The 57,671-nt window shown below is 56.7% G+C and carries 39 protein-coding genes, 1 tRNA gene and 1 CRISPR repeat array (1 of these 41 running past the window's edge); of the genes, 12 read left to right on the plus strand and 28 right to left on the minus strand.

The window, feature by feature from the left end; genetic code table 11:
* Positions 1-728: 728 nt before the first annotated feature.
* A CRISPR array of direct repeats spans positions 729-14,074; the repeat unit is 32 nt; unit sequence GTTTCAATTCGCGCTCCCGCGTGGGGAGCGAC.
* Between the two features lie 177 nt (positions 14,075-14,251).
* The 10 genes from cas2 to yihA all read right to left on the minus strand — a co-directional run bounded on the left by cas2 (position 14,252) and on the right by yihA (position 24,213).
* Entirely contained in the window at positions 14,252-14,545 is a 294-nt protein-coding gene (gene cas2 / locus ACO54Z_RS11315; RefSeq protein WP_485997105.1) for a CRISPR-associated endonuclease Cas2, read from the minus strand.
* Positions 14,545-15,555: a type I-C CRISPR-associated endonuclease Cas1c gene (gene cas1c, locus ACO54Z_RS11320; protein WP_298080800.1), complete on the minus strand. Its 1,011-nt coding sequence runs from the start codon at positions 15,553-15,555 to the stop codon at positions 14,545-14,547. The genes cas2 and cas1c overlap by 1 nt, the downstream gene beginning before the upstream one ends.
* Positions 15,555-16,226, minus strand: a complete 672-nt coding sequence (locus ACO54Z_RS11325; RefSeq protein ID WP_485997106.1) for a Fic family protein — start codon at positions 16,224-16,226, stop codon at positions 15,555-15,557. The genes cas1c and ACO54Z_RS11325 overlap by 1 nt, the downstream gene beginning before the upstream one ends.
* On the minus strand, positions 16,223-16,843 hold the full coding sequence (cas4, locus tag ACO54Z_RS11330; RefSeq protein WP_485997107.1) for a CRISPR-associated protein Cas4: 621 nt from the start codon (positions 16,841-16,843) through the stop codon (positions 16,223-16,225). The genes ACO54Z_RS11325 and cas4 overlap by 4 nt, the downstream gene beginning before the upstream one ends.
* Positions 16,844-16,847: 4 nt before the next feature.
* Positions 16,848-17,711, minus strand: coding sequence for a type I-C CRISPR-associated protein Cas7/Csd2 (gene cas7c, locus ACO54Z_RS11335; RefSeq protein ID WP_485997108.1), 864 nt, complete (start codon positions 17,709-17,711; stop codon positions 16,848-16,850).
* 10 nt (positions 17,712-17,721) lie between these two features.
* Positions 17,722-19,503, minus strand: coding sequence for a type I-C CRISPR-associated protein Cas8c/Csd1 (cas8c, locus tag ACO54Z_RS11340; protein ID WP_485997109.1), 1,782 nt, complete (start codon positions 19,501-19,503; stop codon positions 17,722-17,724).
* The gene (cas5c, locus tag ACO54Z_RS11345) at positions 19,500-20,195 is read right to left on the minus strand and encodes a type I-C CRISPR-associated protein Cas5c (RefSeq protein WP_485997110.1); all 696 of its coding nucleotides are present in this window, start codon (positions 20,193-20,195) and stop codon (positions 19,500-19,502) included. Before cas5c ends, cas8c begins: the two co-directional genes overlap by 4 nt.
* Positions 20,196-20,292: 97 nt before the next feature.
* On the minus strand, positions 20,293-22,551 hold the full coding sequence (locus ACO54Z_RS11350) for a CRISPR-associated endonuclease Cas3'' (RefSeq protein ID WP_485997111.1): 2,259 nt from the start codon (positions 22,549-22,551) through the stop codon (positions 20,293-20,295).
* Between the two features lie 299 nt (positions 22,552-22,850).
* Positions 22,851-23,615, minus strand: a complete 765-nt coding sequence (locus tag ACO54Z_RS11355) for a TSUP family transporter (RefSeq protein ID WP_485997112.1) — start codon at positions 23,613-23,615, stop codon at positions 22,851-22,853.
* Positions 23,605-24,213 carry a ribosome biogenesis GTP-binding protein YihA/YsxC gene (gene yihA, locus ACO54Z_RS11360; protein ID WP_485997113.1) on the minus strand — a complete coding sequence of 203 codons (609 nt, stop codon included), beginning with the start codon at positions 24,211-24,213 and terminating at the stop codon, positions 23,605-23,607. Before yihA ends, ACO54Z_RS11355 begins: the two co-directional genes overlap by 11 nt.
* Positions 24,214-24,294: 81 nt before the next feature.
* On the opposite strand from yihA, the gene ACO54Z_RS11365 reads away from it, so the two are divergent.
* The 3 genes from ACO54Z_RS11365 to ACO54Z_RS11375 are packed head-to-tail and all read left to right on the plus strand — an operon-like array spanning position 24,295 to position 26,146.
* The gene (locus ACO54Z_RS11365; RefSeq protein WP_485997114.1) at positions 24,295-24,957 is read left to right on the plus strand and encodes a c-type cytochrome; all 663 of its coding nucleotides are present in this window, start codon (positions 24,295-24,297) and stop codon (positions 24,955-24,957) included.
* A complete protein-coding gene (locus ACO54Z_RS11370) occupies positions 24,954-25,427 on the plus strand; it encodes a YcgN family cysteine cluster protein (protein WP_366916283.1) in 474 nt (157 codons plus the stop codon). The genes ACO54Z_RS11365 and ACO54Z_RS11370 overlap by 4 nt, the downstream gene beginning before the upstream one ends.
* The gene (locus ACO54Z_RS11375) at positions 25,424-26,146 is read left to right on the plus strand and encodes a cell division protein ZipA C-terminal FtsZ-binding domain-containing protein (RefSeq protein WP_485997115.1); all 723 of its coding nucleotides are present in this window, start codon (positions 25,424-25,426) and stop codon (positions 26,144-26,146) included. The genes ACO54Z_RS11370 and ACO54Z_RS11375 overlap by 4 nt, the downstream gene beginning before the upstream one ends.
* 196 nt (positions 26,147-26,342) lie before the next feature.
* Here the strand turns inward: ACO54Z_RS11375 and ACO54Z_RS11380 are convergent, their stop codons facing one another.
* The 8 genes from ACO54Z_RS11380 to ACO54Z_RS11415 all read right to left on the minus strand — a co-directional run bounded on the left by ACO54Z_RS11380 (position 26,343) and on the right by ACO54Z_RS11415 (position 33,344).
* Positions 26,343-27,095 carry an amino acid ABC transporter ATP-binding protein gene (locus tag ACO54Z_RS11380; protein ID WP_485997116.1) on the minus strand — a complete coding sequence of 251 codons (753 nt, stop codon included), beginning with the start codon at positions 27,093-27,095 and terminating at the stop codon, positions 26,343-26,345.
* A 2-nt stretch (positions 27,096-27,097) separates the two neighbouring features.
* Positions 27,098-27,781, minus strand: a complete 684-nt coding sequence (locus ACO54Z_RS11385) for an amino acid ABC transporter permease (RefSeq protein ID WP_485997162.1) — start codon at positions 27,779-27,781, stop codon at positions 27,098-27,100.
* A gap of 100 nt (positions 27,782-27,881) precedes the next feature.
* The gene (locus ACO54Z_RS11390) at positions 27,882-28,664 is read right to left on the minus strand and encodes a transporter substrate-binding domain-containing protein (RefSeq protein ID WP_485997117.1); all 783 of its coding nucleotides are present in this window, start codon (positions 28,662-28,664) and stop codon (positions 27,882-27,884) included.
* 516 nt (positions 28,665-29,180) lie between these two features.
* Positions 29,181-29,954, minus strand: a complete 774-nt coding sequence (locus ACO54Z_RS11395; RefSeq protein ID WP_485997118.1) for an amino acid ABC transporter substrate-binding protein — start codon at positions 29,952-29,954, stop codon at positions 29,181-29,183.
* 109 nt (positions 29,955-30,063) lie between these two features.
* Positions 30,064-30,957, minus strand: coding sequence for a hypothetical protein (locus ACO54Z_RS11400; RefSeq protein ID WP_485997119.1), 894 nt, complete (start codon positions 30,955-30,957; stop codon positions 30,064-30,066).
* Between the two features lie 23 nt (positions 30,958-30,980).
* On the minus strand, positions 30,981-31,304 hold the full coding sequence (locus tag ACO54Z_RS11405) for a hypothetical protein (RefSeq protein WP_485997120.1): 324 nt from the start codon (positions 31,302-31,304) through the stop codon (positions 30,981-30,983).
* A complete protein-coding gene (locus tag ACO54Z_RS11410; RefSeq protein ID WP_485997121.1) occupies positions 31,240-31,812 on the minus strand; it encodes an alpha/beta hydrolase in 573 nt (190 codons plus the stop codon). Before ACO54Z_RS11410 ends, ACO54Z_RS11405 begins: the two co-directional genes overlap by 65 nt.
* Before the next feature lie 101 nt (positions 31,813-31,913).
* Positions 31,914-33,344 carry an SLC13 family permease gene (locus tag ACO54Z_RS11415; RefSeq protein ID WP_485997122.1) on the minus strand — a complete coding sequence of 477 codons (1,431 nt, stop codon included), beginning with the start codon at positions 33,342-33,344 and terminating at the stop codon, positions 31,914-31,916.
* Positions 33,345-33,557: 213 nt separating this feature from the next.
* Here ACO54Z_RS11415 and rpsO point away from each other — a divergent pair, with 213 nt between their 5' ends.
* From rpsO to ACO54Z_RS11430, 3 genes are all read left to right on the plus strand, one after another.
* On the plus strand, positions 33,558-33,824 hold the full coding sequence (gene rpsO, locus ACO54Z_RS11420) for a 30S ribosomal protein S15 (RefSeq protein WP_004138834.1): 267 nt from the start codon (positions 33,558-33,560) through the stop codon (positions 33,822-33,824).
* A 24-nt stretch (positions 33,825-33,848) separates the two neighbouring features.
* Positions 33,849-35,930 carry a polyribonucleotide nucleotidyltransferase gene (gene pnp, locus ACO54Z_RS11425; protein WP_485997123.1) on the plus strand — a complete coding sequence of 694 codons (2,082 nt, stop codon included), beginning with the start codon at positions 33,849-33,851 and terminating at the stop codon, positions 35,928-35,930.
* 28 nt (positions 35,931-35,958) lie between these two features.
* A tRNA-Ser gene (locus ACO54Z_RS11430) sits at positions 35,959-36,049 on the plus strand.
* Positions 36,050-36,462: 413 nt separating this feature from the next.
* Here the strand turns inward: ACO54Z_RS11430 and fghA are convergent.
* Both fghA and ACO54Z_RS11440 read right to left on the minus strand, forming a co-directional pair.
* Complete coding sequence (gene fghA, locus ACO54Z_RS11435) at positions 36,463-37,323, minus strand: S-formylglutathione hydrolase (protein ID WP_485997124.1); 861 nt, start codon at positions 37,321-37,323, stop codon at positions 36,463-36,465.
* The gene (locus ACO54Z_RS11440) at positions 37,320-38,450 is read right to left on the minus strand and encodes an S-(hydroxymethyl)glutathione dehydrogenase/class III alcohol dehydrogenase (RefSeq protein ID WP_485997125.1); all 1,131 of its coding nucleotides are present in this window, start codon (positions 38,448-38,450) and stop codon (positions 37,320-37,322) included. Before ACO54Z_RS11440 ends, fghA begins: the two co-directional genes overlap by 4 nt.
* A gap of 88 nt (positions 38,451-38,538) precedes the next feature.
* Here ACO54Z_RS11440 and bioB point away from each other — a divergent pair, with 88 nt between their 5' ends.
* Together bioB and ACO54Z_RS11450 are read left to right on the plus strand one after the other, a co-directional pair.
* Positions 38,539-39,561 carry a biotin synthase BioB gene (gene bioB / locus ACO54Z_RS11445; protein WP_485997126.1) on the plus strand — a complete coding sequence of 341 codons (1,023 nt, stop codon included), beginning with the start codon at positions 38,539-38,541 and terminating at the stop codon, positions 39,559-39,561.
* A gap of 509 nt (positions 39,562-40,070) precedes the next feature.
* Positions 40,071-41,201, plus strand: coding sequence for a Fic family protein (locus tag ACO54Z_RS11450; RefSeq protein ID WP_485997127.1), 1,131 nt, complete (start codon positions 40,071-40,073; stop codon positions 41,199-41,201).
* Positions 41,202-41,323: 122 nt separating this feature from the next.
* Here the strand turns inward: ACO54Z_RS11450 and ACO54Z_RS11455 are convergent, their stop codons facing one another.
* Positions 41,324-41,938, minus strand: a complete 615-nt coding sequence (locus ACO54Z_RS11455) for an L-threonylcarbamoyladenylate synthase (protein ID WP_485997128.1) — start codon at positions 41,936-41,938, stop codon at positions 41,324-41,326.
* A 65-nt stretch (positions 41,939-42,003) separates the two neighbouring features.
* On the opposite strand from ACO54Z_RS11455, the gene pheA reads away from it, so the two are divergent.
* The 4 genes from pheA to ACO54Z_RS11475 all read left to right on the plus strand — a co-directional run bounded on the left by pheA (position 42,004) and on the right by ACO54Z_RS11475 (position 46,122).
* Positions 42,004-43,104, plus strand: coding sequence for a prephenate dehydratase (gene pheA / locus ACO54Z_RS11460; protein ID WP_298078678.1), 1,101 nt, complete (start codon positions 42,004-42,006; stop codon positions 43,102-43,104).
* 111 nt (positions 43,105-43,215) lie between these two features.
* Positions 43,216-44,151: a DnaJ C-terminal domain-containing protein gene (locus ACO54Z_RS11465; protein WP_485997129.1), complete on the plus strand. Its 936-nt coding sequence runs from the start codon at positions 43,216-43,218 to the stop codon at positions 44,149-44,151.
* A 4-nt stretch (positions 44,152-44,155) separates the two neighbouring features.
* Entirely contained in the window at positions 44,156-44,416 is a 261-nt protein-coding gene (locus tag ACO54Z_RS11470) for a chaperone modulator CbpM (protein WP_485997130.1), read from the plus strand.
* Positions 44,417-44,466: 50 nt separating this feature from the next.
* Positions 44,467-46,122 carry a formate--tetrahydrofolate ligase gene (locus tag ACO54Z_RS11475; protein ID WP_485997131.1) on the plus strand — a complete coding sequence of 552 codons (1,656 nt, stop codon included), beginning with the start codon at positions 44,467-44,469 and terminating at the stop codon, positions 46,120-46,122.
* 656 nt (positions 46,123-46,778) lie between these two features.
* Here the strand turns inward: ACO54Z_RS11475 and ACO54Z_RS11480 are convergent.
* From ACO54Z_RS11480 to ACO54Z_RS11510, 7 genes are all read right to left on the minus strand, one after another.
* On the minus strand, positions 46,779-48,296 hold the full coding sequence (locus ACO54Z_RS11480) for a putative Ig domain-containing protein (protein WP_485997132.1): 1,518 nt from the start codon (positions 48,294-48,296) through the stop codon (positions 46,779-46,781).
* Positions 48,265-51,912, minus strand: coding sequence for a calcium-binding protein (locus tag ACO54Z_RS11485; protein WP_485997133.1), 3,648 nt, complete (start codon positions 51,910-51,912; stop codon positions 48,265-48,267). Before ACO54Z_RS11485 ends, ACO54Z_RS11480 begins: the two co-directional genes overlap by 32 nt.
* A 169-nt stretch (positions 51,913-52,081) precedes the next feature.
* Positions 52,082-52,600: a hypothetical protein gene (locus ACO54Z_RS11490; protein ID WP_485997134.1), complete on the minus strand. Its 519-nt coding sequence runs from the start codon at positions 52,598-52,600 to the stop codon at positions 52,082-52,084.
* A gap of 164 nt (positions 52,601-52,764) precedes the next feature.
* The gene (locus ACO54Z_RS11495) at positions 52,765-53,247 is read right to left on the minus strand and encodes a hypothetical protein (protein WP_298078685.1); all 483 of its coding nucleotides are present in this window, start codon (positions 53,245-53,247) and stop codon (positions 52,765-52,767) included.
* Positions 53,248-53,367: 120 nt separating this feature from the next.
* Entirely contained in the window at positions 53,368-54,240 is an 873-nt protein-coding gene (locus ACO54Z_RS11500; protein ID WP_485997135.1) for a hypothetical protein, read from the minus strand.
* Positions 54,241-55,382: 1,142 nt separating this feature from the next.
* Entirely contained in the window at positions 55,383-56,468 is a 1,086-nt protein-coding gene (locus tag ACO54Z_RS11505) for an anhydro-N-acetylmuramic acid kinase (protein WP_485997136.1), read from the minus strand.
* Positions 56,465-57,671: the 3' portion of a tetratricopeptide repeat protein gene (locus ACO54Z_RS11510; RefSeq protein WP_485997137.1), read on the minus strand. The gene runs 287 nt beyond the window's last position; the window shows 1,207 of its 1,494 coding nt (coding positions 288-1,494); its start codon lies beyond the right edge, outside the window — the gene reads right to left on this strand; the stop codon is at positions 56,465-56,467. Before ACO54Z_RS11510 ends, ACO54Z_RS11505 begins: the two co-directional genes overlap by 4 nt.

Consider the following 57,671-nt stretch of genomic DNA (forward strand, 5'->3'; position numbering starts at 1 on the left):
CATATCCGGAGACTTTTAACAGCCTGCTGGCACAAAATACCATCATTTTGCCTGGGGTCGTTCTCTTTTCGATACTTACTTTCTATGCTATAGAAAAACCGTTTTTTGAGAGAAGGGTAAAATATATTGTGAATGAAAAAGAACCACCTGCGTCAATGCGCGAATGACACCAGAGTGCCTGTTTGCCATTCAGCTCCTCCCTGCGAAGCGGGAAAGACCGGGGAGGGAGTATAAAAACTGCGCAACGACTTTATTAGACTTCCTTCCAAACCATAACTTGCACGGCAACCCGACAAAATTCCAAACCTGCCGAGCTGTTGTCTGCTGCCCCCACCCTAACCCTCCCCCACAGGGGGAGGGAACTCATTGGCTGCAAAAATAGCAACAGTTTCATAACTATCCATATGTGATATGGCAGCTGTTATTTGAATCTGCCGCAGAACGGCTCCCTCCCCCGTGGGGGAGGGCCGGGGTGGGGGCAGAGATTCAAATTCCAAAAAACGTATGCCTTTGCATGGTTTGGAAAGAGGTCTATTTGGGCATTAACGTTCATTACCGGAAAAATGGACGACAAAGATAAAGCGGATACGCGGTTATACAAAATTTTGGACAGCCTGCTCATCTGCGTCCTTTTCCCGCTCATGCTGTGGTCGATAGCGGCGGTCTTCAACCATTAGCGGCAGAGTGGGGAGCAATCTGGATCTAAACACCTCGCCGCCGATATGCAGGTTTCAATTCGCGCTCCCGCGTGGGGAGCGACCGCCCCGGATGAGTACACCGACGAAGAAGACTAAAGGTTTCAATTCGCGCTCCCGCGAGGGGAGCGACGCAGGGCGGCGAGTGGGTGCGCAGCGCCTGGGTGGTTTCAATTCGCGCTCCCGCGAGGGGAGCGACTCCGCCGGGACTGCCGATATTGTGCGCGCCCACGGTTTCAATTCGCGCTCCCGCGAGGGGAGCGACAGTCAGAGCCGGAGGCATTCGAGATCCATATTCGGGTTTCAATTCGCGCTCCCGCGTGGGGAGCGACCTGCAATCCGTCGCGCCTCAAAAATCCCTCTCAAGTTTCAATTCGCGCTCCCGCGTGGGGAGCGACTATGTCCTTCTTTGGTTTGCTTGCCCATGAGAGAGTTTCAATTCGCGCTCCCGCGTGGGGAGCGACAATTGGCGGTGCCGCGCGTAGGTTTCGCGCGAGGTGTTTCAATTCGCGCTCCCGCGTGGGGAGCGACGCGCACGTTGAAAAGAGAGGTAAACGTGCAAAAAGTTTCAATTCGCGCTCCCGCGTGGGGAGCGACGTCGCGCCTTCCATTCCAAAAGCGCGGTACAGATGTTTCAATTCGCGCTCCCGCGTGGGGAGCGACGCAGCAAGTAAGCGTGCCATGAGCCATCTGAATGGTTTCAATTCGCGCTCCCGCGTGGGGAGCGACGTTTTTGGTGGGGCGCAGTATGCCGGGCGCAAAAGTTTCAATTCGCGCTCCCGCGTGGGGAGCGACGTAATCGCCCTCATATTCCATCATCGGGTTTACTGTTTCAATTCGCGCTCCCGCGTGGGGAGCGACTTGTGCTGCTACTGGCTTCGATGGTTATCGTTGTTGTTTCAATTCGCGCTCCCGCGTGGGGAGCGACGAGGAGCCGACGGAGGCGACGACGCCACGCGCGAGTTTCAATTCGCGCTCCCGCGTGGGGAGCGACGCGGCTTTGACGTCTATCTCATTACCCAAGGGCCGTTTCAATTCGCGCTCCCGCGTGGGGAGCGACCTGCCACACGCGCCCGCCGCCCGCTACCTGCGGAGTTTCAATTCGCGCTCCCGCGTGGGGAGCGACCCATGCCTTGAGCGAGACCGGCACGCACAAAATTGTTTCAATTCGCGCTCCCGCGTGGGGAGCGACCCAGCGGTCATTGCCGCCATCCGCGCCGGGCTGGTTTCAATTCGCGCTCCCGCGTGGGGAGCGACCTGATTTTTGGCATCCGCGGCGTCTTTGGATGCGTTTCAATTCGCGCTCCCGCGTGGGGAGCGACCAAGCGCATCGCCGCCTACGCCGTGGCGACGATTGTTTCAATTCGCGCTCCCGCGTGGGGAGCGACCGCCCGCGGCACGTCCGTCGATGTTGAGGCGAGCGTTTCAATTCGCGCTCCCGCGTGGGGAGCGACCGCGACCTGCCAACATCCGGGCGTTTGATGAGGCGGTTTCAATTCGCGCTCCCGCGTGGGGAGCGACGATGTCCTGCGGTTGGGCGTACATCACGCGCTCTGTTTCAATTCGCGCTCCCGCGTGGGGAGCGACCCTTTAAGTCCTTGACCTGTTGCTCTGCGATGGCGTTTCAATTCGCGCTCCCGCGTGGGGAGCGACCGATCTTGAGCGGCAGCTAGGCAGCGTCAGCCATGTTTCAATTCGCGCTCCCGCGTGGGGAGCGACGCTGACGCCATTCCCGGAAAACCAACTCGACATCGTTTCAATTCGCGCTCCCGCGTGGGGAGCGACCGCGGTAGGGCGCCGCAGTCGAGTAGCGGTTGCCGTTTCAATTCGCGCTCCCGCGTGGGGAGCGACCGTGTAGAAAATGGCGTTTCCAAAACAGTTGCAGGTTTCAATTCGCGCTCCCGCGTGGGGAGCGACGTCGTAGGTAAGTTGGTTAGCGAAGACCGCAATAGTTTCAATTCGCGCTCCCGCGTGGGGAGCGACGTTGAATGCTTACGTTGATAATACAGGCAAAGTGTTTCAATTCGCGCTCCCGCGTGGGGAGCGACATGATGAGGTATTCCCGCGCCGGGTCGAGGCAGAGGTTTCAATTCGCGCTCCCGCGTGGGGAGCGACCCCATACTACCGATGGCACTCATTCTGGGGATACGTTTCAATTCGCGCTCCCGCGTGGGGAGCGACGCCCTGCCGCCATATCAAGTTTCTTCTTAGTAAAGTTTCAATTCGCGCTCCCGCGTGGGGAGCGACATAAACGTCATAAAAATCCTTGTCGTCGGTCGGGTTTCAATTCGCGCTCCCGCGTGGGGAGCGACCGCCTTTAACAGGGCGCTTTCTTTTTCTTCAATGTTTCAATTCGCGCTCCCGCGTGGGGAGCGACTTGAATAGCGTTCCAAGTTGTACCGTTTTGAGATACGTTTCAATTCGCGCTCCCGCGTGGGGAGCGACGATTCTGATTCCACTCTAGATTTAGAGTTGTACTGTTTCAATTCGCGCTCCCGCGTGGGGAGCGACTCACTCAGGACACTTACAACGACTGGTGCGAGCAGTTTCAATTCGCGCTCCCGCGTGGGGAGCGACGAGTGCCGCGCCGCATTGTTCCCGCCATGTCTCGTTTCAATTCGCGCTCCCGCGTGGGGAGCGACCTTTGATAATAGCCGTAATAGCGCTTCGGGAATTTGTTTCAATTCGCGCTCCCGCGTGGGGAGCGACATTAACTTGCATTTTTTATTTGTTGATTATTTAATGTTTCAATTCGCGCTCCCGCGTGGGGAGCGACGCGCACCGCCGACATCGCCGACTGGTGCGGGCGCGTTTCAATTCGCGCTCCCGCGTGGGGAGCGACCCAGGGCATTTGCACGCCCAGCCGGGAATTATATGTTTCAATTCGCGCTCCCGCGTGGGGAGCGACTTGAAGGGCAAGTTTTAATAATGCCAGATTCATCGTTTCAATTCGCGCTCCCGCGTGGGGAGCGACGGTTCGGATTTTGAATGTAAGTTACCAGTTCTTGGTTTCAATTCGCGCTCCCGCGTGGGGAGCGACCCATGAGCGAGATGTCGTCGGCATATTCCTGGCCGTTTCAATTCGCGCTCCCGCGTGGGGAGCGACTTTAGAAAACACCGGACATTTTTGCGGCCATGCTGTTTCAATTCGCGCTCCCGCGTGGGGAGCGACAAAATGGCTCTTCATTTTCCATCATGCGACGTATGGTTTCAATTCGCGCTCCCGCGTGGGGAGCGACACAAGACCAACGCCCTACAGGACGCAAAGATTGAGTTTCAATTCGCGCTCCCGCGTGGGGAGCGACGTGCATTGGGTGCCGTTATCGCGGCAAGTGTTGGTTTCAATTCGCGCTCCCGCGTGGGGAGCGACGGTAGGCATCGACCCCAAACATTTTACGTCGCGCGTTTCAATTCGCGCTCCCGCGTGGGGAGCGACGCTACACCAATCGGCGGCTGCGTCGCCAATAAAGTTTCAATTCGCGCTCCCGCGTGGGGAGCGACAAAAGCGGGGCGGTAAATAACGCCTCAAATGAGGCGTTTCAATTCGCGCTCCCGCGTGGGGAGCGACAACATGATGCCCCCCCCTATTTCGCCTTGCCGATGTTTCAATTCGCGCTCCCGCGTGGGGAGCGACCCCGTCCTTCCGTGGTGTCATTGTCGTGGACACCGTTTCAATTCGCGCTCCCGCGTGGGGAGCGACCCCGTTACATTGTCTCTCTTTGCCATTTCCAGCGGTTTCAATTCGCGCTCCCGCGTGGGGAGCGACACTGGCGGCGATTGACCGCATCTATCAGGAGTGGTTTCAATTCGCGCTCCCGCGTGGGGAGCGACAAGCGGGCAAACGAAGCCGGGACGGTTTATATTCGGTTTCAATTCGCGCTCCCGCGTGGGGAGCGACCTCTGCTTTCATCCCAATATGTAAGCTCATCGTTTGTTTCAATTCGCGCTCCCGCGTGGGGAGCGACGCTGATTCGCGGCCATTGGGTTACGGAGTGGCAGTTTCAATTCGCGCTCCCGCGTGGGGAGCGACCTCTTTACGAGCGGAGCCACGGATCGCGGCAAGGGTTTCAATTCGCGCTCCCGCGTGGGGAGCGACACATAGGTGTTGTGCCAACTTGAAAAACTCAAAACGTTTCAATTCGCGCTCCCGCGTGGGGAGCGACCCTTGCTGTTGTCTGTGATTGTCCTCATTGATGAGTTTCAATTCGCGCTCCCGCGTGGGGAGCGACAATTTTCGGCGGTATCTGCTTTTTGGGCACGGGCGTTTCAATTCGCGCTCCCGCGTGGGGAGCGACCTACTTTAGCAAGTTATCCAAGCCGAATCTATTGTTTCAATTCGCGCTCCCGCGTGGGGAGCGACAAAGCCTTATTGTTGGTGTTTGGGACATTGGTAAGTTTCAATTCGCGCTCCCGCGTGGGGAGCGACTACTTGCTGAAGAAGCCAAAGCTAGGGCTAGTGGTTTCAATTCGCGCTCCCGCGTGGGGAGCGACCTTCTTTTATGATGAACTGGATACGCCATTAGGTGTTTCAATTCGCGCTCCCGCGTGGGGAGCGACAAAGACATCATTCTGAATCTGGTTAGAAATGTTGTTTCAATTCGCGCTCCCGCGTGGGGAGCGACATGTGATTCTTCTACAACCCGTGCATTCTTGCTGGTTTCAATTCGCGCTCCCGCGTGGGGAGCGACTTAGAAACAGCGCTTTAGGTAGGGCTTTAGGCTGGTTTCAATTCGCGCTCCCGCGTGGGGAGCGACAGGCAATGACTACTTTCTTGATACCGTTTTGTGTGTTTCAATTCGCGCTCCCGCGTGGGGAGCGACCGGAATGATAAATATTTCATTCTTGTATATAACGTTTCAATTCGCGCTCCCGCGTGGGGAGCGACCCACGCATCACCCCCGCCCCTTGCGCGATGCAGGGTTTCAATTCGCGCTCCCGCGTGGGGAGCGACGCTATTCGTAAACGGCAGGTGTATTCGTTCAACTGTTTCAATTCGCGCTCCCGCGTGGGGAGCGACGCTTTAAGGTCTGCCCTTGATGAATATCAATAACGTTTCAATTCGCGCTCCCGCGTGGGGAGCGACACTCTCTTCCAAATGCCACCTTCTTTTACGGAAAGTTTCAATTCGCGCTCCCGCGTGGGGAGCGACATAGTCATCCAGATTACAGGGCTTGCCCTCAATGTTTCAATTCGCGCTCCCGCGTGGGGAGCGACGCTTCGGTAAGGCATTTGTGTTCTCGTTTGTCAAGTTTCAATTCGCGCTCCCGCGTGGGGAGCGACTTGATGAAGTCATCGTTGTGCAGAAATCCTGCTAGTTTCAATTCGCGCTCCCGCGTGGGGAGCGACTTGATTATTGCTGTCCGGTAGATGACTTCATTCAGGTTTCAATTCGCGCTCCCGCGTGGGGAGCGACGCTGCTTGATACTGTTTCATCCAATGTGTGGTTGGTTTCAATTCGCGCTCCCGCGTGGGGAGCGACGCTACGCCCCCGCCTTTTTGCGCGGCTGGCTGGGTTTCAATTCGCGCTCCCGCGTGGGGAGCGACGCACACGCACCGCCGCGTGGACGCTGCGCGCGTTGTTTCAATTCGCGCTCCCGCGTGGGGAGCGACCTACGCGCCGCTAATGCGTCCGGTGGACGAAGGAGTTTCAATTCGCGCTCCCGCGTGGGGAGCGACTTATATCGTCAAGCAACAGTTCTATCAGGGCTGCGTTTCAATTCGCGCTCCCGCGTGGGGAGCGACCCAGCGGCAAAGCCCATTTCATAGGCATCATAACGTTTCAATTCGCGCTCCCGCGTGGGGAGCGACCTATATTTATTTGGTAGTCTTTCGTGCTGTCCATGTTTCAATTCGCGCTCCCGCGTGGGGAGCGACGCCTCAATTTGAGTGCGTGGCTGGTCTGTGCCGAGTTTCAATTCGCGCTCCCGCGTGGGGAGCGACTGCCTTTTCTTTGATTTCAAAGACTCGGTAGGTGTTTCAATTCGCGCTCCCGCGTGGGGAGCGACGGGGCGAGGTCGCTCGTCGTGTCAAAGCGACCGACGTTTCAATTCGCGCTCCCGCGTGGGGAGCGACGTGATTTGCAGCGAGCCGGGGCGGATTGGGGCGGTTTCAATTCGCGCTCCCGCGTGGGGAGCGACAGCCAAGCGCATCAAACAAACCCAGGGCGATTGGGTTTCAATTCGCGCTCCCGCGTGGGGAGCGACGCTGGCCGTACACCCGTTTCGCCCGGTTTTTGGGTTTCAATTCGCGCTCCCGCGTGGGGAGCGACAAAAACGCCAAATACATCGTCCACGATCCGAATGTTTCAATTCGCGCTCCCGCGTGGGGAGCGACCAACAAAACACGGGTATTTTATTGATATAAATATAGTTTCAATTCGCGCTCCCGCGTGGGGAGCGACTATCGTCAAGGCTGCACCCTTTGCGGATGGCATCGTTTCAATTCGCGCTCCCGCGTGGGGAGCGACATAAGCGGTAGGTTTTCCGTCTTTTATTCCTGCCCGTTTCAATTCGCGCTCCCGCGTGGGGAGCGACACGGTTAAGAATGTTAGTGATTACAAAACCCATTAGTTTCAATTCGCGCTCCCGCGTGGGGAGCGACACAGGTTTTTGGCTCCGCCCAATACTCGCTCATCTCAGTTTCAATTCGCGCTCCCGCGTGGGGAGCGACGCGGCGGCGCAACAGCAGCGGGAGCGCGAAAGCGTTTCAATTCGCGCTCCCGCGTGGGGAGCGACCAACCCGGCGGCCATCCGCTGTATTGACTGCCAGGTTTCAATTCGCGCTCCCGCGTGGGGAGCGACGCGCGACCCGGCGATTACCCAACTGGAGGCGACCGTTTCAATTCGCGCTCCCGCGTGGGGAGCGACATTGGTAATTTTCAGATACTTCGTGCCATTCAAGTTTCAATTCGCGCTCCCGCGTGGGGAGCGACTCACTTTATTCAAAGGGCAACATTGTTGAGATTGTTTCAATTCGCGCTCCCGCGTGGGGAGCGACCGTACCGCCATAACCAGTATGTTCGTTAGTAGCTGTTTCAATTCGCGCTCCCGCGTGGGGAGCGACCCGCTTTGTGGTATATGGGCGCGGACTAACGTCGTTTCAATTCGCGCTCCCGCGTGGGGAGCGACCAGCATTACCCAAGCACAATTCCGCGCTTTGGTTGTTTCAATTCGCGCTCCCGCGTGGGGAGCGACGTGGTTGCATTTCCAAGTAGCTGTTAGCCTTACAGTTTCAATTCGCGCTCCCGCGTGGGGAGCGACGCGGAATGATAAATATTTCATTCTTGTATATAACGTTTCAATTCGCGCTCCCGCGTGGGGAGCGACTTCAGGAAAACCGATTAACTCTTTTAATCATGAGTGGGTTTCAATTCGCGCTCCCGCGTGGGGAGCGACGGTTGGCGCAGATTGGAAACCTATCATGGGGCGGTTTCAATTCGCGCTCCCGCGTGGGGAGCGACACAAAGCCTTCTTTGTTCAAATCCTGCCACGATTGTTTCAATTCGCGCTCCCGCGTGGGGAGCGACAAAACAAGCCCTTAAAACGCTTCCTAGAGGCTCGTTTCAATTCGCGCTCCCGCGTGGGGAGCGACTAAATGGACGCCAACAGGTCAGCTCTTTCTTTTGTTTCAATTCGCGCTCCCGCGTGGGGAGCGACTCAGTTGTGGTTTCTTCCTTGTACTTGTAATACGGTTTCAATTCGCGCTCCCGCGTGGGGAGCGACCGCTACAGTTTTTGGTGTATGTTCTAATTTATCAAGTTTCAATTCGCGCTCCCGCGTGGGGAGCGACGTATCAGCCTCAATCTCGGCTTCAACAAAACATGTTTCAATTCGCGCTCCCGCGTGGGGAGCGACCCTTCAACTGGGCGGTTACTGACCCATTGAAGAGTTTCAATTCGCGCTCCCGCGTGGGGAGCGACAAACGTGTTACGTTGTTTTCTTTCCCGTATGTTTGTTTCAATTCGCGCTCCCGCGTGGGGAGCGACTTCCGCGCTTTACATTCAGAGACAGAATTATGAAGTTTCAATTCGCGCTCCCGCGTGGGGAGCGACCATCGGCTCTAATGTAACTTGTTTCAAACTTGGCGTTTCAATTCGCGCTCCCGCGTGGGGAGCGACAAAAGAAAGAAGACCGTTGGGAACTGGAAGTGAGTTTCAATTCGCGCTCCCGCGTGGGGAGCGACCAAGTTTACAGGGCATTTTGTAGCCCTGTTTATGTTTCAATTCGCGCTCCCGCGTGGGGAGCGACCAGCAGATGAAAACGATTCTGTTGCATTCTCATTGTTTCAATTCGCGCTCCCGCGTGGGGAGCGACCTTATTTGGTCGAAAATGTTGATATCTTTGAAACGTTTCAATTCGCGCTCCCGCGTGGGGAGCGACGAATGTTCGCATCAGAGCCAAAGACATCATTCTGTTTCAATTCGCGCTCCCGCGTGGGGAGCGACAAATTCGAAGAGTTTATGGAGCGAGTTTGGTATGTTTCAATTCGCGCTCCCGCGTGGGGAGCGACAGTACACCGCGACCGAGGCCGCACAAGGCTTGGAGTTTCAATTCGCGCTCCCGCGTGGGGAGCGACACGCGAGCGGCTACTGGCATCGCCGGAGGAGCATGTTTCAATTCGCGCTCCCGCGTGGGGAGCGACATACCGCCTGCAATTTCTACGCATTCATAAGGTAGTTTCAATTCGCGCTCCCGCGTGGGGAGCGACGGCTAAAGCAGCAGCCAATATGTATAATGTCAAGTTTCAATTCGCGCTCCCGCGTGGGGAGCGACATAGGATTTTCACTTATGAAAACTTTGCAAACAGTTTCAATTCGCGCTCCCGCGTGGGGAGCGACTTCTCATTCCGTTGGGCGTGAAGCTGGATATTCCAGTTTCAATTCGCGCTCCCGCGTGGGGAGCGACTACCAAATTTATAAATCATTCTGTTGATTTCATTGTTTCAATTCGCGCTCCCGCGTGGGGAGCGACCTTTTCTCCTTCATCTTTCGATGTATCTAGTTTTGTTTCAATTCGCGCTCCCGCGTGGGGAGCGACTTGTCTTTTCTTTTAGCCTTCATAAGGACAACAAGTTTCAATTCGCGCTCCCGCGTGGGGAGCGACAGGCGCTGATAACTTCAACGGCATTCCGTACCATGTTTCAATTCGCGCTCCCGCGTGGGGAGCGACGCCTTATCTTCATCATTGGATTATTGCCGCGATGGTTTCAATTCGCGCTCCCGCGTGGGGAGCGACGAACTTGAAATGCTTTATCGCTTTTACATAATGCGTTTCAATTCGCGCTCCCGCGTGGGGAGCGACGTATTCCGCGGCATTGATTTTCCGCCATTGAGAATGTTTCAATTCGCGCTCCCGCGTGGGGAGCGACCACAATATCATCCACACCAAAGTCATGAACAGAGTTTCAATTCGCGCTCCCGCGTGGGGAGCGACTTTTGAAAGGCACGGCTTGGACTGCACCCACTACGTTTCAATTCGCGCTCCCGCGTGGGGAGCGACGGTCTCGTGGGTCGCCCATCTTGTGCCAATTGTCGTTTCAATTCGCGCTCCCGCGTGGGGAGCGACGCTCCGCCCAATACTCACTCATCTCAAATCCCGGGTTTCAATTCGCGCTCCCGCGTGGGGAGCGACACTTGTTCATCCCAAATGAGGGTTTGTCCTTGCTGTTTCAATTCGCGCTCCCGCGTGGGGAGCGACGATGGCACATCACGCAAGGGATTCACGAAATTTAGTTTCAATTCGCGCTCCCGCGTGGGGAGCGACGACTGGCGGCGGTGAGGGCGATTTGGATGGGGCGTTTCAATTCGCGCTCCCGCGTGGGGAGCGACGCAAGCCGAAGGATTTTCCGCGGGCGCAGTGCATGTTTCAATTCGCGCTCCCGCGTGGGGAGCGACTTGACGAACCTACCCCCGAACCCCCTCAACCGGAGTTTCAATTCGCGCTCCCGCGTGGGGAGCGACTTATATCGTCAAGCAACAGTTCTATCAGGGCTGCGTTTCAATTCGCGCTCCCGCGTGGGGAGCGACGTTGTACATGGTTTTGCTGATGCGGCGCCGGGCGTTTCAATTCGCGCTCCCGCGTGGGGAGCGACCTCGGCAACGAGCGCCAGCGCGAACTGTTCCGCGTTTCAATTCGCGCTCCCGCGTGGGGAGCGACGCGGCAAGCCTACCGCTGCGGCTTTCATTTTGCGTTTCAATTCGCGCTCCCGCGTGGGGAGCGACTTTATGCGACGGTTTTTTGCGCGGTGCCAATGCGTTTCAATTCGCGCTCCCGCGTGGGGAGCGACCCCGCTGCTGTTGCGCCGCCGCGCAGCCCTGATAGTTTCAATTCGCGCTCCCGCGTGGGGAGCGACGGGAGGTCTCAAGCGCATGCACTTTGGCGGAGGTGTTTCAATTCGCGCTCCCGCGTGGGGAGCGACGTTTGCCGTGCTGGCGTTCGCCACGCCCGAAAACAGTTTCAATTCGCGCTCCCGCGTGGGGAGCGACGGACGAGGTGAACGGCAGCAGCATGGGCGATGCCGTTTCAATTCGCGCTCCCGCGTGGGGAGCGACGAAGCCGCCCCCCGTGTTAACCGGTAATTTTGCGTTTCAATTCGCGCTCCCGCGTGGGGAGCGACGGCGTTGCATCGTCGGCGCCTTGTCCACCCCTTCGTTTCAATTCGCGCTCCCGCGTGGGGAGCGACCTTGTATTGGGCGACGGAGGCAACGGCATTGGTGTTTCAATTCGCGCTCCCGCGTGGGGAGCGACGAAGCCGCCCCCCGTGTTAACCGGTAATTTTGCGTTTCAATTCGCGCTCCCGCGTGGGGAGCGACAGAAGACTGGGAAGCGGCGAGCCGTGCCGATCCGGTTTCAATTCGCGCTCCCGCGTGGGGAGCGACACGCCATGCCCAAATCAGGCACCAAATCAACAAAGTTTCAATTCGCGCTCCCGCGTGGGGAGCGACTTGAAGAACTTCGCTGCTTCTTCAAAGAGCTTGCCGGGTTTCAATTCGCGCTCCCGCGTGGGGAGCGACTAAGGTCAGCAACAATGCCATCAAACGGGTCTTTGTTTCAATTCGCGCTCCCGCGTGGGGAGCGACAATCAAAAGGGCTTGCATTTCTGATTTTTAACAGTTTCAATTCGCGCTCCCGCGTGGGGAGCGACGGCTATTATAACACTTTGTTACAATAGCTACCTGTTTCAATTCGCGCTCCCGCGTGGGGAGCGACAATGACATCCATTCCCATCACCAAGAGGGAATGGGTTTCAATTCGCGCTCCCGCGTGGGGAGCGACTTTCGGCACAGACGGTATTCGTGGCAAAGCCAACGTTTCAATTCGCGCTCCCGCGTGGGGAGCGACGCGACGGGCTGGCGGTATTGGCGGCGCTGAAAGGTTTCAATTCGCGCTCCCGCGTGGGGAGCGACACACGGAACAATGCAAGTATTGACAACGTGGCGTTTCAATTCGCGCTCCCGCGTGGGGAGCGACGTCTTTTAAGTCAACGCCACCATCCTCAAGGTTTGTTTCAATTCGCGCTCCCGCGTGGGGAGCGACCTGCCCAGCGGCGGATGTTTTCGACATAATCATTGTTTCAATTCGCGCTCCCGCGTGGGGAGCGACGCAATTGATTGATTTTCATGATTTAATCCTCGCCTTGTTTCAATTCGCGCTCCCGCGTGGGGAGCGACTCGCACACAACAGCAAGGTAGGCAATAACACCAAGTTTCAATTCGCGCTCCCGCGTGGGGAGCGACGTTGTCGGTCGGCGTGGCGAACGCCAGCACGGCGTTTCAATTCGCGCTCCCGCGTGGGGAGCGACTCTGCGTGAGTGTTATGTTATCGGCGGTGTTGGCGTTTCAATTCGCGCTCCCGCGTGGGGAGCGACGCGGCTTTGACGTCTATCTCATTACTCAGGGGCCGTTTCAATTCGCGCTCCCGCGTGGGGAGCGACGTATTCTTTTGCATTCGTTTATTGGCAAGACTGTAGTTTCAATTCGCGCTCCCGCGTGGGGAGCGACTGTGCCAGTTGTCGAAGGTCAGGCCGTTGACGTTGTTTCAATTCGCGCTCCCGCGTGGGGAGCGACGTCGGCGATTGCGCTATAATGCGCCACAACAAAGGTTTCAATTCGCGCTCCCGCGTGGGGAGCGACGTTCTTGAAAATCAGATGGTCTCTGCCATCTGTAGTTTCAATTCGCGCTCCCGCGTGGGGAGCGACCTTGGAAAGCAATAACGTACTTATACAAATTAGGTTTCAATTCGCGCTCCCGCGTGGGGAGCGACGGCTTGTGGTATATGGCGCTGATTAGCTGCTACAGTTTCAATTCGCGCTCCCGCGTGGGGAGCGACTTGGGAAAGCTAAAAACTCAAAACAGATATTAACGTTTCAATTCGCGCTCCCGCGTGGGGAGCGACGCGCACATAGGCAAGGCAATCAAGCCAGGCCAAGTTTCAATTCGCGCTCCCGCGTGGGGAGCGACTGTTGAAGGGCTTAAGAACAAAACCCTTTACGTAGTTTCAATTCGCGCTCCCGCGTGGGGAGCGACGCAGACACGCTTACTTTTGTCATTAAGCGACTAGTTTCAATTCGCGCTCCCGCGTGGGGAGCGACCAGCGTAACCGTACATGGCGCTTCGATTTTATATGTTTCAATTCGCGCTCCCGCGTGGGGAGCGACTTTATCACGTGCCGCCGCCGCCCGTGAATTTATAGTTTCAATTCGCGCTCCCGCGTGGGGAGCGACAAGACGCGATTAACAAAATCTGCGCTGATATTATGTTTCAATTCGCGCTCCCGCGTGGGGAGCGACATAGTGGGCTTGATTGAGAGCAGGTAAATCATCATGTTTCAATTCGCGCTCCCGCGTGGGGAGCGACGTGCGCCAATAATCAGTTCACCATCAAAGCCATGTTTCAATTCGCGCTCCCGCGTGGGGAGCGACCATTGAACGGCTTATCGCTGAAAACAACCTTACAGTTTCAATTCGCGCTCCCGCGTGGGGAGCGACCCTTTTGCTGTTTTGAACTTGTATTCATACGTTGTTTCAATTCGCGCTCCCGCGTGGGGAGCGACCTTGTCATCCTAGTATCGTCATCAATGTTGTTGTAGTTTCAATTCGCGCTCCCGCGTGGGGAGCGACGTGGTTGTCAGTTTTAAGGGGCAAGTGTTCGTCGTTTCAATTCGCGCTCCCGCGTGGGGAGCGACGCCAATCAGTAAACAGAATGCCGCTAAGGTACTGTTTCAATTCGCGCTCCCGCGTGGGGAGCGACGCCTAGCCAGCTTATGGCTTACTTCTTGCAGTCAGTTTCAATTCGCGCTCCCGCGTGGGGAGCGACAATATACCATGTTAACCCGCCTTTTACCTTCTATGTTTCAATTCGCGCTCCCGCGTGGGGAGCGACTGCCATCACCGGATGACAGGTACGGTCTGGCTTAAGGGCGCGTTGCGCGCCAGCCTGCCAGAAAGGTACAGGGTGATAAACAGCATTCTGTGTGCCGTATATAAAATTATCAGGTTATTCATGTTATTAACGCTATCGCTAACATCCCGGTATTTCACTGGGAACTGGTGGTTAGCGCTAGATAATCAAAGCATCGTGGAAGATATCGGGTGCTGCCTTCGCGCCATAATGCTCAATTTTATTGCGCCCTTTGCTGCCGAGCATATAAAAACGCAAGCTGTCTGTTGCCGGTTGATAGGTCTGCAGCAGTTTGTCTTTAAGGCGTGCCCATTGTTCGGGATTGACATCGCATTCAAATACGGAATATTGCACACGCACGCCGTAATTCTGACAATGTGCGGCGATTTGTCGCAATCGTTTTGCACCGCTTGCGTCAGCAAAAGAGATATCGTAAGTAATGAGTACCAGCATTAGCGCATCAGGAATGGTGGGTATTGTTCGAGATCGCCACGTAAATGGCGTGCCAGTAATAATGCCTGAATATATGGCAACAGGCCAATTTCAACTTCTTCCTGCAAATAGGGATGCGTAATTTTTTCCTGTTTTTTTGCTTGTAGTGCTTGAAATAGTGATTTGCGTGCATCGTCTTTGATTTGTACCGCACCGCTTGCTTCAGTACTGAAATCTTTTAACTGGATTTGTTTTCTATTGACTAGGCTCAATACCAGGCGGTCAATCCACCAGGCGCGGAATTCTTCTAAAATATCTTGCGCCAGGCTGTCACGGCCGGGGCGGTCGGCATGGAGGAAGCCAACTTGCGCATCCAGCCCTACACTTTGCAACGCACCGCTAATTTCTTTTCCCAATACGCTATATAGTAATGACAGCAGCGCATTTACGGGATCACGGGGCGGGCGGCGGTTACGTCCATCAAAGGTAAATTCTGTTTGGCGAATCAGGCGGCCAAATACGGCAAAATAGCGGGATGCGGCATCGCCTTCGATGCCACGCACGCTGTCCAGAGTATCGGTTTTTTGTAATTGGTGCAGGCTGCTATCCAGCGCGCGCACCGCTTCACTCAATTCGTTATCTTCACCATAATTGCGGATATGGCGCTGCAAGACACGGCGGCTTGCCTGTATTTTGGCAGCAATGATGTGGCGGGCAATAGGGACGGGATTGGTTTCAGACAAACGATATTGTGCGCGCCGCAGCAAGACATTGCCGCTTTGTACTCCTTGCAAGCGCCCCAAATATTTGCCGTATTCGGTAAAAAATGCCAGATTGACATTATTCTCACCACAAAATCCCAACAGGAATGGTGATACCAATACATTGCCGAAGCAAAAAATATGCGCAATGGCATGAACGGGCAGTTGCGCCAGTTTACGCTTTTCATGCGCTACAACCAGCGTTTCCCGCTCTTTGTGTAAATAGCATCCTTGTGTGGTAATAAACAGGGTATTTTGCAGTTTGCGCATCAGTTTTGGAATTTGTTTAGTACACGTTCATATTGTCTTTGCAAGAAGGCAATCATTTCATCTTTGTTGCCACTCTGATAAAACGGCAACATTTTATGGTTATATTCCAGTTGTGCATCGGCAAAGATAACCATTGGCGCATAGCCTGCAGAAAGCAGGATACCATTCATCATTAACTGCCCGGTGCGTTTGTTGCCATCGTAAAAGAATTGCGCCCGTGCCGTATCCAGAAAAACACCAAATGCCTTTATTGCAATATCTGGAGTCTGTTGATAATGTTGTAATAACTGTAAAAAGGCATTTTCAAGCTCCGTACCCGCACGGGGTGGGCGGTAATCTGTGCCGCTAATGCCTACCTGGCCATCGCGGAAATCGCCAACAGCCAACGCTTCATCTTTGGCAATCAGTGTATTGATATGAATAAAATTTTCTTTGTTGACGACAAATGTGTTGGTTGCAGCTTGTCGGATAATTTCTGACCAGCCTGCGGCAATATTCAATATCTGCGTTTGATCACTAATTTTATGACCACCAACAGTAATCCCGGATAATGTCGTTTGTACTTCCGGAAAGGTATAAGGATTGCCTTCAAGTTGCGCCATATTGAAAACAAAATCCGGGTGCATACGCCGCGCGATATACAACGCTTTTTCTTTGCCAACCGATTTCATAAGTCCTCTGCTTCTTGGGAAAACAAGTTGGCGATATACATCGCAGAGCGGTCTTTACTAAGTAGCTGCGGCTGACATAACTCTATTAATGAACAGGACTTGCAATGCTTGGCATAATGTGCGGGGGGCGTCCTGCCAGATTCCAACAGTTCGCGTACTTCGGCAATAACCGTTTGGGTTTCTGTGCGTAATGCCGCATCGAAAGACACCATTTCGCGGTGCCGGGTTTGCCCGTACCATAAAGCGCCTTCTGTTATGGTGGTATTGCGCATTTCTTCCAGACAAAATGCCTGGGCGCATAATTGTATTTTGTCCCAATTGTCTTTTTTGGGTCGCCCGCGTTTATATTCTACCGGGCGCATTATGCCGCTTGCGGTCTCTATTTCGAGCAAATCCAATATGCCGCCAATACCCAACGCCAAAGAATAGACATGAACACTACGCTCATAGCGTATGCCCTTGCGCGTTTCCGGCTCACCCGCATCTACCCGCTCATGCAGCAAATCGCCCTGTACGGTGAGAAGATTTGCCGCCCACAATTGCTCGTTATGAATTAACGCGCATTGTCGTGGGCAAAAGGCATAATGCTGCAAGGCGGATAGCGGGATAGATTCCATTGACTTACAGCAATTCTTCGATAGTAACGCCTTGCAACGCTTCGCGATTCACATTGATACGATAATCAGAAAACGCTGCAGCGGGTGAGCCACTTTCGCCCTGGACACGGTCAACAGTCACACGCTCAAACAGTTTATGCGCGGGTTGATTACCCAATACACTGTCATGCTTAAAGACAATGAGTTTGCGCGCCGTCATTTCACCACGGGCAGCGGAACGGTCGTATTCAAACATCATTTGCAAGGCTTGCCAGAGTTTCTGCAAATCTTCGTCAGAGAAGCCGGTTTTTGCCGCCAGATTGGCAGAGATAAAACCATGTACGCGATACAGGGCATAAGGCACGATATGCTTGCGGCCCATGGTGCGCTCTTTTTCGAGATCTTTTTCGTTGGTTACCGCCATACGGGTAATGGAAATCTCCAGCGGGACGATGGGGTCAAGAGATTGCGCAAATGCCAATTGTACCGGTCCACGAACTTGACCACTATTCACCTCAGTCGTCATAACCGCGCCAAAACTGCGAATATCGAAAAAGTTATTGCACATCCACGCGGTAATTTCGCGAGCTTTGGCTTCATCTTTAGGAAGTTTTTTAGCTTCTGGTGCAACGCCCAATGCTTCATAAGCACGCTTGTTTTGCAGGTTCAGTACGCTTTTTTCTTTAACATAGATTTCATAGCCCGGCGCATTTTCGTAGGCGACTTCAATGAAGTTACGAATTTTACGTTTCAAACAGACATCGGTGACCAATCCTTTGCTGCTTTCCGGGTCAAGACGCGGCATATTACCGGCATCGGGATCGCCATTGGGGTTGCCGTTGGTGACGTCAAAGAAATAGACAAATTCGTAGCGGTTTTGAATAGACATGGTTAATTCCTTATACTTCGGTTGGGGTTACAGATTCTTTGGAGGCAAAATAGCTTTGCTTTTGTTGGTAATAGCCAATGGAAAAGCGGCCTTGTTCATCAATACTGAAATGGCGCGGATAATTTTGCGGCAAGGCAGAGATGATTTCGCCCAAATCCTTGTCGAGGTTTACTGCCAGTCCCGGCTTGTCTTTCCGCAGACGCGAGAGATGGTGGCGTGCGCCCACCAGCAGACGCGGAAAAACGGAGAAGGGCACAGCCGATGCCGAGCCATAGTAACGGTCAGCGATACCGGCATTGATGTCACCCAATGCCTGATACTGGATGCGCTCCAGCACGGCAAACATCCTGCCTAACAAATAGGCCGGGTTTTTACTTTCTTTATCCAAGCTCATAGGAACTCCTTCTTTGATTAAACCTTTGCGGAATTTCCGCGCCAAGATTGCCTTGATCATGGCGATGCGCAATCCGTTGGCATCGCCGTCTGCACGAATGCGGGCAAGTAACTGCGACAACAGGCTCATCGGGTAAGGTGTGCCGTTGATAACCGCGCGCGTCATTTCGCCTGCCAGTACGGGCGAGATATTTTCTGTTTTACCTAAAGGGGCTGTTTGGATCAGCAAACGCCAGATAGACGGTGGCGTTTGCCACGGGCAAGGTTCGATTGCCAAATCTTGCCAGTGTGCTGCCAAATTCTGTGCCAACTGCCCAAAAGTGGTATTGAGCCAAAAACGGATAGAGATACGCGAGGCGTTAGGCGCAAGCCCCAGAATATAGAAGCGGGTGTCTGCGTGCAGATTGGGGGCAATTTCTTTGAGCGGGCGACCTTTGGCGATTTGTTGCAAAATGTCGAAGACTTTTTGATTTTCTTCGCCATCTGTAACTGTCATCATATCGAAGAAAAAGGATTCTTCCGCTTCAGCGCTACTGTCATCGGGTGCTTCTGCCCAAAAAACGGTACTGGCATCGCCGATAGTAAGACAATGTCTGTTTTCCCGGCGCAGCAGATAATTTAGCACGGTCGTATAGGTAAAGGCTGCCTGTTCTGATATAGGGGCATTGGCACCTTGTTCTTTACCCAATGATTCAAAAGATTCTTTATTAAAGGAGACGATAGCGCCTCCTGAGCTTTGTCCGCCTAGTATGCCTTTTATGGCCGGGTGCAAGCGTGCGATAGGTGCAGTTTCACCACTAATAAGGCATAAGCCAGTTTCAGCATCATCGTTTTGTAAAAGCGCCGCCCATAATACACGAGCTCGCTCACTCTCATGGATATAGCGGCGCGCACCGTCCAATTGGAATACGATGTTGCTGTCAAGCATATTTATTTTATCTGCAACAGACGTATCTTGAAACCGCGAAGGCTGCCATTTCACCAAGAATTGATAGAGCGCTCGTAAGCCATCATCTTGCTCTTTCTGCAAAAGTTCGAGATGTCGCTCACGAAAAGCGCTAAATGTATCTTCTGCCAAAAGGAATGGCTGGGTTTTCGCCGCTGCTTTATCCGGGTTTGCATTCACGCCAAGGGTATAAGCGGTTTTGTCCCACAGGAAATTGGGTTTAATACCTGAAGTGCGCTTTTCAGCGCGTGGGACATTCATGAGTTTGGGTTGTGGCTTTTTATCTGTCGTTAAATGTGGTTTGAGATCAATCCAGTCCCCTTCTCGTGATAAGACGATAATCCAGCCAATTTTTTCTTCGCTAAAGCCATAATCCGGAACCTTTGGTTTACCCGCGCCATCTGTTTCTGATAGCAGGCGGTAGTAATAGTGATCCAATGATTGCAATATCATGATTTTACCTCCTCTGCGCGGAAGAGCGGGACTTCGATAATGCCATTTATCATTTCGGCGCGGAAGAAATGCGGGGTGTTGCCGTGGGCAAAGTCAATGTCGTGCAGCATCCAGCCCAAATCACGGTTGCGTTCGTTTTCGGGCAATTCGCATACGGGTAACGGTTCATTTTCTTCAATGAGCGCAAAGTTTGCCGGGAATTCGCGTACACCCATGCAGGGTTGCTGGAAGCATTGGCCATTGCGGGCACGGCGCTTAAACATTTCCAGGTGTTTGGCGATATTTTCTTCTTCTGGTCGTTCGCTTTGGGCGATGAATGCGTGGTTAAGCTGGATATGGGCTTCAATAATGTAGGCGACGTCTTTGAGTATGGTCGCGGCACGTTGTTGGCGATCGTCTTCGATGATAGTGTACAGGTCTTGCACGCTTTTGCGCTTCATCGCACCGCTTGCACTACTGGCAGATATTTTTCCGCCCAATTCATTACGTCGCACCGATTCAAAGCGGATAGGCTTGAGTACATGGATTTTGTCGATTATCCAAAGCATTGCCGGTTTCCAGTGTATGGCGGTCAGGATGCCGCGCGCGGCGGATGGGGTAATCACATCGTAAGAAACCCGTTCCACTTTCATTTCCGGACGGGTGAAGCAGGCGTAGTCGCCCCATATATGCAGTCGGACAGTATTGTTCATAAACGCTCCTTCCAATGAGATGCTTTAAGCAATATTCAGGCCAAATTGGCACTGAATACTGCGGGTATGTTTATCTGATTGTCGCTTCAGGTTTTATTTATATACAAAGGTTATCTGCATCTATATAGTCCGGATTATCCCAATTTAGCCCTGCCTGGGCATCGTAGAGGTCTGTGCCTATCAGGGCATAGAATTGTTCGCCAAATTTTTCTTTGTTGATAATTTTAACGCGCCTGTTTTTACATAATATACATAGGGCTTTTTCCGGCACTTGCACGGTGTAGCGCTGTAGCTGGCGCAAGAGGCCGCCGATGGTGTCGGCGTGTTCGAGGGCGTTGATGTGTGCTTCTGCGTTGGCGTCATAGGGAATCAGCAGCGGCAGCATATGGTTGCTTTCAATGACGCGGCTTTTTTCGGCGATGGTCTGGAAGGGGAAATCGCTGCCCGCGTTTTTGAGCATTTCGAGGATGTGATGTTTGTCGAGGTCGCTCAAGTCATAGACACGCCGGAAGTAGGCAATCATCGCCTCCGGCGCGAGCAGGTCGCCGTCGTTACGTAGGGTTTCGCGCATACAGGCGGCGTATGTCGCCAGTTCCGGCGGCGCTTTCCATTGCTCTTCGGGGCGGAATATCAGTACTTCACTCTCGTCTGCTGTCCGCAGGTTTTCGCGGTTGCAGCGTCCGGCGGCTTGGGCGATGGAATCGGCGCCCGCCTCTGCCCGCATCAGCCGCGGGAAGCTGACATCCACCCCCGCCTCAATCAGCGAGGTGGCGATGAGGCGGCAGGGGGCGCCCGCTTTTAGCCGCGCGCGGATGGTTTTTAGCACTTCGCTGCGGTGCTCGGCGCACATCAGCGTGGTGAGGTGGTACACGCCGTCGAGGGGTTTTGCGCTGTCGTAGAGGCTGCGCGCGTGGCGGCGGTTATTGACGATGATGAGGAGCTGCGGCTGGGCGGTGAGATGTTCGAGTAATTCGGCATCGCTTTGCTTGCCGATGTGTCGCACGGTGGTGCGGCGTAGCGCGGTGTAGAGGCGCGCCGGATCGGGGGCGATTTCGCGCACGTCGCTGAAGCCGCCGTAGAAGCCGTGTTTGGCGTCAATGGCGGGTTGGGTCGCGGTACACATGACGACGGTGCAGCGGTAGTTGCGCGCCAGTTCGTCTATCGCCGCCATCACCGGGCGCAAGAGGTGCAGCGGCAGCATTTGCGCTTCGTCGAGGATGATGACGCTGCCTGCGATGTTGTGCAGTTTGCGGCAGCGCGCCGAGCGGTCGGCAAAAAGGCTTTCAAAGAATTGGACGGCGGTGGTGACGACGATGGGCGCGTCCCAGTTTTCTGTGGCGTGGCGCAGTTTGTCGCGGGTGTCGCGCTCTTGCAGGGTGCGGTCGTCGAAGGTGCTGTGATGTTCCAGCACCGCCGCTTCGCCAAGCGCGCCGAAGGCTTTGCGGAATTCGCCGGCGTTTTGCTCGATGATGCTAGTAAAGGGGATGATGTAGATGATGCGTCGCTGCCCGTGCTGGCGTGCGTGTTCGAGGGCGAACGCCATCGAGGTGTAGGTTTTGCCGCCGCCGGTCGGCACGGTCAGGGTAAAGAGGCCGGGCGCGAGCGCCGCTTGCTGCTGCGCGTGGTCAAGGATTTCACTGCGCAGCTGGTTCAGCTCCGCTTGACCGCCTTCGCTGTGTTTTTTGGCATCGGCGCGCACGTTTTGTAAATGCTGGTTAAACGCCTGTTGCAAGTCGCTTAGGGCGGGGTAGTTGCCGCGTTCGATGGTTTCATTTTCCAGTTTGGCGTAGAAGGCTTCGGTGTCTAGGTAGTCGGCATCGACCAGGCAGGAGTAGAGCATGCGGATGAAGAAGGACTCGATAAATCTGCAGTGCGCCACTTGTTTATCTTGGTCAAAATTATGATAGTCAGGATGACGTTTGGGCGGCGACAGGGCGATTTTTTCCGGCAGCGGGATTTCCGCTTGCCAGACGGGGTTAAGCGCGGGAATGTCGGCGGCGAGGCGTTCTTTTAAGGTGCTGCGGTTCTTGCCTTCGCCACTGCCGTTGGCAAGCCCGGCATGGTGGCCGGCGATGCAGTACGCCATCAGTTTGCCGATCAGCTGCCAGCGGGCAATGGCTTCTTTCGCGCCGGCGGTGGCGTGATCGACACGCTTGCCACCACGCAGGCGGTTTTGGAAGGGGTCGCTGTATTTGCCGAGGTCGTGCAGGAGGCCGGTGTAGCGGGCGATTTCCGCCGCACCGAAGGGTTCGGCAAATTGGGCGGCCAGCGCGGCGACGTTTTCGGCGTGGCTTTTCAGGGTTTGCCAGTCGCTTTCAGGGCGGTTTTCGGCGGAATGGGCGTAGCAGATGGGCATAAGGCGCTCCGGTTGTGGTTGGGACGGCGGCAGGATACGGCAAATTGATAGCGATACGCCCAAGAACCGGTTTAGCGTCTCCGACACGGACGCCGCGAAGGCCGTACAAATTAGTACGGCGCGCCTTGTACAGAACTTTGTGAGGATTGCTATATCAGGATGTTGCCCACAATTCCGACGGGAACATCAAGAGTGCTGTACGGGAACGGAATCGCCGTCCGCGCAAAATATTTGCAGTAGAAGGCGCCTTATTGAAGCGCAGTTTGAACAGGCATTGCGCCTGGTTTGATCATTCGCCGCTAAAACCAGTAACGGTGCGCCAACACCGCGCTCATGATGAGCGACATCGCAATCACCGCCGGGCGAATCAGGCGGTTGCCCTTACTGACAATCAGCCCGGCGGCGAGGCGCGCGCCGAGCAGTTGTCCCGCTGCCATCACCAGCCCTGCCAGCCAGAGGATTTTCCCGCCCGCGAGGAACACCAGCAGCGACACCAGATTGGTGGTGGCGTTGTACGCTTTCGCCTCAATCGTCGCCTGTTGCAGGGTGTAGCCGCGCAGCGAAATCAGCGCCAGCATGAAAAAACTGCCCGTGCCGGGGCCGAGAAAGCCGTCATAAAAACCGATGGGCAGCGCCGCCGCGCCGACAAATCCGGCAAACGGCAGCCGCGCCTCCCGCGCCACCGCGCCGAGCGACGGCATGAAGATGAACACCAGCGCCACCGCCGCCAGCAGCAGCGGCAGCGCCTGTTGCAACAGCGCCTGCGGCAGATATTGCACCGTCAGCGTGCCGCAGGCCGCGCCCGCCGCGCAGGCAGCGATACCCGGCAACAGGCGGCGAAAGGCAATCTGGCCGCGTTTGACGAAATACCACGTCGCCGACAGCGTGCCGAAACTGCCCTGCAATTTGTTGGTGGCGAGCGCCGCATCGGGCGGCAATCCGGCGAGCAGCAGCGCCGGAATGGTCAGCATCCCGCCGCCCCCGGCGAGGGTATCGACAAAACCGGCGACCGTGCCGACCAGCGCCAAGAGCGCCAGTACCCACAGCGACAATTCAGCCAGCATCCGCCACCATCCATTGATCCAGTTGCGCCACCAGCGCGGGTAGCCCTTCCTTTTTCAGACTGGAAAACGTCTGCACGCTAAACGGCGCGCGCCAGTTGGCGAGTTCGCCCCGCACCGCCTGCAACTGCTTGCCCGCCGCGCCCCGGCTCAACTTGTCCGCCTTGGTCAGCAAAATATGCGCGGGCAATTGCCGCTCGGCGCAGCATTCCAGCATACGGATGTCCAAATCCTTCATCGGGTGGCGGATGTCCATCAGCAGCACGATGCCGCGCAACACCGCCCGCGTCAGCAAATAACGCCCCAACAGCGCCTGCCAGTGCGCGCGCATCTGCTCCGGCACCTCGGCATAGCCGTAGCCCGGCAAATCAACGAGATAGCAGCCCGGCTCCGGCAGGGCGAAATAGTTAATGAGCTGCGTCCGCCCCGGCGTGCGCGATACCCGCGCCAGCGCCTTCTGGTTGGTGAGCGTATTGAGCGCACTCGATTTGCCCGCGTTGGAGCGTCCGGCGAAAGCAATTTCAATGCGGGCATCGGCGGCGAGTTGCGTCTCGCGATTGGCGGAAAAGGCGAAAGCCGCCTGCTGGTAACAGTTATTCATCTCTAGTAAAATGCGGAAAAATCGCCTGAAATATAACAGGCATCCAGCAAACAACAAAAGAAAAATCTTGCGGAGCAAGTCATGAAAAAAGGCATTGTGACAATCATCCTGTTCGGAATCACCACCTGGGTGCAGGCGGCCGATCTCAAGGCGGGCGAAGAAAAAGCGGTCGTCTGCGCCGCTTGCCATGGCCCCGGCGGCGCCAGCACCAACCCCGAATGGCCCTCCCTGGCCGGACAGGGACAAAAATACCTGGAAAAACAACTGAAAGACTTCAAAAGCGGCGAGCGCGCCAGCGTCGTCATGCAGCCGCAAGCGGGACTGCTTTCTGACGAAGACATTGCCAACGTCGCCGCCTACTTTGCCGCGCAAACCCCGCCACCGGCCGCAACCGAAGGCGCGGGCGACAACCCCGAAGAACTGCTGGCTCTCGGCGAAGCACTCTATCGCGGCGGCGACATGAGCAAAAACGTCCCCGCCTGCATGGCCTGCCACGGCCCGACCGGCGCGGGCATCGAACCCGCTGCCTTCCCGCGCCTCTCCGGCCAGCACGCCAAATACACCCGTACCCAGCTCGATGCCTTCAAAATGGCGGCACAAATTGACGAACAAGCCAGCGAAACCGACCGCGCCTCCCTCGTCGTGCGCGCCAACGACCCGAACGGCATGATGCGCGACGTCGCCGAAAAACTGACGCCGAAACAAATCGAGGCGGTCGCACGCTATATGCAGGGGCTGCACTGAGATTGCGTAACGACGCGCAATGGTGGCGCCAGCCGCTGCACCGCCTCTCCGACAAACAATGGGAAGCCCTCTGCGACGGATGCGGATTGTGCTGCCTCAACAAAATGGAAGACATCGATACGGGAGAAGTGTACTTCTCCCGTGTTGCTTGCAAACTGCTGGACATCGCCAGCGCCCGCTGCCGCGACTACCCCTGCCGCCAGCAGCACGTCCCGGATTGCCTGTCGCTGCGCGACATGAAGCGCAACGAATACAACTGGTTGCCGCCGACCTGCGCCTACCGCCTGCGCGCGGAAGGCAAACCCTTGCCGCCCTGGCATTACCTCAACTGCGGCGACCGGCAAGAAGTGCACCGCCGCTACCGCAGCGTGCGCCACTTTGCCCTGAGCGAAGCAGACGGATACGCCATTGACGACCATCTGCTTTACCGGCTGGAAGACATACTCGGAGAAGGAGACCAGGAACCATGACCAACCCGTCCGTACTCATGCTGCGCATCACCGCCATCATCCTCGTCCTTGTCGCAATGGGCGGCATCGCGCTCTACATCAAACGCCAGCGCGACCGCGAACGCGACCGCCACGATGGCCACCCCCGCTACCGGGGCTCCAGCCTGGATGGCGGCCACATCCCGGACAACGGCATCACCGACTTTGAAGCGGGCGGCGTCGAAATGCACAAAACCAGCCGCCTCAATCCCGGCTTCTTCGGCGGCAAAAGCGCCGCCCCGGCCAAACCGCGCGGCACCCCACCCGAACTCCTGCTGCCGCTCACCATCATGGCACCGCAAGGCCGCCCCTTCAGCGGCAAAAACGTCGCCCGCCTTGTGCAGAATTTCGGCCTGCAATACTCGCCCAACCGCACCTACGAACTGCTGACCGCAGGTGGTGAAGACGTCTTCTGCACCCTGCTCAACGTCCGCCGCCCGCCAACCTTCCCGGAAAACCTTGACACCCCGGAAGCGAACTACGAAGGACTGCTGATCGTGCTGCAACTGCCCGTCGGACAAGAACCGGTACAGGACTGGGAAACCTTCAGCGCCCTCGTCCATGAAATGAGCGAAAACTGCGGCGGCAAACTCTGCGACCAGCACCGCCGCCCGCTAAACGAACGCGACCTCGAACGCCTGCGCAAAGGTGTGGAAACCTACGAACAGCACTACCACGAGTGGCTGCGCCGTCAGGGCTAGAGGCTGTTTGCAATTCAGCCGTGAGCCTCTGTAGGTTGGGTTAGTGCGCAGCGCGTAACCCAACAAACCGAATGCCGAACATATATAGCGATACACTCAAAGTTCTGCACAATGAGTAACGCTGGAGGAGGTACACGCCCGTACGAAAAAACGGCACGGGAAACCGTGCCGTTCGCGTATCCGGGCGCGCAGCATCCTATCCTTCCGCCCGGATCTGCTGCAAAAACCGTTTGGTACGTTCGTGTTGCGGGCGGTGGAAGAGTGCGTCCGGGCTGCCCTGCTCAACGATGACGCCGCCGTCCATCATTACCACCACATCCGCCACTTCCAGCGCAAATTTGACTTCGTGGGTGACGACGATCATCGTCCAGCCTTCCGCCGCCAGCTCCTTGATGGTGTTCAGCACTTCCTGCACCAGTTCGGGGTCGAGCGCCGAGGTCGGTTCGTCAAACAGCATCAGTTCGGGGCGGATGGCGAGCGCGCGGGCGATGCCGACGCGCTGTTGTTGGCCACCGGAGAGTTGGTACGGGTAATGGTCGCCACGGTCGGCCAGTCCTACTTTGGCGAGCAGTTGTTCTGCCTCAACGCGGGCTTCCGCCAGCGGCCGCCCCTGTACGATGACCGGTCCTTCCATGATGTTTTCCCGCGCGGTTTTGTGCGGGAAGAGGTTGTAGTGCTGGAAGACCATGCCGGATTTGCGCCGCAGCGCGAGGATGTCTTTTTTGCCCGGTTTTTGGCTGAAGTCGATGGTAAGCGGCGCCGCGCCATCGAAGGCAATCGTCCCCGCTTCCGGCATTTCCAGCGCGTTCAGGCAGCGGAGGAAGGTGGTTTTGCCGCTGCCGGAGGGACCAAGGATGACGACGACGCTGCCTTTTTCGATGTCAAGGTCGATGCCGCGCAGAATAGTGTGGTTGCCGAAGGTTTTGCGGATGTTGCGGATGGTGAGCATGGTTATTTGGCGGTGTAGCGGTCGAGGTGGCGTTCGAGGCGGCTTTGTGCCAGCGCGAGGAGGAAGCAGAAGACCCAGTAAATCAGCGCCGCTTCGATATAGACCGGGAGGAAGTCGTAGCTGCGGTTGGCGATTTGCTGCGCTTCGCGGAACAGTTCGGTGATGGTGACGGTCGAGGCGAGCGAGGTTTCTTTGAACAGGCCGATGAAGCTGTTGGACAAGGGCGGCACGGAGACGCGCAACGCCTGCGGCAGGATGATGCGGCGGAAGGTTTGCAGGTAGGTCATGCCGATGGTGTAGCCCGCTTCCCATTGGCCGCGCGGCACGGAGAGGATGGCGGCGCGCACGGTTTCGGAGGCATACGCGCCGACGTTGAGCGAGAAGCCGATGATGGCGGTCGGCATCGGCTCCAGGGTAATGCCGATGGCGGGCAGGCCGTAGAAGACGATCATCAGTTGTACCAGCATCGGCGTGCCGCGGATGGCGGAAACGTAGCCGTGGACGAAGGCGAGCAGCAGGCGGTGCGCGATGCCGGTCGCCGGGACGACGCGTACCAGCGCCACCACGAGCGCGATAACGAGGCCGATGATGAAGGAGACGATGGCGAGCGGGATGGAGTAGAGGATGGCGGCGACGAGCATCGGGCGGAAGGCGCTGCCGACGAGCTCCACCCGCGCCTCGCTCATGAACGGCAGTGCGCCGATGAGGCCGCGCCAGCCGTGGATGAAGACCACGGCGGCAAGCACGGCGGTGATGAGCGCGCCGCCAATCAGCGCGCGGCTGCGGTTATTTGGCGTCGCGGACACTGACATCGGCTCCGAAGAATTGTTCACTAAGACGCTTCAGGGTGCCGTCTGCCTGTAGCTCTTTCAGCGCGGCATCAATCGGCGCAATAGCCGCCTCGTTTTCTTTGGCGACGATCAGCCCGCTCGGCTCCCACTCGGCGGGCGGTGCCTGCCAGGCGACTTTCAGCCCGGAATCCGGGGTGCGTTTCAGGTATTCGAGCATGGAGAGCGAGTCGTGCAGGGTGAGGTCGGCGCGCCCCTGCCGCACCAGCGCCATCGCCTGCGGCAGGCTTTCCACCGGTACCAGCACCGCCCCCGCTGCCTCGGCGCGGTAGGCGTGGTTGCTGTTCAGCGTTTGCGCCGCTTTCAGCCCCTTGAGGTCGGCGATGTCATGCACGCGGTCGTCATCGGCGCGGGTCAGCACCATCGCCCCCGTCCAGCTATAGGGAATGGCGCCTGCAAAGGCGGCGCGACGCTCCGGCGTGTTCAGCGTCACCTGGTTGGCGACCGCGTCAAACCGCCCGGATTTCAGCCCGGCGAGCATCCCGTCCCACAGCGTTTCCTGAAAATCGACTTTGACGCCGAGCTTGTCGGCAATGGCGCGCGTCACCTCAATGTCATAACCGGTGAGCTTGCCGCTGTCGTCGTGATAATTGAAGGGCGGGTACGCGCCATCGGTGCCAACGACGATGGTGCCGTGGTTGTCGATACGCTCAAGCAATGATTCGGCGGCGTGAGCGGTGAAGGAAAGCGCCGCCAGCGCGGCGAGAAGGAGTTTGTGCATGGTGAATCCTTGGTTTGCAGGGTGGGGCGGCGAGCCGCGTTTGTCATTTACATACAGGGTAGCGGGGAAGGTGTATGTAAAAGGGCGTTTGCCTGTGCTACCTGTGCGATTGCGGAACAGAAGCCTGTATTTGCGCCCCCTCCCTCGCAGGACGCGCAGCGTCCGCAGCGGGGGAGGGACGGGGTGGGGGTAAATCAGCTTGCGTCATAACTACTGCCTCTTGCCATCCACCTTTCGTTGGGCAGATGCGCTTCGTTTTGGGCGGATGGCGTTGCAGGGGCGGTCAGACGAAGCCGTAACCGCCCGTGTGGAAGGTACAGGGTGGGGCTCGCCCCGCCATTAAACCTGGATGTTCCGCTATGGTGGGTCAAGACCCCCACGCCATTTACATACAGGGTAGCGGGAAAGGTGTATGTAAAAAGGCGTTTGCCCGTATTTGCGCCGGGGCGGTGCGCCAAGGCGCACCCTATACTGGTTGCCGGTCTGCCCCCTTGGAATATAAATTTGAACAGGCGCTTACTTCACACTCACATCTTCGCCAAAGAACTGCTCGCCGAGTTTCTTCAGCGTGCCGTCGGCGCGCAGTTCTTCCACCGCCGCGCTGATTTTGGCGAGCGCTTCGTCGTTGCCCTTGTTGGTGACAAAGCCGGAGCCGATTTTTTTATCTGCATCGGCGCGCCAGGCGACGCGCAGGCCGGAATCCGGGTTCTTCTTCATATAATCGAGCAGGGCGAGCGAGTCGTTAAAGGTGAAATCGGCGCGTTTTTGCTGGACGACGACAATCGCCTGCGCCAGCCCGTCAATCGGCACGATTTCCGCGCCCGCTTCGCGCGCCATCTCGCCGTAATTGCTGGACAGCGTCTGCGCGGATTTCAGCCCCTTGACGTCGGCCAGCGTCTTGATGCGGTCGTCATCGGCACGGGCGACCGCCATCGGCCCGGAATAACTGTACTCGGCGGACTTGTCGAACGTGGCGCGGCGCTCCGGCGTGGTCAGCCCGACCTGGTTGGCGACCAGATCGAAGCGTTCCGCCTTGAGTCCGGCGAGCATCGCGTCCCATGCCGTTTCCTTGAAATCGACCTTGAAACCGAGCTTGTCGGCGACGGCGCGGGTCACTTCCACGTCATAACCGGTGAGCTTGCCGCTCTCGTCGTGATAGGTGAACGGCGCGTAAGTGCCTTCGGTGCCGACGGTGACGGTGCCGTGGTTGTTGATACGCTCCAGCAGTGATTCGGCGGCGTGTGCCTGGGTGAAGGCGAGGGTGACGGCAGCGAGCAGCAGTTTTTTCATGGGAATAGCTCCAAAGGGAATGAATGAGGCGGCGCATTGTAGGCGGGGCGGGCGGACGCGCCAAGCACTGTTTGGCATGGGGTGATAACTTTTCGTTCTATGTCCGACCTTACCTGCCGTGCCGGATGAAATGATCCGAGATGGTTTGCAGATATTCCCTGGCGCGTTCCGGATTGTCACGGTAATCGGCGACAAGCCTTGCTTCACCTTTTTTGCTGACGGCAATGGCGCGGTTTGCCGGACCGCTTGCTGGTGAAACATGAATGCGCTCATGGCGGAAAAATATCCAGCAGCTTTCGGCTTCCATGTAGTCACGGGAAAGATATGGCGGTGGCGTGCCTTGCAAATCTGCCTGGGTGTACAGCAGTTCTTTTATTGCGGCGGCTGCCTGCAGCCTTGCTTCGGCAAAGGTGAAGGGGGACGGTGGCAATGCATCAACGGCTGGTATTTCGGCGTCGGCCATATCGGTCAAATCCGTATCTGTCAAATGCCCGTCCGCTGCATTGTGCTGGCGGGAAGGCAGGGCAATAATCGCAGTGATGAATCCGTTAAGGGCGGAAATCTGTAACGTCATAAAAAATAAGGGAGAAGGACCATCAGATGAATTTCCCAGGGCAGCGATCAGCATTAACAAAGGAAAAAACGGTATTAACGAAAATAGTACTCCCGTCAAAGCGGAAATGATGGTTGTCACAATAATGCCCGCAATATTTTTATAACAACGGGCACCGGCAATCAGTTTCCCGATGGCAAGCGCACAAGGAAAGCCAAAGGACAGGGCAATACAAAAGGCGACTTTCATGCCAAACATCACTTCCTTGTCCGACCTTGCGTATATCCGCTCAAGGGTGTCATTGGATACGAGTATTTGATTGGGATCGAACGGTTTTTTCAGGATATATCCGATAATCAGGGGCGCCGCGATGCAGGCGACGATAGTCCAGATAATGGCAAAGCGCCATAAGGTTTCGTGTGCGGGATATTCGTCTGGTACGGTTTTCATGACGCATTCCTTTCCGATTGGATTTATGGCGCGCTGTCGCCCGGCGTTTGCAGCAATGCTTTCAGCGCGGCAAAGGCGGCGCTGCCGTGGTTTTCGCCCTCAAGCAGGGTAAAGGTGGTATCGCTTTGGCTTTGTTGCAGTTGTGCGGCCAGCGCCTGGGCGTTTTCTATCATCGCGCGACGGCGACGTTTTTCGTCGCCGGGGACGGCCTGTTCGCCGCTGCCCGCGCTGATGCGGATGGTGAGGCGGTTCGCCGGGGCGTGGTAGCGGTCGGCGAAGGCGTCAATGCGGCGGGTTTTCCCACCAGATGGACGGGCTGGAGAGGTAATAGCCGCGCATGGTGCCACGGGTGTAGAGGTGGTAGAGGGCGAAAAGACCACCGTAGGAGTGGCCGAACAGGCTTTGCTGGCTGCGGTCGATGGGGATGCGCGCGGCGAGCAGCGACGGCAGTTCTTCATCGAGAAAGCGGGCGAAGGCTTCGGCGTCGCCGCTGTCGCCGTCACCATCGGCCAGCGGCGGGGTGTAGTCGCGCGTGCGCTGCGCCAAATCGAGCATTTTGCCGCAGGGGTAGCCGATGCCGACGAGGGCCAGCGCGCGTTTTTCGCCCGCGCCGGGCGGGTTGAGCAGGGTTTGCGCGAGCGGCAGCGCGTAGGGAAAGTATGTGTCGCCGTCGAGCAGGTACAGCACCGGATAGCCCGCCGGCGGTGCCTCACCGATGGTGGCGGTCTGGATGCGGTAACTGCGCCCGCTGTGGGCGGAAGTGACGGTGATTTCTGCGGCTTGCGGCAGTTGCGCGGGTTGCCAGCCGGCGGCGGTCGCACCGATCGCGGCGGCAAGGAGGAGGGGTTTTTTCATAAGCGTGTGTCCGTAGCTGTGATAGTGGGATTTTACCCGTCGTTATCGCGAGACGGGTATGAAAAAAGCCCGCATGACGCGGGCTTTTCTCGGGTAAATATTTACAGAATGACGTAGTAAGCGAACAGCGCGACCACGGCGATACTGACCAGGTTCAGCACCAGCCCGGCGCGGAACATATCGCGCTGTTTGACCTCGCCGGTGCCGAACACCAGCGCGTTCGGCGGGGTGGCGACCGGCAGCATGAAGGCGCAGGAAGCACCGATGCCGATGACCATAACCAGCACGTCTTCGCGCATGCCGGTTTGCGCCGCGACCGAAGCAAACACCGGCACGAGCAGCGCCGCCGAGGCGGTGTTACTGGTGAACTCGGTGAGGAAAATAATGAACGTGGCGACCACCAAAATAATGACAAAAGGCGAGCTGCTGCCGAAGGCGCTGGCAATCATCTGCCCGATTTCCTTGGACGCCCCGGACGCGCCGAGAACGCTGCTCAGGGTAATGCCGCCGCCAAAGAGCAGCAGTACACCCCAGTCGGTGTTGTCGGTCACATCTTTCCAGCTGGCAAGCCCCAGCACGACCACCGCAATAATCGCGCAGAGGGCGACGAAAGTATCGGGAGCGTTGATGCCCATCGCTTTCAGCTGATCGCCACAAATCCACGCCAATGCAGTCAGCGCGAAGACAATCAGCGTCAGCACGCGGATGCCGGTCCAGGGAATGTCTTCCTCATTGTCCTGGCGGATCTTCTGTTTGAAATTCGGCTTGCAGACAATCCACAGCGTGACAAACATCGCCGGCATCAAAATGAAGGTAATCGGCAGACCGAGGCGCATCCACTCAGTAAAGCCCATGCCCAGTTGCTTGGCGGCGATACCGTTCGGCGGCGAGCCTTGCAGCATACCCATCCCGCCGATACTGGACGAATAAGCGACCGCGAGCAGTACGAAAACGCGCGTGCCGCGGTCATTCTTATCCACGGACGAAAGCAGGCCGAGCGCCAGCGGCAGAATCATCGCCGCGGTGGCGGTGTTGGAAATCCACATCGAAAGGAAAGCCGTGACGACGCACAGACCCACCGCTGACCACAACATGCTCGAACCGGCCATATGAATAATGGCGCTGGCAATCTTCTTGTCAATCTTCTGCACCTGCAAGGCGGTGGCAAGCGCAAAACCGCCGAGGAACAAATAAATAATCGGGTCGGCAAAACCGGCCAGCGCCGACTTCATCGTCATCGCGGTAACCGTACCATCCTTGCCGACGCTGGCGGGCAGATGCAGCAGCAACGCGCCGATTGGAATCATGATGGCGGTCAAACTGATGTGCACCGCCTCGGTGAACCACAAAATAGCGATAAAAATCAGCAGAGAAAGTCCCTTGTTGGCGTCGGGCGAATACGGCAGCACGCTATAAGCGAGTCTGGCGACCACCAGCGCGACGAGAATAATCCCGATGCCGGTAACAATACCGGGCGGGAAAAAACCCTTGATTTCGTTGGAAGTAACAGGCGAATTCACAGACATAAACATAACCTCACAATAAATTTACCCGCACTTAATATAAAGCACTACAAAAGAAATGGGGAAGAAAAAAATACTAAAATTTCAGGCCAATCACCGCAGCGCCCTAAAACCGTCGCCGCGCGAAAAGCGCCTTGCTTTTGCCGGAAAACCTCCGTAAAATCCGCGCTCTTTTCACAGGCCCAACGCCATCGGCAACGTGAAACTTAATTGGAGACAAACATGCTTACCGCTGAAAACAAAAGCGAAATCATCAAAAAATACCAGCGCAAAGAAGGGGACAGCGGCTCGCCGGAAGTGCAAATCGCCCTGCTCACCGCGCGCATCCTTGACCTGCAAGAACACTTCAACACCCACAAAAAAGACTTCCACTCCCGTCGCGGTCTTTTGAAAATGGTCAGCCAGCGCCGCCGCCTGCTCGACTACTACAAGCGCGTCAACTACGACGGCTACCGCCAGCTCATCGCCGACCTCGGTCTGCGCCGCTAATCCAGACCGAGCGAGGCAGTCAGCGTGAAAGAAAGCATCACCTTTAGCTACGGCAAACATCAAGTTACCCTGGAAAGCGGCGAAATCGCCCGCCAGTCGGATGGCGCCGTCATGGTCAACATGGAAGGCACCGTCGTACTCGTAACCGCCGTTGCCAAAAAAACCGTCGCCGAAGGACAGGACTTCTTTCCGCTGACCGTTGATTACCAAGAAAAATCCTACGCCGCCGGTCGTATCCCCGGCGGCTATTTCCGTCGCGAAGGCCGTCCCAGCGAAAACGAAACCCTCGTCTCCCGCCTGATTGACCGTCCGCTGCGCCCGCTCTTCCCCGAAGGATTCTTCAACGAAGTACAAGTCATCGCCAGCGTCATGTCGGTCAACCCCGACGTCAATCCTGACATCCCAGCGATGATTGGCGCCTCCGCCGCCATCGCCCTCTCCGGTGTGCCGTTCAACGGCCCGATTGGCGCAGCGCGCGTCGGCTACCAAAACGGCGCCTACCTGCTCAATCCTTCCGACAAAGAACTGCAAACCTCCGACCTTGACCTCGTCGTCGCCGGTACCGCAGGCGCGGTGCTGATGGTCGAATCACAGGCGAACGAACTGCCGGAAGACATCATGCTCGGCGCCGTCATGTACGGCCACGAACAAATGCAGGTTGTCATCAACGCCATCCGCGAATTGGCCGCCAAAGCGGGCAAACCCGCCTGGGACTGGCAACCCGCCCCCGCTGACGAAGCGCTCATCGCCAAAGTCCGCGAACTGGCACACGACAAACTCGTCGCCGCCTACCAAATCGCCGACAAACAAGAACGCCAGGCTGCCGTTGCTGCCATTCACGAAGAAGCACAAACCGCACTGGTGAGCGAAGACGGCTGGACTGACACCGCCGTCGGCAACACCGTACACGACCTCGAATACCGCGTCGTACGCGACCGCATCCTCGCCAAAGAGCCGCGCATTGACGGCCGCGATACCGTGACCGTGCGCCCGATTACCATCCGCACCGGCGTATTGCCGCGCGTGCACGGCTCCGCCCTCTTTACCCGTGGCGAAACCCAAGCGCTGGTCGTCGCCACCCTCGGCACCGGTCGTGATGCACAAATCATCGACGCGCTGACCGGCGAATACCGCGACATCTTCATGTTGCACTACAACTTCCCACCGTTCAGCGTCGGCGAAACCGGGCGCGTCGGCTCGCCCAAGCGCCGCGAAATTGGTCATGGCCGCCTCGCGCGTCGCGGCGTTACCGCCATCCTGCCGCCGGAAAGCACCTTCCCCTATACCATCCGCGTCGTCTCCGAAATCACCGAATCCAACGGCTCCAGCTCGATGGCCTCCGTTTGCGGCACCAGTCTCGCGCTGATGGATGCCGGCGTACCGGTCAAAACTCCGGTGGCAGGCATTGCCATGGGTTTGGTCAAAGAAGGCGAGCGCTTCACCGTCCTCTCCGACATCCTCGGTGACGAGGACCACCTCGGCGACATGGACTTCAAAGTTGCCGGTTCCGCCAATGGCGTTACCGCCCTGCAAATGGACATCAAAATTGACGGCATCACCCGCGAAATCATGGAACAGGCGCTGACCCAGGCCAAAGCCGGACGCCTGCACATCCTTGAAATCATGAACCAGGCGATTGCCCAACCGCGCGCCGAAATCTCCGAATACGCACCGCGCTTCACCACCCTGCGCATTGACGTCGAAAAAATCAAGGACGTCATCGGCAAAGGTGGTGCGACTATCCGCAGCATCACCGAGACTACCGGTACCACCATCGAAATCGAAGACGACGGCACCATCAAAATCGCCGCCGTGGACAAAACTGCCGCCGACGATGCCCGCCGCATCATCGAAGAAATCACCGCCGAACCGGAAATCGGCCGCATCTACGACGCCAAAGTGGTGAAAATCACCGACTTCGGCGCCTTTGTCGCCTTCCTCCCCGGCAAAGAAGGGCTGGTACACGTCTCGCAAATCGCCGAACACCGCGTCAATAACGTCGAAGACGAACTCAGCGTCGGCCAGGAAGTTAAAGTCAAACTGCTGGAAATTGACCGCCAGGGCCGCGTCAGACTCTCTATCAAAGAGGCAAAAAATTCGTTATAATCCGTGCCCCGTTTAACACGACCAAACCGGAGAGATGGCAGAGTGGTCGAATGCGCACGCCTGGAAAGTGTGTATACGTTAATAGCGTATCGGGGGTTCGAATCCCCCTCTCTCCGCCACCACCCAAAAAACCACCTTGTTCAAGGTGGTTTTTTTCGTTCCAATCTTGCCCGTGTGAAATGACAAAGGCGCGGTCTATAGCAATCCTCACAAGCCCTGTACAGCGAGGCGATGCAACACAATATGAGGCGTGGATTGCCATAACAATCCACGCAAATACCCCTCAAAACGTAGGGGCGGTTAGGACGAAGTCCGTAACCGCCCGAACTATAAATTGGTCATAGCACGATGATTTTATCGCCGTCCACCGAAAGCCTCATACGGTCAGGCGGCGCGCCTTGTACTGAATTTTGAGTGCACCATATGTCTGAATGGGTAGCGGTGCAAATGGCATCCGCACAGCGTATGTTTGCAATGACCTGATTGCTGCGGATAGGCAAGGGCTGTGTATCTTGCCTATCAATCGTTGATTTTATGGCTGGTTGGCGGGGCGCAACCCCAGCGCCGCCGCGTGCCAGGCGATATGCTCGCCGATGAAGCTGGCGATGAAGTAGTAGCTGTGGTTGTAGCCGGGGCGGAGGTGGTATTCCACGTCAATCCCTAATGCCTGCGCGCGGGCGGCGAATGCGTCCGCCTGCAATTCGCGCGGGCGGAATTCGTCGGCGTCGCCCTGGTCGATGCGTATCGGCAGCGGCTGTTGCAGGGTTTGCAGCAGCGCCGTGCTGTCGTATTCCGCCCAGCGGGCGCGGTCGTCGCCGAGATAGGCGGTGAAGGCTTTTTGTCCCCACGGCGTTTCGCTGGGATTCGTTATCGGCGCGAAGGCGGAGACGGCGGCGAATTGCCGCGGGTTTTTCAGCGCGATTTGTAGCGCGCCGTGGCCGCCCATGCTGTGTCCGGCGATGCTGCGCTGGTCGCTGACGGGGTGATGTTGTTCGAGGAAGGCGGGCAGTTCTTGCACGATGTAGTCGTACATTTGGTAGTGCGCCGCCCACGGCGCGCGGGTGGCGTTCACATAGAACCCCGCGCCCTGGCCGAGGTCGTAGCCGGGGTCGTCGGCGACATCCGCGCCGCGCGGTGAGGTGTCCGGCATGACCAGGGCGAGGCCGTATGCGGCAGCGTAGCGCTGCGCCCCGGCTTTGGTCGCAAAGTTTTCGTCGGTGCAGGTGAGGCCGGAAAGCCAGTAGAGCAGCGGCACGCGCGCGCCCGCCAACGCCTGCGGCGGCAGGTAGAGGCCGTAGGTCATGGCGCAGGCGGTGCTGTCGGCGTGGTGGCGGTAGCGCCGCTGTTCGCCGCCGAATGCCTTGTTGCAGGCGAGCAGCTCCGGCGCGCTCATGCCGCGTCCCCGTAGTGGATGACGCTGCGGATGGATTTGCCCGCGTGCATCAGCTCAAAGGCGCGGTTGATGTCTTCGAGCGGCATGGTGTGGGTGATGAAGTCGTCGAGGCGGAATTTGCCGTCGAGGTATTGCTGGACGATGCCGGGCAGTTCGCTGCGCCCTTTGACGCCGCCGAAGGCCGAGCCGCGCCAGACGCGCCCGGTGACGAGCTGGAACGGCCGCGTGCGGATTTCCGCGCCCGCCGGGGCGACGCCGATGATGACCGATTCGCCCCAGCCCTTGTGGCAGCATTCCAGCGCCGAGCGCATCACATCGACATTGCCGATGCACTCAAAGGAGTAATCGACGCCGCCGCCGGTGAGGTCAATGATGACGTCCTGAACCGGCTGGTTGAAATCGCGCGGGTTGATGCAGTCGGTCGCACCGAGCTTGCGCGCGAGCGGGAATTTGTCCGGGTTGACGTCAATACCGATGATGCGTCCCGCGCCCTGCATCCGCGCGCCGATGATGGCGGCAAGCCCAATGCCGCCGAGGCCGAAAATGGCGACGCTATCGCCCGCCTGCACCTTCGCCGTCTTGATGACCGCGCCCATGCCGGTGGTGACGCCGCAGCCGAGCAGGCAGACTTCGCGCAAATCCGCCTCCGGCTGGATTTTGGCGAGACTGACCTCGGCGACCACGGTGTATTCGGAAAAGGTCGAGCAGCCCATGTAGTGATAAATGGGCTGGCCGTCCTTGAAAAAACGCACCGTGCCGTCCGGCATCAGCCCCTTGCCCTGGGTGGCGCGCACCGCCGAGCAGAGATTGGTCTTGCCGGAGCGGCACATCTCGCATTCGCCGCATTCGGCGGTATAAAGCGGGATGACGTGATCGCCGGGGGCGACGCTGGTTACGCCTTCGCCGACCGCGACGACGATGCCCGCCCCCTCGTGACCGAGAACACAGGGGAAGACGCCTTCCGCGTCCAGCCCGTCCAGGGTGTAGGCGTCGGTGTGGCAGACGCCGCTGGCGACGATGCGCACCAGCACTTCGCCCTTCTGCGGCGGCATCAAATCCAGTTCTTCGATAACCAACGGCTGCTTCGGCGCCCAGGCAACGGCGGCGCGGGTCTTGATAAAGTCCATAAAAATCCTTGCTGAAAGTGGTAGAAACCCCTGAAAAACAGGGAAGGCGCATTGTACACTTAGCGCCCCATCCCCACAGGTTAAAAACATGCCCCGCTGGACCCTCGCCCGCGCGCAAGCGCTCTATCAACTGCCCTTCATGGAACTGCTTTATCAGGCGCAAACCGTGCACCGTGCCCACCACGACCCGCAGCATATCCAGATCAGCACCCTGCTTTCCATCAAGACCGGGGCTTGTCCCGAAGATTGCAAATACTGTCCGCAAAGCGCGCGTTACCACACCGGTGTCGCGCGCGAAGCGCTTCTGAAAATTGATGAAATCCTGGCTGCCGCCGAACGCGCGCGCGAACAGGGCGCGACCCGCTTCTGCATGGGCGCGGCATGGCGCGACCCCAAAGAAAAAGACATGCCGTATCTCGTTGAAGTCGTGCGGCGGGTGAAGGCGCTCGGTCTCGAGACCTGCATGACCCTCGGCATGCTCGATGAAAACAAGGCACAGACGCTTGCCGATGCGGGGCTGGACTACTACAACCACAACCTCGACACCAGCCGCCGCTACTACGGCGAAATCATCACCACCCGTAACTACGACGACCGCCTGCACACCCTGGAAAACGTGCGCAAGGCGGGGATGAAAATCTGCTCCGGGGGCATCCTCGGCATGGGCGAAGCGGAAGACGACCGCCTTGCCATGCTGGTGGAGCTTGCCAACCTTGAGCCGCCGCCGGAAAGCGTGCCGATTAACCAACTGGTGCGGGTCAAGGGCACACCGCTGGCGCACGCCGACGACCTTGAGCCCTTCGATTTCATCCGCGTCATCGCCGTCGCCCGCATCCTCATGCCCAAATCGGCGGTGCGCCTCTCCGCCGGGCGGGAAAGCATGAACGAACAAATGCAGGCGCTGTGCTTCATGGCGGGCGCCAATTCCATCTTCTACGGCTGCAAACTGCTGACCACGCCCAACCCGGAAGAAGACCGCGACGCTGCCTTGTTTGCCAAACTCGACCTCAACCCGCAAATGCGCGCGGCGCCAGAAGAACCGCCACCACCGCGGGCAGCGGTGGGGATGTATTACCCGCGGCGACAAACGCAGGTAGAGGGCGCACCGTGAGCGGCCGTCATTCGGGCTGCGGGCTATCCGTAGGGTGGGGGCTTGTCCCACCGTCGCAAAACCGTCGCCATGAATGCGGCAACCCGTGCGTAGCGTGTGGCGGTGCAGCCAACACGCACGCGGGCATTGGGGCAGCGGCACACCTGATACACTCACGCAAAACGTGTCGCTGCAGAATACTCTATCATCTCATTGTCGCCAAACCCATGCGAGCAGCGCGTAGGTCGGCCATTTATGGCCGACATCAAAAAACGTCGGGCATGAATGCCCGACCTACAACTCCCCGGATATCCGCCAAACCGCCCCGCCATAGGGTGCGCCTTGGCGTACCGTCCGGCGCATGGCAACGGTTGCGCGACGGTGGGGCAAGCCCCCCCCCTGCGCGCACTCCCCCTTTTTCCGTATTTGTGACTCATTTTTCGCCAAATTTGAGGCACAAATGTTTTTGTGGCGCATGGATGGGGTACAATTCCGTTTGTGCATCAAAAAAACGGAAAAACGAGACACAAATGCCCGACCTCACCATTGACCTCAGCCGCGCCGTGGACTACCACTACGGCGCATTCCCGCCGCAATCGCTGGATTTACCACGCTTTTTCAACGAAATCTTGACCGCTGCCGAATCGCTGGCGCGCTACGACCAGATGCTGAAAACGCTGCACAACAGCGAAATCCTGCTTGCGCCGTTGCGCAGCCGTGAAGCGGTTATCTCCTCGCGCATCGAAGGCACCATCAGCACGCTCGATGAAATCCTGCGCTATGAGGCGGAGGCCGAAGCAGAGCAGACACCGCGCGAGGTGCGGCAGGACACCATCGAAACGCTGCTCTATCAACGCACGCTCAAATCCGCGCAACACATCCTGCTGGAAGGACGCCCGCTCAGCCCGCAGCTCATTCGTACCATGCACCAGGGATTATTAAGCCTGGGACGCGGCGCGGAGAAAACGCCGGGGCAATTCAAAACGGCGCAAAACTACATCGGGCGGCGCGGCTCACGCCAAATTGATTTTATCCCCATTGCCCCCGAACATTTGCAGGCCGGGCTGGATTCACTTTTCCGCTATATCAATGATGAGGACAATCACCATCCGCTGATTAAAACCGCCATTGCCCATATCGAATTTGAGGCGCTGCACCCGTTCAAGGATGGCAATGGACGTATTGGCAGGATGCTGATTCCATTACTGCTTTGGCAAATGCGGCAAATCAGCGCGCCGCATTTTTATATCAGTCACTTTTTTGAAGAACACAAAGACGAATATATCGAACAGATGCGCGCCGTTTCCGCCGATGGTGACTGGTCGGGCTGGTGTGCCTTTTTCTGCCGTGCCATTCACACGCAGGCGCAACAAAACATGAAAATTGCCGAGGAAATTACTGCGCTTTACGAAGACATGAAAACCCGCCTGACGGAAATCCTTGCTTCACGGCAGACCATTCTGATTCTGGATGCGCTCTTTGCCCAACCGGTGTTCAAAAGCAGCCGTTTTGCGCCCGCGAGCGGTATCGTTAAATCCTCGCTGCAACGCCACCTCAAGCAACTGGAGCAGCATCAGATTATTGAGGTAGTGGAAGAAGCCGCTGGCAGCCGCCCCGCCCTTTACGCCTTTGAGCCGCTGCTGCGGTTGGTGCGTATCTGACATTTATGCCTCATTTTCCGCAAAATTTGAGACACAAATTTTTTTGTGGCGCATGGATGAGGCACAAAAAAACGCCCGCTATCCCGCAGCGGGCGTTTGTTTTATCCGGCAGCAAACCGCACTCACGTCAACCCGGAAGCATCCCCCGCGCCCTGGCGCAGCACGACAGGCGGCATTTCGGTCAAATCCAGCACCGTGGTTGGGCGCAGCGGTACGTCGCCTGCGTCCACCATCAGCGCCACCTGCCCGGTCACGGCGGCGGGCAGGTCGTGAATATCGGCGTCATAAGCGTCGCTGTCAAAGAGCGAGACGCCCATCAGCGCCTCGCCGTGTTCGCGCAGTATCGCCTGCATCACCGGGTGGTCGGGGACGCGGATGCCGATGGTTTTGCGCTTGTCGTTCTGCACGCGGCGCGGCACTTCGCGGCTGGCAGGCAATATGCAGGTAAAGGCGCCGGGGAACAGCGTCTTCAGCAGGCGGAACTGCACGTTATCGACGCGGGCGTAGTGCGCCAGCCCGGTCAGGTCGGCGCAGAGGATGGTGAAGGGGTGGTCGCGGTCAAGGGCGCGGATGTGGCGGATTTTTTCGGCGGCAGCCTTGTCGTCAAGCTGGCAGAGCAGGGCGTAGCCGGAGTCGCTCGGCGCGATGACCACGCCGCCCGCGTGCAGGGTTTCGACCACGCGGGCGATGTCGCGCGGCTTGATGCGCGCCGGGTGGATTTCGAGGGTTTCGCTCATGGGGTTTTCCGGGGTAATTAAGGAATGTGCGAGAATAACACGCCCCGCCTGAACCGGAGCAACCGATGACTACGCCTACCCCGCTGCCCACCCTTGCCGAGCTGCGCGCGCAAATCGACGCGCTTGATGCCGAAATCCTCGCCCGCCTCTCCGCCCGCGCCCGCTGCGCGCAGCAGGTCGGCGAAGTGAAGAAGGCCGCCAATAGCGCCAAGCCGGATTTTTACCGCCCCGAACGCGAGCGGCAGGTGCTGGAACGCATCGCCGCGTTAAACGACGGCCCGCTGCCCGATCAGGAAGCGATGCGGCTTTTCCGCGAAATCATGTCCGCTTGTCTGGCGCTGGAATTGCCGCTGGAAATCGCCTACCTCGGCCCGGAAGGCACTTTCACCCAGGCCGCGGCGCTGAAGCAGTTCGGCCATTCGGTGCAGACGCGGCCGATGCGCGCCATCCCGGACGTGTTCAAGGCGGTGGAAAGCGGCGCCTGCAATTACGGCGTCGTCCCGGTGGAAAACTCGACCGAAGGCATGGTGACGCACACCTTGGACAGCTTCGCCACCTCGCCGCTTTTCATCTGCGGCGAAGTGCTGCTGCGCATCGGCCAGAACCTCTTGACCCACGCCGACACCCTCGCCGGTATCCGCCGCGTCTATTCGCACAGCCAGTCGCTGGCGCAATGCCGCAACTGGCTCGCGGAAAACCTGCCGGAAGTGGAAACCGTCACCGTCGCCAGCAATGCCGAAGCGGCCAAACTTGCCGCCGCCGAGCCGACCGCCGCCGCCATCGCCGGACAAATGGCGGCCGAGCGCTACGGCGTGCCGCTGCGCTACGCCCACATCGAAGACGACGGCAACAACACCACCCGTTTCCTCGTCATCGGCAAGGACACGACCGAACCGAGCGGGCGCGACAAAACCACCATCCTCGTCTCCTCGCAAAACCGCCCCGGCCTGCTTTACAAACTGCTGGAGCCGATTGGCCGCCACGGCATCAACATGACCCGCATCGAATCGCGTCCGAGCAAACAGGGCATCTGGGAGTACATCTTCTTCATCGACCTCGACGGCCACCAGCAAGAGCCGAATATGCACAGCCTGCTCGCCGAAATCCAGGACAGCGCCAGCCTGTTCCGCGTGCTCGGCAGTTACCCGCAGGCGGTGCTGAAATAAATCTCCCCTCCCCCTGTGGGGGAGGGGGCGGGGGTGGGGTTTGCCCGCATACCTCGCTATCGAATCGTCCACCACCCCGCCAAACCCATTCCAACCACAACCCGCAAACCTATGAGCCAAAAAAAACACTACGACACCCTCGGCGTCGCCAAAGACGCCAGCGCCGCCGACATCAAAAAGGCGTATCACAAGCTGGTGCGCAAGTACCACCCGGACATCAGCACCGACCCGGACGCGGACAAAAAAACCAGCGAAATCAACCAGGCGTACAACGTCCTCAAAGACCCGGCCAAGCGCGCCGAATACGACGCCCTGCTTGCCAACCCCTACGCCGGACGCGAAGCGCCGGACTTTGGCGGCGGCTTCGGCGGCTACCACTTCGACGAACGCCACTTCGGCGACGGCCAACCCTTTGGCAGCGGCGATTTCCGCTTTGACGACATCTTCAGCGCCTTCGGCCACGCACAACAGCGCCGCGCGCAGCGCCCGACCACGCCCGTCCCCGGCGAAGACCAGCACGCCGAACTGGCGATAGACATCGCCGCCGCCTACGCGGGCAGCGAGCGCAGTTTGAGCCTGGAAATGCCGACGCTGACCGCCGACGGCGAAATGACCTACGCGCGCAAAACCCTGCACGTCAAAATCCCGAAAGGCATCAGCGAAGGCCAGCAAATCCGCCTGCGCGGCCAGGGCTTGCCGGGCTTTAACGGCGGCGAAAACGGCGACCTCTACCTCAAAATCCGCTTCCGCGAAGACCCGCAGCACTACGTCAAGGACCGCAAGGACGTTTACCAGCGCCTTGACATTGCGCCGTGGACGGCGGTCCTCGGCGGCACAGTAGAAGTTGCCACGCCTGCGGGCAAACTGGGGGTGAACATCCCGGCGGGCAGCCGGGGCGGTCAGAACCTGCGCCTCAAAGGCAAAGGCATTCCCGCCAAAGAGCCGGGCGACCTCTACCTCGTCCTCAACATCGAACTGCCGCGCGCCGCCGACGACAGCGCCCGCGCCCTCTGGCAACAACTCGCCGACCACTACGCCAAAGGATAAAACCATGAACGGACAAGACATACAGCTCACTTACCACGAAATCATCCGCGCCTGCGGCGACGACGCCGACTGGCTGGTGCGCATCATCGAAGCGGACATCATCCACGTCAGCGGCGACCCGCAGGCGGCGACCTACAGCGGCTACCAACTGGCACGCATCCGCCGCGCACACCGCATCAGCCGCGACTTCGAGGCGAGCGCCCCCGCCACCGCCCTCATCCTGCAACTGCTGGACGAACTCGACGAACTGCGCAAGGGGCGATAAACCGCGCCCCTCCCCGCATCCCTGAAAACCCCTCACAACCGGAGCCAACCATGACCGACGCAGAAATCGCCCGCCAAGCGGCCATCCAGCCCATCAGCGCTATCGCCGCCAAAATTGGCATTGGCGAAGACCAGCTCGAACAATACGGCAAATACAAAGCGAAAATCCCGCCGCAAACTAGCGACAAACCCGGCAAACTCGTCCTCGTTACCGCCATCAACCCCACCCCTGCGGGCGAAGGCAAAACCACCGTCACCATCGGACTCGCCGACGCGCTCAACCGTCTCGGCAAGCGCACCATCATCGCCCTGCGCGAGCCTTCGCTCGGCCCGGTCTTTGGCATGAAAGGCGGCGCGGCGGGCGGCGGCTACGCGCAAGTGCTGCCGATGGAAGACATCAACCTGCATTTCACCGGCGATTTCCACGCCATCGGCGCGGCCAACAACCTCCTCGCCGCGCTCATCGACAACCACATCCACCACGGCAACGCGCTCGACATCGACCCGAAACGCATCAACTGGCGGCGCGCGGTCGATATGAACGACCGCCAACTGCGCCACATCATCAGCGGCCTCGGCAAAACGGTGGACGGCACCCTGCGCCCGGACGGCTTCGACATCACCGTGGCGAGCGAAGTCATGGCCGTCTTCTGCCTCTCGCGCGATTTGGCTGACCTCAAAGAGCGTCTCGGCAACATGATTGTCGCCTGGAACCGTCGCGGTGAACCGGTGTACGCGCGCGACCTGCAAGCGCAAGGCGCAATGACCGCGCTGCTCAAAGACGCCATCAAGCCGAACCTGGTGCAAACCATCGAAGGCACGCCCGCTTTCGTCCACGGCGGGCCGTTTGCCAACATCGCGCACGGCTGCAACAGCCTCATCGCCACCCGCAGCGCGCTGGCGCTAGGCGACTACGCCGTGACCGAAGCAGGCTTCGGCGCGGATTTGGGCGCGGAAAAATTCATCGACATCAAAAGCCGCAAGGGCGGACTCAAACCCGACTGCGCCGTCATCGTCGCCACCGTGCGTGCCCTCAAATACAACGGCGGCGTCGCCAAAGACGCGCTCGGCACAGAAAACGTCGCCGCGCTTGAAAAAGGCCTGCCCAACCTGCTCAAACACATCGACAACCTGAAAAACGCCTTCGGCCTGCCGGTTGTCGTCGCCATCAACCGCTTCCACAGCGACAGCGACGCCGAACTGGCGCTGATTGAGCAAACCTGCGCCGAACGCGGCGTCAAAATCGCACTATGCGAAGTGTGGGCGCACGGCGGCAAAGGCGGCGAAGCGCTCGCCCGCGCGGTCATCGACACCTGCGAACACGAAAGCAGCCACTGCGCGCCGCTCTACCCGGACGAAATGCCGCTGGTGGAAAAAATCCGCACCATCGCGCAAAAACTCTACGGCGCGGCGGACATTGCCTTGAGCGATGAAGCCCGCAAAACCTTGCAGGATTTGGAAAAACTCGGCTACGGCAACTTGCCGGTGTGCATGGCTAAAACCCAATACTCGCTATCGGACGACCCGAAAGCGCTCGGCTGCCCGCAAGGCTTCACGCTCAACATCCGCGAAGTGCAAATCGCCGCCGGGGCGGGATTCGTCATCGCCATCACCGGCGCCATCATGAAAATGCCGGGGCTGCCAAAAGCACCCGCCTCCAATAACATTGACGTCGATAAGGACGGCAACATCAGCGGTCTGTTCTGACCGCCTTTCGCCACAAAAAACGCGCCGCAGGGCGCGTTTTTTTAAGAGCCTGTTCAAAATTCAGGTGGATAACCGGGATTGTGAAAAGGCTCTAACAGCCTGTTTAGAGTCTGGAAAAACCTGTTTTCTTGTGTGAACGGGAGCAGGTAAAACCGCCGATATACTCCCTCTCCCTGTGGGACAAGCATTGCTCGCGTAGCGAGAGAGGGCTGGGGTGAGGGCAGCAAATAATTGAAAAAGCAGAATTTCGGTTTATCGATAATATCGCTACCCCCACCCCGACCCTCCCCCGCTGCGGGCTTCGCCCTGCGGGGGAGGGGGAATTTCGCTTTTACCCGCAGACTCTAAACAGGCTCTAAAGCACCGCCGTAACCGCCCGTGTTTGATGGCGGGCGGCTACAGTGAGACGGTGCCATATTTCATCGCGAGGCGTTTTGCGCGATAGTATCAATATTGCTGTGTCATCGCCCCAGTTCGTAGGTTGGGTTAGGCGCTTGCGCCGTAACCCAACGTAGAAATTGTTGGGTAACGCGCGTTCCTCGCTAACCCAACCTACGAACCAACCGCGTCAGCTACTGCTCCAATTGTCCCTATATTTTGAAGATTGCCTGCGTGGGCTGATATTACCGGCGGCGAGCATAGTATAAAAAACACCATCACATTACACCGTGCTGATGATTCCCCAACTGCCGCAGCAAATCATCCACCGCATGATGATCCAGATTCACATCGGCAAAGCGGAAATGCTCGATGCGACCATGACCCGTGTGGTTTTCAATCACAATCGAGCCGCCGTCATGTTTGAACTCCAATACCAAATCATTGCCACGCAGCAGAAAATGCGTATCGCCCTGACGAATACCATCCAGAATTAGCGTATCCTTGCCATGACTGTCATGAATCGTGTCATGGCCATCACCTGCGCGATAGTGGTATTCATCATTGCCCCAATCGCCTTCCATACGATCATCGCCCTTGCCGCCATCCAGCACATCATTGCCGAATTTAGTCTTCAAATAATCATTGCCGTCCTCGCCAAACAGGCGATCATTAAAATTGCTGCCAATGAGCTGATCATCGCCATCCTTGCCATGCACCGTGCCGCCGCGCCATGACGTTTTTACCGATTGTGGCGGTTCAGTCAAAGCCAGCGAAAAATCCGCGTGTGCCTGATTGCCAAGCGGGTCAGTGGCAATCAGCGACAGCGATAAATCCGGCGCGCCCACCGGCGCATGACCGGAAACCGTAGCGCTCGCCGCATCAAAATGCAGCCAGTCGGGCAATGCTTCGCCATTGCCTTGCAACAACTGCAAATTGAGCGGATCACTTTCCGGATCAACAAACGTATCAGACGGCAATTGAAAGCTGAAATCCTGCCCTTCCACAGCGCGGTGATTATCAAGCGAATGCGCCACTTTCGGTGCGGCATTGACCTGCAAGGTGAAATCCGTAAAGGCGCTTGCCCCGGTATGATCCGTCCCGGTCAGACGCAAATGAAGCAGACTGCTGTCCGTAGGCGCATGACCACTAATCGCGCCGGTCTGCGCATCGAATTGCAACCACTCTGGCAGCGCAATGCCATCTGACATCGTCAATTGATACGCAAGCGTCTCGCCATCCGGGTCGCTAATGGCATTGAGCGCAATTTGTCCGCCAATATCACTATCTGCTTTTACTGCCAGATTGGCCAAAGGCTGCACCACCTCTGGCGGGTGATTGGGGGCGGGCGGCGGTTCATGCCGGAAGAAATCGTGATGATCCAGCACAGAACCATCCGCAAAAAGAATGCCATTAATAAAATGCCACGGCTCTGCTTCGGAAAAATGCTTGAGCACTGTAATCTGGTTATCGCCTTCCAATGTGCGAATAATCAGATCATCATTCTCACGGATAAATTCAATTTCGTCCCGGTTGTGTGCATCAAACTGGATATAATCAACGCGGTCTTTAATCCGGTCATTATTGTCAATAATGTCATGGCCAAAATCACGCTTGAAATAATAAACGTCATTACCCGAACCGCCATTCAAATAATCATTGCCGGTACCACTGCGCAGAATATCATTCCCTTCATCACCAAAGAGTCGGTTGGTGCCACTGACACCATACAATTCATCATTTCCTTCGCCGCCCAGCAGCGTGTCATTCCCCCGCATTGGCGTAAAGAATGTCATTGCTCTCATCGCCATGCAGCTCGTCATCGCCATAGCCGCCGTCTATCTGGTCATCGCCGCGGCCACCAAAAAGATGATCCGTACCATCAGCATTGGGGTCAGCATCTTGCGTGTCTAACGGCCAATCGCCCCATAACCGGTCATTACCGTCACCGCCATAGACATAATCATCACCAGCGCCCCCGGCAACCTTGTCGTTACCATCATCACCATAAACAAAATCATTGCCGAAATAGCCAAGTACGGTGTCATCACCTTCATCACCATGCACCGTATCAATACCGTTACCACCATCAAGATAATCGTTGCCGGCACCGCCAGAAAGGAAGTCATCGCCGGTAAGTACATAGGGATTTTTCCAGGTGGATTGACCGTTATCGCCATAAAGCCGGTCATTGCCTTCTTCACCATACAGATAATCCGTTCCGGCATTACCAACGAGCAAATCCTTGCCATCACCACCGTACATATAATCCGTATTGCCCGCACCAAAAATTCTGTCGTCTCCCTTGTCTCCGGACAAAAAATTTACCCCGTCAGGCTTCATGTAATTGTTTTCCGGCAAATCGTTGTCATAGCCGTAGAGTTCGTCATTACCGTCTCCACCCGATAACATATCGCCATCGCCACCATTACCGAACATGACATCATCACCTTTACCTCCTTCCATAGTATCTGCACCCTCCATATCTGCGGGGCAATAATCGCCATCGCCAAACATAAAGTCATTACCGTCATCGCCATAAAGAAAATCTCCATGCGCGCCACCGCGCAGCGTATCCTTGTCCGCGCCGCCATGCAGGTGATCTACCCCGTAACCGCCATAGAGTTCGTCTTCGCCTTCATTGCCCCATATTTTGTCATTGCCAAAAAAATTTCGCGCGTCATCCGGATGATTATAATCTCCCCAAATCGTGTCATTACCAGAACCGCCATACAATTTGTCATTATTGCCACCGCCCATCATGACATCATCACCATCATCGCCAAAAATTTTGTCTTCACCCTGAAACTCACGGGGAAGCTGGTAGCCGGGCAAAATGGAAGCGTTGCTTAACTGGTCGCCAAACAAAAAATCATCGCCTTTATCGCCGTGAATCGTATCATTGTTGCCACCACCAATAATCGTGTCTTTTCCGTTGCCGCCATTGATGGTATCGCGACCATGCTTGTCAGCACTTACGCTATTTAAGCGTCCCGGCGAAGTTAGACCATCGCCATTGATAAAATCATCCTCTCCACCGCCTTCAATAAAATCATCTCCTCCCATGCCATAAATTTCGTCCTTGCCACGGCCAACACCATCATAACTGCTGTTGCCATCCCGTTCTTCATTATGCTCCTTGTCGCCATAAATAAAGTCATTGAGATTGCTGCCGACAATTTCGTCGTTGCCATCAGCACCATAGAGATAATCCCCGCCGGTTTTGGCGTCATCTTCTTTGGTAGGAGAAATACCATCTGTTGTCTCGACGTCATCTTTATCTTTATAGACGCCCCAGGTCGTTCCTGCCTGAATGACCGATTTCCCGTATTTCGGCATTTCCCACAGCTCATCCGGGCGTCTGCGCTCCCGTGCGGTCAAATCTGAATTGGCATAAATAAAATCATCACCGCGACCGCCATCAATAATGTCGGAGCCACCGCCACCGGCAATCAGGTCATTACCCTCACCGCCATAAATACGGTCATTATTCGGGCTGCCGCCGAGAGCATCATTGCCGCCCTTGCCAAAAATTCGCCAGCTCTCCTTATTGTTTCTGTAGTTGATCACGTCGGCAAAATCCTGCTCGGCAATGCCGTCATTGATGACGCCATCAGGATTGCGATCATACCAGCGGGGGTAATATTCACCGTAGCGCCACTTGTCCATCTCCGGATGATTGTTCTTGTCAATGATTTCCGTATGCCAGTCGCCTTCACTGCGCCCGCCTTCTTTCGGCTCACGGTCATTGTATTCCGGCAGGACAAAGCCCATGCGGCCATTCTCCATTTTTGCCCAGCCACGGATGACAAAATGATTGTCAAGGATGGGCTCATTGAATACCAAATCGCCGTCTGCCGTCAAAAGAACATTCCATTTGTTGCCATTGATATAAACGAACCAGGCATTACGCACACCAGGCACGCTGGTAAAAGGCTTTTCTGCCAGATTCCTGCCATCTATCTCGATAATGCCACGCCCATCGCTATCAATGACCGTGTCATCAAATTTGGCAGAGGTATTGAAAACGTAAGTATCCATGCCATTGCCGCCATTCAGCGTATTCTTGCCGCCACCCCCTTTGAGGGTGTCATTGCCGCCAAGTGCTACCAGTTTGTCATCGCCGCCATTGCCAACCAGAACATCATTTTTCGGGCTGCCAAAAATTATGTCATTTCGCTCGCCGCCTTCCATACCCTGGCTGCCGTTATTGAAGATGACGCGATGACCTTCGCCCTCCGAACCACGGGAAAAGCTGGTTTCCTTGTCTCCGGTTTCAAAAGAGACTTTATCGCTTTCATGGATACCAAATTCTTGCCGGATGGCATTGATCGTCCTGAGCGTATAGTCGTCGTCAACCTTGAATTTCTCCGCCAAAGACTCAAGCAGCATCCATGCCCTTGCCTGAACCCACTCATCTGAATAATCATCCGGGTTGATACTGTCATAAGCAGCTTTCAGTTCCTTGGTAGGATAGGATACCGCCAGCGGATTCAGGTTTTCCAGCGCATAAATAATGGCCTTGGCGGTGGAAATATCCCCGCTATGTTTGCTGTCATGCAGCTTGTCCAAAATATAGCGGGTACTGTCATTCAGCATGGTAATTTTAAATCCGCCCATTTCTATCGGATTATTATCTTTGTCTCTGAATTTTCCATAATATAAGAGACTTAGAATATCTTGATAATTTTCACTATTAATTACTATGCCTGTTTCTTCGCCCATATATCCTTTAAGAATCCATTTTGCCATGTTTGCTCCTCCTGCATTCTTGACAAGAGCGTCGAATTTTGTTTTTTCATGAAAGATAGGAACATTGGGATCTCGCGGTACCTGCATTCCCGGTTCAAAGAATGCCCAAATCACATCATGATGATAGCCAAAGAACAGCTCTTCTAAAGTCATTGACTTTCCCGTCAACATACTAATTGCGGTATAAGTCAATCCGACAATAGCCGCCAAAGCAGCAATTGGTTGTGCGCCCGGGATAGCTGCTAGGCCTGATGCCAGTGCTGTGCAGACTTCTCCCAATTCTGCATCGGCAACCGGTTGGGTGAATTGGTTATCATCTGTAGCCCTAGACAAACCTGAAAGCGTAACCTGAACCATCCCCAGCATTGCAGAAAGCGCACTACTGCTTGCGGCTGCGGCAGTATTGCCTTTATAGTGATACCATGCTTGTTGAGCATCGGCCACGGTATTTATGCTTTGTACAAGACCAGATCCATATGTAAGCCTCATATTTGTCCAATTGTCAAAAGTTCCTTTATCAGTAAATAATAAACTTTCTCCACTAGATAATGTGTTGCTACTTGCGCTAGCACCACCTTCCGCTAAAAATTCTATTTTGTTATTTTTTGCCCATGCAAAAAAATCTTTCGCATTTTTAAAAATCAGGGTAATAGATGCCATAATTTGCTCCTTGTTAAATTGTAAAACGACTTTGGTTTATAGGATTTAGTTTTTCTGCATTAGGTTTATATCTGATGACGCCTAAGTATTTTATTGCAACAATTAGTGGTCAACGCAGTTACTAGCCTAAGAGAAAAGTTTTTTGGCTCACCTTTGGCTATGTTAAATATCACCAAGTATAAGTTACTCCTTGTTCTTGTTTGAATTGTGAGAAGAATTTTTCATCGTCAGATTCAAGATATTCCCATGCAGTAACCCTGCAATATCTGTAGCCTTTGACTGCCTTCTGTTTTATCCGACCATTGGCAATGCGTATGGTTGCCGATTTGAGGTAAAACTTTCCTTTTTTAACCGCCTTGTCGTTGCACCATATGCTTGGCGTACAATGACATTCAAAGGTCTCATTGTTATAGATTAGCGCGAAAGCATACTGCTTTCCATAAGGGATTCGGCTCACCATGGTCGGTCCAACCGAGGGAATTATTTCTATTTTCTGTTTCTCTGTTGCAATAATAGACTTGGGCTCACCGTAATTTTCATCGGTTTTGGTTTCGCTGGCTATATCATTGGTAATCAAGATATAAACAATATACAAGATTACCAATACGGCTAAAACCTCGGTTACTTTTTGTGCTGGCGTAATAGTGAGATTGGATTCTCCAGTTTGCCGTTTCTTATAATCAGGCATGAATTACTCCTTGTTAAAAATCAAATAAGCGGACCTGTTCTCAGTTGGGTAAGGCAAGCAAACATTTACTTGCTTTTCCTCCTTTATTAGCGGCACTTGTACCACCATTATTGAGAGTCTCAAGCTTGTTTTCTTTTGCCCAAATCAAAAATTCTTTTCGATTCTTAAAGAAAAGCGTTAATCCACCCATTGTCTCTTCCCTTATTTAAAGTTTCAATCAATTCTTTATCTTCTTGCAGAAGATAATCCCAGTCTATTATTTGACAATAGCGCTTGCCGCCAATATGCCGTATTTTTATCTTGCCGTCCGCAATACGTATTGTTGCTGAACGCAGGCGAATTTTTTTAATTTTTTTATAAACCTCCTTGTTACACCATGGTGTTTTTGAACAGGAACAGTCAAAAGTCTCGTCATTATAGTGTAAGAATGGACTTATTGTATATCTAGTAGAATATCTGGACATACTGGTAGGTTCAGGTACTAATTTAATAGTTATCTCATGCCCTTCAGTTGCATATATCTTTATGGGATCGCCATAATTATTGTCTGCCGGCGTGCTACTATCGACGTGGAGTATGTATATACCCAGCAGGCCAATAATCACGGCAAGCAAGACATCTTTGTCAAAAATGGCAGAGGAACTCATCAATATATACCTTCATTTTTGCGTACCTTTGTTCAGCAAGAACAGTCTGTCTGTCTATCTTTTTTATAACGCTCTTGGCGGTACCAGGCGGGTAGCGCAATCCGTCCGTCAATACTCCTGTTAGTCATCATCATCGTCTGCCCAAAAGGTATCATCATCTTCGTCCTCCCAAAGATAGTCATCTTCATCATCCCAAAATTCCTCATCCCCGTCGTTGCAAAGGCGATCGTTTTTCATATTATCCCAATAAGGATCATCCTCCATGCCACCATAAAGGTAATCATCTTTGTCAAAAATACTGTCATCCACAGACACGGCATTACATACAAGATTCGGGAAAAAGCGATAATTTACATCACGAGACAGATCTGATATGACTTCTCTGATATAGAATACTAAAAGCGTCTCTACACTCACTGGCACGTCATCAAGTGCTTTTATGCTGCGGTGTCGTATTAAGGGTTCAGCATCGGTTTCAAACCGGGCATGAGCCTTCCCTTCATGAATCTCTATCTTTATTTTGGCGTTGTTCGCGTGCGCAGACAGCCAGTTATTGGCGCCCATCCTGCCATTATGGATAGTAATAAATTCATACTGGTTTTTTTCGGCCCAATCCCGGTATTCCTCTAAAATCCAGGACAGTTTTTGGTCTTCAAGAAGGTCATTCGCTTCGTTCATGGTTTGCTCCTTTCGTTTGGTGTTGTCATCAGGTCTCTGTCTTCTTGCAGAAGACCATTCCAGTCTGTTATGGGGCAGCGCGCCTGGCGCCGATACGTCGCGTTTTTCCATAATTTTCTCCGCTGGTTGGTGAAATCCGTTTGTCCACGCCCGGCAAGCGGTGAGCGCTGTTTGGGCCATGTGTCTGGTGTCGGGCATGGTAGCGAAGGCCGCAGTCCGCGGGAAATTCCAATGCGGCACAGGTTCATAACCTTTTTTCATAACAGCCGGTAAATCAGGCAATGCCATCAAGGCAAAGCGATACAGGCGCGGCAAGAGGTCATTGCTTCGTTCTTGAGCGGCAAATCGCTTGTTCAGCAGCTAAGGGCTGTTTGCAATTCAACTCCCGCGCTTTTCTGCGAAGCGGGGCGGGTGTAAGAATCCGCGTAAACGACAACCGTAGGTTGGGTTAGGCGCTTGCGCCGTAACCCAACAAGCTGAATGCCGAATCTATTCCGTTGTTGGGTTACGCACTGCGCGCTAGGTGCTGTTAACAATTGGCCATAACATGATGATTTCATTAGCAGGTTTGGTTAAAGCCTGTTTACCATTCAGCCGTAAACACGCCCAATCCAATGCGGTTGCGTGGCGACGATTTTGTGAGTTACACCATTATTTGTAGGGTGTGTGCCGCAGGCACGCACGCGTTTGCCGATGCCAAATTCCCGCGTGCGTGTCGGCTACGCCGCCACACACCCTACGCACGGAACCCGCCCGTTGCGGGCTTCGCCCTGCGGGGGAGGAAGGTCTAAATTGCAAACAGCACCTTGGAGCTATTTACAATTGGTCATAACATGGTGATTTCATTCGTAGGTTTGGTTAAGGCCTGTTTACCATTCAGCCGTAAACACGCCCAAGCCAATGCGGTTGCGTGGCGATGATTTTGTGAGCTACACCATTATTTGTAGGGTGTGTGCCGCAGGCACGCACGCGTTTGTTGAAGTCAAATTCCCGCGTGCGTGTCGGCTACGCCGTCACACATCCTACGCACGGAACCCGCCCGCTGCGGGGTTCGCCCTGCGAGAGAGGGGCTTATTCTGCTGAATTGCAAATAGCGCCTAAGTCAACCTACAAGGCCTTGCGGATGATTTGTAAACAGGCGCTAAACAGGTTCTCAGAACCTGTTTAAAATCTTGGAGAACCGCATTTTTCGTATGCTTGTGTAGGAAACTGAAAACCGGGAAAACAGCCAATATGCCCCCTCTCCCCGTGGGACCGGAACAGCTCGCGCAGCGAGAGAGGGCCGGGGTGAGGGCAGCAAACGATTGAAAAAACCGGAATTTCGATTCATGAACAACATTCCTCCATCCCCTCCCCGACCCTCCCCCGGGCCCCACGCAAAATGCGGATGCATTTTGCGTGGGAACCCGCTCGCTGCGGGCTTCGCCCTGCAGGGGAGGGGGATTTTAAACAGGTTCTCAGGCGGGATACAGCGCGCCGAGGATGCGTGTCTGGCCGCCGGTGGTGGCGGCGAGCTCCAGCGGGCGGCGGGCGGTAAATTGCGCCGCGAGCCAGGCGAAGCCGCTGGCTTCCAGCGCCTGCGCCGGGATGGGGCAGGGGGCGCAATGTTTGCCGAAGCGGGCGAGTTCGTCTTCGATTTGTTCGATGAGGAAGCGGTTTTTGGCGCCGCCGCCGGCGAGATAGACTGCGCCGGGGTGGCGGGCAGCGCGGATGGCGTCGCAGATGGTACGTGCAGTGAGGGCGAGCAGGGTGTGCTGGACGTCGGCGGGCGCTTCGATGCCGAGCAGGTGGCGTGCCACCCATTCCGGGTGGAAGTAGTCGCGGCCGCTGCTTTTCGGCGGTGCGCGGTGAAAATAAGGGTCGGCGAGGAAGCGGGCGAGCAGGTCGGGCAGCAGTTGGCCGCTGCGCGCCCAGTCGCCGTCCGCGTCGAAGGGCAGGCCGCGCTGTTGTTGTATCCAGGTGTCCATCAGGCCGTTGCCGGGGCCGGTGTCGTAGCCGGAGCAGTGGTCGGCGGCAATCAGGCTGATGTTGGCAATGCCGCCGATATTGACGAGGATGGCGGGGCGGTCGCCGAGCAGGCCGCGTTGAAACAGCGGCGCCAGCGGCGCGCCTTGGCCGCCTGCGGCGAGGTCGCGGCTGCGGAAATCGGCGATGGTGTCGATGCCGGTGCGTTCGGCGATGAGCGCCGGGTTTTGCAACTGGATGGTGTAGGGCGGGGTGCTGTCCGGGCTGTGGCGCACGGTTTGGCCGTGGGCGCCAATGGCGGTGATGTCGTGCGCGGTGAGGCCGGTTTGTGCGAGGAGTGCGGCGACGGCGTCGGCGCTGGCTTCGGCGTGTTGCCAGGCGGCGACGGCGGCGCGATGGAGTTCGTTGTCGCCCGGCTGGCACAGTGCTTGCAACGCGGCGCGCAGGGCGACGGGCATGGGGTGTTCGTGGTGGGCGAGGTAGTGGTAGTGGCCGCCGGTTTCGCGGATGAGCGCGGCGTCGATGCCGTCCAGGCTGGTGCCGGTCATGATGCCGATGTAGTGGCGGGGCGGGGTCATGTGCGTTGTTGCAGCAGTTCGAGGGTGCGGCGGATTTGTGTTGCCTTGGCGTGCTCGGGGTAGCGCTTGAGCAGTTGTTGCAGCAGTTGTTGGGCTTTGTCGCTCTCGCCTTTTTTCGCCAGCGCGCGCGCGGCGAGGAAGTAGTTTTCCACGAGCTGCGGGTGGGCGGGGTGGTGTTTGGCGAAGTTGCGGGTGAGGTTGAGCACGGTGTCGTAGTGCTGTTTGCCCGCCGCGATTTGTGCCAGCGGGTATATCCAGTCGGCGGGGAGGATGCCGTCGCCGGTTTCGTCCAGCGTTTGGTGGATGGCGGGATAGCTGTAGGGGTTGCCGCTCGCCGTCGCTTCAATCAGCCGCATTTCCATCGCCTGCATGGCGTCTTCGCGCCCCTGACGGCGGTAGAGCTGGTGCAGCCGTTTGTAGGCGGGCAGGTAGCGGTTGGTATCGTGCAGGCCGTCGGCGTAGGGCTCAAGCAGGGCGATCGCCTGTTCGTTTTCGCCCTGGCGGATGAGGACGTCCGCCTGGGTCAGGTCGCCGGCAAAGCGCCGCTGTTCGTCGGCACTCATGCCTTCGGTGTCGGCCTCGCGCAGCAGGTTGAGATCCACCGGCGGCGCGCGCCGCTGGAGTTGCGCGTGCCGTTCTTCTTCGGCCTTGAGGCGGTTCAGTTCGGCGAGCAGGTCGTCGTCCATGTCAATGTGGGCGGCGAGTTCGCGCTCGTCGATGTCGATGTTGTCGGGGTCGAGGGTTTCTTCCGGCGGTGGGAAGTACCAGGAGAAGTAGATGAGCGGCAGCGCGAGGAGGAAGGCGAAGATGATGCCGCGGAGGATGGTGATGAGCTGGATGATGGCAGGGGCGCCGTAGGTGCCGTTGATGCTGTTGTAGCGCGCCTGGTCTTCGGCGCTGATGAGGGTCTGCGCCAGCATGGTGTAGATGGTCAGTACCAGCGCGGCAAAGAGGAAGGGCATGGCGAGGATGGCGAGGTAGCGTCCGGCGCCGCCGATTTCGGCGACAGCACGCCGCCACGCAGCGGGCTTGAGGATAGCGAGCGAACCGGCGCCCTGAAAGATGCTGAGGATGAGCGCGGGGGTGAGGGCGTAGAGGATGACGCCGGTGAGGTTGAGCAGGGTCGGGCGACTGTCGCCGGTAAACATCAGTTGCAACAGGAAGACGACGGCGCCGCAGAAGGCGATGGCAACGGCGGCATCA

Source organism: Cardiobacterium sp. (genome assembly GCF_057314735.1).

Bases quoted from the DNA above. Each gene is read 5' to 3' on its own strand.
- cas2 (WP_485997105.1), bottom strand. From the start codon at position 14,545: ATGCTGGTACTCATTACTTACGATATCTCTTTTGCTGACGCAAGCGGT.
- cas1c (WP_298080800.1), bottom strand. From the start codon at position 15,555: ATGCGCAAACTGCAAAATACCCTGTTTATTACCACACAAGGATGCTAT.
- ACO54Z_RS11325 (WP_485997106.1), bottom strand. From the start codon at position 16,226: ATGAAATCGGTTGGCAAAGAAAAAGCGTTGTATATCGCGCGGCGTATG.
- cas4 (WP_485997107.1), bottom strand. From the start codon at position 16,843: ATGGAATCTATCCCGCTATCCGCCTTGCAGCATTATGCCTTTTGCCCA.
- cas7c (WP_485997108.1), bottom strand. From the start codon at position 17,711: ATGTCTATTCAAAACCGCTACGAATTTGTCTATTTCTTTGACGTCACC.
- cas8c (WP_485997109.1), bottom strand. From the start codon at position 19,503: ATGATATTGCAATCATTGGATCACTATTACTACCGCCTGCTATCAGAA.
- cas5c (WP_485997110.1), bottom strand. From the start codon at position 20,195: ATGAACAATACTGTCCGACTGCATATATGGGGCGACTACGCCTGCTTC.
- ACO54Z_RS11350 (WP_485997111.1), bottom strand. From the start codon at position 22,551: ATGCCCATCTGCTACGCCCATTCCGCCGAAAACCGCCCTGAAAGCGAC.
- ACO54Z_RS11355 (WP_485997112.1), bottom strand. From the start codon at position 23,615: ATGCTGGCTGAATTGTCGCTGTGGGTACTGGCGCTCTTGGCGCTGGTC.
- yihA (WP_485997113.1), bottom strand. From the start codon at position 24,213: ATGAATAACTGTTACCAGCAGGCGGCTTTCGCCTTTTCCGCCAATCGC.
- ACO54Z_RS11365 (WP_485997114.1), top strand. From the start codon at position 24,295: ATGAAAAAAGGCATTGTGACAATCATCCTGTTCGGAATCACCACCTGG.
- ACO54Z_RS11375 (WP_485997115.1), top strand. From the start codon at position 25,424: ATGACCAACCCGTCCGTACTCATGCTGCGCATCACCGCCATCATCCTC.
- ACO54Z_RS11380 (WP_485997116.1), bottom strand. From the start codon at position 27,095: ATGCTCACCATCCGCAACATCCGCAAAACCTTCGGCAACCACACTATT.
- ACO54Z_RS11385 (WP_485997162.1), bottom strand. From the start codon at position 27,781: ATGAGCGAGGCGCGGGTGGAGCTCGTCGGCAGCGCCTTCCGCCCGATG.
- ACO54Z_RS11390 (WP_485997117.1), bottom strand. From the start codon at position 28,664: ATGCACAAACTCCTTCTCGCCGCGCTGGCGGCGCTTTCCTTCACCGCT.
- ACO54Z_RS11395 (WP_485997118.1), bottom strand. From the start codon at position 29,954: ATGAAAAAACTGCTGCTCGCTGCCGTCACCCTCGCCTTCACCCAGGCA.
- ACO54Z_RS11400 (WP_485997119.1), bottom strand. From the start codon at position 30,957: ATGAAAACCGTACCAGACGAATATCCCGCACACGAAACCTTATGGCGC.
- ACO54Z_RS11410 (WP_485997121.1), bottom strand. From the start codon at position 31,812: ATGAAAAAACCCCTCCTCCTTGCCGCCGCGATCGGTGCGACCGCCGCC.
- ACO54Z_RS11415 (WP_485997122.1), bottom strand. From the start codon at position 33,344: ATGTTTATGTCTGTGAATTCGCCTGTTACTTCCAACGAAATCAAGGGT.
- rpsO (WP_004138834.1), top strand. From the start codon at position 33,558: ATGCTTACCGCTGAAAACAAAAGCGAAATCATCAAAAAATACCAGCGC.
- fghA (WP_485997124.1), bottom strand. From the start codon at position 37,323: ATGAGCGCGCCGGAGCTGCTCGCCTGCAACAAGGCATTCGGCGGCGAA.
- ACO54Z_RS11440 (WP_485997125.1), bottom strand. From the start codon at position 38,450: ATGGACTTTATCAAGACCCGCGCCGCCGTTGCCTGGGCGCCGAAGCAG.
- bioB (WP_485997126.1), top strand. From the start codon at position 38,539: ATGCCCCGCTGGACCCTCGCCCGCGCGCAAGCGCTCTATCAACTGCCC.
- ACO54Z_RS11450 (WP_485997127.1), top strand. From the start codon at position 40,071: ATGCCCGACCTCACCATTGACCTCAGCCGCGCCGTGGACTACCACTAC.
- ACO54Z_RS11455 (WP_485997128.1), bottom strand. From the start codon at position 41,938: ATGAGCGAAACCCTCGAAATCCACCCGGCGCGCATCAAGCCGCGCGAC.
- pheA (WP_298078678.1), top strand. From the start codon at position 42,004: ATGACTACGCCTACCCCGCTGCCCACCCTTGCCGAGCTGCGCGCGCAA.
- ACO54Z_RS11465 (WP_485997129.1), top strand. From the start codon at position 43,216: ATGAGCCAAAAAAAACACTACGACACCCTCGGCGTCGCCAAAGACGCC.
- ACO54Z_RS11470 (WP_485997130.1), top strand. From the start codon at position 44,156: ATGAACGGACAAGACATACAGCTCACTTACCACGAAATCATCCGCGCC.
- ACO54Z_RS11475 (WP_485997131.1), top strand. From the start codon at position 44,467: ATGACCGACGCAGAAATCGCCCGCCAAGCGGCCATCCAGCCCATCAGC.
- ACO54Z_RS11480 (WP_485997132.1), bottom strand. From the start codon at position 48,296: ATGACATTCTTTACGCCAATGCGGGGGAATGACACGCTGCTGGGCGGC.
- ACO54Z_RS11485 (WP_485997133.1), bottom strand. From the start codon at position 51,912: ATGGCATCTATTACCCTGATTTTTAAAAATGCGAAAGATTTTTTTGCA.
- ACO54Z_RS11490 (WP_485997134.1), bottom strand. From the start codon at position 52,600: ATGCCTGATTATAAGAAACGGCAAACTGGAGAATCCAATCTCACTATT.
- ACO54Z_RS11495 (WP_298078685.1), bottom strand. From the start codon at position 53,247: ATGAGTTCCTCTGCCATTTTTGACAAAGATGTCTTGCTTGCCGTGATT.
- ACO54Z_RS11505 (WP_485997136.1), bottom strand. From the start codon at position 56,468: ATGACCCCGCCCCGCCACTACATCGGCATCATGACCGGCACCAGCCTG.